Raw genomic sequence first — 57,671 nt, 5'->3', positions numbered from 1 at the left:
TCATCTAAAATCAGTACTTCCGGGCGCATGGCAAGCACTCCTGCGATTGCCACCCGGCGTTTCTGTCCACCGGATAAATCAAAGGGTGACTGATAATATAATTCTTCCGGAAGTCCTACACTCCGCAGTGCTTCAAATGCCCGAAGTCCTGCCTCTTCCTTGGTCAGTCCCTGGTTCTTTGGTCCAAAGGATACATCATCAAAAATAGTAGTTTCAAAAAGCTGATGCTCCGGATACTGAAAGACAAGTCCCACTTTACTACGCAGGGCTTTCATATCAAAGTCCTCTTCGTAAATATCCTGTCCATTATAATAAATGCCGCCGCTGGTAGCTTTTACCAGTCCGTTCAAGTGTTGAATTAGGGTGGATTTACCGGAACCGGTATGTCCGATGATACCGATAAATTCTCCATCTTCTATTTTCAGATTAACATCCTTTAAGGCATGTATCTCATAGGCAGTGCCTGAGCTGTAAACATAATTTAATTCATTTATTAGGATTGACATAGCTTTTTCAACGCCTCCGTCAGTTCTTCTCTGGTCAGGATTCCATCCGGTATATCCAGTCCCGCTTTCTTAAGTTCATATGCCAAAAGCGTAATCTGCGGTACATCCAGACGATATTCCTTCAACCGTTCCACCTGGGAAAAGATGCTGCGCGGTGTTCCCTGCATCACAACTTTTCCTGCATCCATAACATAAACATGGTCAGCATCAACTACTTCTTCCATATAATGTGTAATCAGAATGATGGTCACACCTTTTTTCCGGTTCAGTTCATGGACAGCCTCTAATACTTCTTTTCTTCCAACCGGGTCTAACATAGCTGTCGGCTCGTCCAGAACAATACACTCCGGCTGCATTGCCATAACTCCGGCAATTGCCACACGCTGCTTCTGTCCGCCAGATAATTTATTTGGGGAATGCTCTCTGTATTTTAACATGCCAACCGCTTTTAAACTTTCTTCCACGCGCTGCCAGATTTCATCTGTCGGCACACCTATATTTTCCGGACCAAATCCGACATCCTCTTCAACCACGCTTGCAATAATCTGGTTGTCCGGATTCTGGAATACCATTCCGGCACGCTGTCTGATATCCCAGATGTTCTTCTCTTCTGTGGTATCAAATCCATCTACCCAGAGACTTCCTTCGGTCGGCTCCAGAATTGCATTGATATGTTTGGCAAGTGTTGATTTTCCGGAGCCATTATGTCCCAGCACTGCAATAAAATCGCCTTTTTTCACATCCAGGCTTACTTTATCAAGTGCAGTCTGTATAGACTCCACATTGCCTTCCTCATCACGTCTAATATATTCATGTACCAAATCTTTTGCTTTGATGATGCCCATAATTTACCTTTCTACCAGTGTAATCTATGCAGTTCACCCGCCAGACGCATATGGTCAAAATTGTTCTGGCGCAGTGCTTCATATAATACAATTGCTGCTGAATTGGATAAATTCAAGGAACGGGTATCTCCGATCATCGGAATCCGGATACACTCATCCGGATGCTGCACCAGAATCTCTTCCGGTATACCCGCACTTTCTTTTCCAAACATAATATAACAGTCCGGCTCATAATTTACTTCCGTATAAACATGGCGCCCCTTGGTGGTTGCCATATAAATCTTTGCACCCGGATTCTTCTCTAAGAAGTCCTCATAATTGACATATCTTGTCACATCCAGCTGGTCCCAGTAATCCATTCCTGCCCGCTTGATTGCTTTCTCTGTCAGATGGAAGCCCAGCGGCTCAATCAGATGCAGTCTGGTTCCGGTTGCTACACAGGTTCTTCCGATATTTCCGGTATTATAAGGAATCTCCGGCTCATAAAGTACGATATTAAGCTTCGCCATTGTTCCCGCCTCGCAATCCTGTTATGTAATGCTCCATACGGTCTAATGCCTCTTTCAGATTATCCAGGGAATAAGCATAGGAAATACGGATAAATCCTTCTCCGCAGTCACCAAATGCAGTTCCCGGAACAACCGCTACCTTCTCTGTCTTTAAGAGATTGGTGGCAAATTCTTCAGAAGTCATTCCAAATTCTTTGATACATGGAAAACAGTAAAAGGCTCCATATGGTTCAAAACACTCCAGGCCCATTTCTTCAAAACGGTGCATCAGATATCTTCTTCTGCCATTATATTCTTCCCGCATTCTCTGGACATCTTCATCCCCTGCTCGGAGTGCATCCACTGCTGCATACTGTGAGGTAGTCGGTGCACACATAATTGCATACTGATGAATCTTTAACATCTGGTCTAAGATGATTCTCGGTCCGCAGGCATAGCCCAGACGCCATCCGGTCATCGCATGGGATTTGGAAAATCCATTGATAACAATGGTACGCTCCTTCATGCCCGGAAGGGATGCAATAGAAATATGCTTCTCGGTATAAGTCAGTGCAGAATAAATCTCGTCACTGATGACAAAGAGGTCATGCTTCTTTACTACCTCTGCCACTGCTTCTAAATCTTTTTTCTCCATAATTGCTCCGGTCGGATTATTCGGGAAAGGCATAACAAGAAGCTTGGTCTTTGGTGTAATTGCCGCTTCTAATTCTTCTGCAGTCAGACGGAAATCGTTTTCTGCCTTAAGATTAATCGGCACCGGCACACCATTGGCAAGCACGGCACATGGCAGATATGATACATAACTTGGCATCGGGATTAATACTTCATCGCCCGGGTCAAGCATGGCACGCATGGCAATATCAATTGCCTCGCTTCCGCCCACGGTTACTACGATTTCATGCTGATAATCATACTGCAAGTCATAATTACGGAATAAGTATTTTGCAATTTCTATTTTTAATTCTTTTAATCCGGCATTGGAAGTATAGAAGGTACGTCCCTTCTCTAAGGAATAAATTCCCTCATCCCGGATATGCCATGGAGTATCAAAATCCGGCTCGCCTACTCCTAAGGAAATAGCATCTTCCATCTCATTTACAATATCAAAAAATTTCCGGATTCCAGATGGCTGTATCGTTACGATTGTTTTTGATAATGGATTTCTCATGGTATCATCTGTATCCTTTCATCTTTTGATTTTGCTGCCATAATGGTTCCGTGGTCTTTGTATTTCTTTAAGATAAAGTTGGTCTGTGTGCTTAATACAGAATCCAGTGCAGAAAGCTTCTCAGATACGAACTGGGATACTTCACGCAGGCTCTTTCCCTCGATGGTCACCAAAAGGTCAAAGCTTCCTGAAATCAGATATACAGAATTTACTTCCGGATAATTATAAATACGCTCTGCTACTTTATCAAATCCCATACCACGCTGCGGAGTAACCCGTACTTCAATTAATGCGGATACTTTTTCTACGCCGGCTTTATCCCAGTTAATCAAGGTATGATAGCCACAGATGATATTTTCTTTCTCCATTGCTTCTAATTCATTCATAACGACTGCTTCTTCTACGCCCAATACAACAGCCAGCTCTTTTAAATCGATTCTGCTGTTCTTCTCTATAAAGGTTAAAATCTTCTCTCTCATGCTTCAATTCCTCCAATTGATTTCTGATTTACTACTGAATTACTTTATATAATTCATCCGTCTTCGGTGGTTCTAAAAATCTGTGTTCGTCCTCATTCATAAGCACGCGGTCATTTCCCGCAGTTGCTTTTCCGATTACCGTTGCTTCAATACCATTTTCCTTTAATCTTCTGATCAGCTCATTTCCATCAGCTGCTGCCATCAGCATACAGCCGCTGGAGATCAGTTCATAGGGATTGATATGGAAAAACTCACAGACTTCTACTGTCTCCTGCCGAAGCGGAATCTTCTTTAAGTCGATTTCCAGTCCGACGCCGGATGCTTCTGCCATCTCCCAGAGTGCTCCGAATATACCGCCCTCTGTTACATCATGCATTGCTCCCACGCCAGACTTCACGGCGGTGGCGGCCTCCGGCATTACAGATAAATACCGGTCAAGTGCCTGTGCCTGTTCTACAAAATGCCTAGAAAAATGAGTACAGAGTTCTTCTTCCTTTTCATGGGCAATAATAGCTGTTCCCTCTAAGCCAATCCACTTAGTGGCAATGATGTCCATGCCCGGTTTTGCTCCTCCGGTAGAAATGAGTCCGTTCTTCTTTACCTTCCCTACACCGCATACAGTAACCAGTGGCTGATTTACCACCCTGGTAATCTCGGTATGTCCGCCCATAATCTGAACGGACACCGCCGCGGCAGCCTCTTCCAGCTCCTGCATCAGTTGTTTCAAAAGGCTTTCTTCCGTGTGCTCCGGCAGCAATATGGTTAACATAACTCCAATTGGTTCTGCTCCGGCACTTGCCAGGTCATTAGTAGTAATGAGAATTGCCAGCTTTCCGATTTCATGGATTGTTCCTGTAATCGGATCCGTAGACATTACAAACATCTCATCCGGGGCAAGGGTAAGGGCAGCACAGTCTTCTCCCACGCCTGCACCTAACACAACTTCCTTTCTCTTCGTATGCAATTGTCTGATTACGGAGCGTTTTAATACGCTTTCCGGCACTTTTCCTATCTTCATAGATTCTTCTTCCCATTTTTACAGCATAAGGCTGTCTCATAGCCGAGGCAGCCTTTCTTGCTTCTTATTTACGCGGATGGCGATAAAAATCGCATGCCTGCATCATCTTTCACCGTTTTACTGGGTGGTTGCAGCTCCATCTCCGGTTCCTGTATCCGGTGTCGTCGGTGTTGTTGGTGTTGTTGGTGTTGTTGGTGTAGTCGGTGTCGTCGGTGTTGTTGGTGCGGCAGGTGCATCAGCCGGTGGCTCTACTCCACCGGAAGCCGCCTGTTGCTGCTGCTGTGCTGCAGCTTCTGCCGCTCTTGCTGCTACCGCATCTGAGCACCAGGTTGCTGCTGCAGAACGGATAACTGCTTCATCCTGCGTTGCAATCGCTGCATTCATTGCTCCAATTGCCTCTTCATTATCAGAGCCCATACCAACAGAAATAATTCTAGGTGTTGCTTTATATTTACTGGTATTAAATACCTCTCTGCTTTCTTCTACGCCATCTACGGTAACAATCTTCCAGAGTTTTGCCGATTTACCGATGTGTGCTTTCTGAACGGTTACAGTTCCAATCGGGTCTTCGGTAGTCTGCACCTGAATAGTCGGCTCTTCTTCACTGACCGTTTCACTGACAAAGCTTACCTGACGGTCAGCCGGTCTTGTCTCCTGACCAAATACGTTGAAATATACAATACCGCCGCTGCAGTATCCTTCAATATAAATCGGAGCCTCCTGATTATTCTTGAATTTCAAATCCTTTAAATTGCTGGCAATCGCTGCATCCATAGATGGCTGTACATATGTTACCAGCATGGAATGTGCATAACGCTCGGTAATATCCAGTTCTGCACGGATAACTGCATTATAAAGCGTTGTGGAAACCTGACATACCCCACCACCATAAGATTCTACGGTTGTACCATTCTCATATGCACCTGCCAGTTCATATCCACCGGAAGCGTCCAGTGGTGCAATAGCTTCATACACAGAAAATTCCTCTCCCGGGTAAAGTACGGTTCCATCGATTTTACTTACTGCATTTTTTACATTTGCCACACGACCGGCAGAAGAATCACTGAAGTCGGTAGAGAAAGAGCCCAGTAAATCCTTTACCTTGGAAAGTTCTTCTGCAGTTCCTTCCGGCTCTACCACATTTGCTACCAGACTGATGGCTGCGTCTCCGCCCTTCCATTCTTCGGTAAAATATTTCTGTAAACTTTCTACAGAAGCATCCTCATCTACTTCGATACCTTCCTGTCCGTCGATGATTTTAAATTCACCATCCTCACGTGTAAGGCCATTGTTGACCGCTTCCTGATTCAGCTCTTTGGCATGATTTTCCAGAAAACTTTTTGCGGTATCTGTATCTACGGTATATATAATATCAAATACTTTATTTTCCTTTTCCAGATCTTTCTTCGCTTTGTAACGCTCCAGGAGATTTCCCGTACGGGTATAATTCATTGCTTCTTTTACAATATCCTTATTGCTCCAGCTCAGTCCCAGATCAGAAGGGCTTGCCTTTACGCTGTTTTCTGCAGCAGACAGTTCAAAGGTTGCATCCTCATAAGCAGATACTGCTGCTTCTACAGCTGCCTCTGCATCTGATTCACTCATTCCGCCTACAGACACATCCCCGATATATACGTTCTGTGGAATCACTTCTGCATTTTCATCCGCTTTCACAATTGCGGTTGCTGATACACCCGCTGTTACTGCGAGTACCAGTCCCAGAATCGGAAGCACTAATTTTATTTTTTTCATATTCTTCCTCTCAATCTCTTAAACCCTCAAGACATTTTAAAGCTTTTTATTCACCAGATTACACTGTGAAAGTTTTGCTAACACTCATTTTATCATATAACTTTGCATTTTCAAGCGTCATAACTACTAATATATTTGACAGAAATACGCGATTTCTGTATATTATGACATGATGAATGCATAAAAAATTCTAGGAAAAAATAGTGATGCAAAGGGATAATACCATTGCTGCAACGAGAATAATTGCGATAAATCCTGCGAAATATTTTTTCCCTTTTGAATTTTTAAAATTAATCATTTCATTCACCTCATATTTATTTTTATACTACTATACTTTCGAAAGGAGCAAACTATGTTTCCTATCATACTCATATGCTTTATCATTTTTGTTGTTTTTCTAAACTCCAGAAAGCGTCAGATTACCAAACAGGAACAGGAAATTACCGAGCAGTTCTGGGCCCGTGAAAATAAAGCCAACGCCACCCGCCGCCGCAGTCTTGACAACCTTCCTTATATTACTATTCCGGAAGAACTGCTGACTCCCCCGGCACAGGCATCTGAAGATGTCCTCACCCTTTATGAAACACTTCGTCAGCTGTCTGCTAAAAAAATCGTTAATCTGAATGGCAAAACCAATACCGATTTAAAATTAGCTTACGGTGCTGCCAGCCTTGCAGCTCTGACCGAGTTTGATGAAAATTATAATACTTTAATCTGTACCATTGCAAAACTTGGCAAACTGCTCTGTGACCAGTCTGAAGCAAAAGCCGCCATCGATATTCTGCTCTTTGGCATCCGCTGCGGCAGCGATATTACAGATAATTATACGTTGTTAGTTCCTCTTTTAAAAGAAACAAACGACTGCAGTTCACTGACCGAAGTATATCAGAAGCTTGCCGCACTGCCGGAAGGCTCCAGAAAACGTATCAAAGAAAAACTTTCCTAATCTTTCGGGCATCTTCCATACTGTGAAATCAACTTATCCATAAGACGCGATGCTTCGCTTCTGGTCAGTTGTTCCCAGACAATGTCAAGTTCTATTTTATGATAATCCGCCAGTTCCTTCAAGTGAATTTTTTGAATTTTCGTTGCAGGAGTCTGGCGTTTTGTTTTATATATCAAATCTTTCGGTTCAAATACTTCCGGATTTGTTTCTCCATATGTCTTTTGTAAATACTGATAAAGTTCATGGGTTGCCAGTGCATCATAGATTGCCCGGTGCTCCCGCTCCCGCTCAATATCAAGGTAATCGCAGAGACATTCCAAAGACTTTTTTTCCGGACGCAGCATACATTTGCGTGCTGCTTTCAACGTATCTACTGCTTTTTTTTCAAACGGCACTTTCTCATTGACTGCCTGCTGCTTTAAGAAGCTGTAGTCAAATATGATATTGTGTCCCACCAGAATATCATCTCCGATAAATTCTGCTGTCTTATGAAATGCTGCTGCCGGACTTAATCCTTCCTTTACCATCTCATCGGTAATTCCGGTAAGTTCTATTATTTCCTGCGTAATTTTCCTGCCGGGATTCACAAAAATGTCCATGGTATCCGTCACTTCGCTATTTCTTATTTTTGCCGCTCCCACCTCAAGGATGGCATCATTTTTCGGATGAAGTCCCGTCATTTCAAGGTCAATTACTGTATAATCCTGTGGTATCATTTCCGCTTATCCTCTGCTTTACACAAATCCTGTAAGAAACATTCGCTGCACTTTGGTCCTCTTGCAAAACAGATATTTCTTCCGAATGTTATAATCTGGATGTTATATAAAATCCAGTGATCCTTCGGTAATACTTTCATCAGATCATATTCTACTTTTACCGGATCATCCTCTTTTGTAAATCCAAGGCGTTTGGAAATACGTTTTACATGGGTATCTACTACGATACTTGGGTCATGGTAAATATTTCCCCGGATGACATTTGCAGTCTTTCGTCCAACTCCTGCAAGGGAAGTAAGTTCTTCCAATGTAGACGGAACTTCTCCATGATATTCCCGAACCAGCGTCCTCGCACAGGATATGATATTCTTCGCCTTATTGTGATAAAATCCGGTGGAACGGATGTCCTCCTCTAATTCCGCCAGATCTGCATTGGCAAATTTCTCTAAGGTGTCATATTTTTTAAACAATGTTTCTGTCACAATATTTACCCTGGCATCGGTACACTGCGCACTTAAGATTACTGCTATCAGAAGCTGCCAAGGTGTCTCATGATTCAGATAACAGATGTATTCAGTACCATAGGTTTCATCTAATCTTTTTAATATTTCTACCGTTCTTTTTGTCACTTTGTCTCTCCCTCCCACTGAATTTTCGTAACTTCCGCCTGATTTGTCAGCGGATTTCTGTTTTCATAATCAAATTTCAGATAGTATGGTCCGCATTTTCTGCCAAATGTATCTTCTTCGAAGCTATAGTCAAAGCATTCGATATGCGCAAGGCTTCCCTTCGGGCAATATGCTCTTGTCACATCTTTCCACTGCGCATAATCCTTTGCCCATTTCGGACGGCTCTTGGCATTTTCCCTGCTGTAAATATCATAAGTTGCCGCCTGATAGAACACTTCCATGTCAGCCACCCCAAGGCTTTCTACATATTCTAAGAGAATCTCGCTTCGCCGCATTCTGGTATGGCTCATGGCAAGGTAGCCATGTTCCTCATAGAAATGTCCCAGATTTTCAAACATATGATAAGCACTTTCGTGTATCGTCTCTAGCAGCCGGATGCTCACCGGAAACTGTGTGCTGTTATAATATACCTCAAGCATTTCTTCTGCCAGCTTTATGTTACAGATATCTTCATAGGAAAGCCACTTCGTCCGAAGCACCTCATAAGGTGGTTTTGCCCGGTATACTGCCTCATACTCTTCTGCATGTTCATACATATAAGAGCCTTTTAAAACCTTTAAGAAACCAAGCTGCAGCTGCTCCGGTTTCCATTCATAAATATCATCAAAGGAATGGGTAAATGTTTCATAATCTTCAAAAGGCAGTCCTGCGATTAAATCCAGGTGCTGATGAATGTTTCCTGCCTTCTGGACTTTTTTCATCATCTGGTGCACATCTTTTAAATCCATATGGCGGTGGATTTCCCGGATTGTTTCATCATGGGTGGACTGTACCCCGATTTCCAACTGTATCAGGCCCGGACGCATCTTTGCAATTAAGTCTGCTTCCTCATCCGTCAGCAAATCCGCTGCAATTTCAAAATGAAAATTCGTGATTCCATTATCATGTTCTAAAATATACTGCCAGATTGCCATGGCATGCTTTTTGTCACAATTAAAAGTACGGTCAACAAATTTAACCTGTTTTACCTTCTGGTCTAAGAAAAACTGTAACTCTCTTTTTACGATTTCCACATCCCGGAACCGAAGTATCTTCTCTACCGAGGACAGGCAATAGCTGCAACGGAACGGACAGCCCCTGCTGGATTCATAATAGATAATCCGGTGGGAAAAATCCTCCGACAAATCATAGCAGAAGGGAATCGTATTCATATCAAGAATTTCCTGTGGCACATGAATCTGCACATTTCCAGCTTCATCAAAAAGGGCTATGCCCTTCATCTCCTCCAAACTGCCTTCTTCCTTCACATAATACCTGCAAAGCTCCGAGAAAGTTTTCTCCCCTTCGCCGATTATGACACCGGTAATAAACGGATGCTCTTTTAAGAACGCCTCCACTTCATAGGAAACCTCCGGGCCTCCTACCCAGATTGGAACCTTGGGACAAAGTTTATGAAATTCCTCTGCCACTTCTAAAATAATGGAAATGTTCCAGATATAGCAGGAAAAGCAGATTACATCCGGCTTTTTCAGATAAATCTCCCTTAAAATATATTCTGTCCGGTTATTAATGGTGTATTCTGCCAGTACTATATTTTCTTTTAATTCTCTGGCATATGCCCGCAGGCTGTAAACCGCAAGATTCGAATGAATATACTTTGCATTTACTGCCGTGAGTAATATTTTCTTCATGATTTCTTCCTCTTTTATTTCTATTCTGGGAAATTCATATTGGCAACATATCGTTCCTCAAAGTCCGCCTGTTCTGCAAGATTGATTGATTCACATTTTCTTATCATTTCTTCCGTGCGGCTCCTGTTTTCTTCCGAACTTCCATAGGCGATACAGCCCTGCAGAGATGTATTTCCGACTGCTTTTGTACACTTCTCTAATTCCGCCGGAAGCAGTCCAATGCCTGCTGCTATATGCACATCCAGATATACCCCAAAGCCTCCTGCCAAATATACTTTTTTTATCTCTCCCATGGAAATGCCTGCCTGCTCTAACAGTAATTCGATTCCGCTGTGAATTGCCGCTTTGGCAAGCTGCACCTCTCTGATATCCTGCTGGGTAAAAGTAATCTGTCTTCCATCCTTCATCCGTGCCAGCGGAAACCCTTCTTCCCTGTATTTTTCCTTCATCTGACCGGATGCATCTATGATATGATTTTCATAAAGTCCTGCCACCAGCTCTAACACGCCGGTTCCACAGATTCCCGTTGCCGGTGCGTTTCCAATCGTTCCGATAATTGCCCGCTCTCCAATGACACGCACCTTGCTGATTGCTCCGGTCACACTGGCAACACCGCATGAAATATTGCCACCTTCTAACGCCGGTCCTGCCGGTGCCGAGGTGGCAATCATCTTATCCTCTAATGCCAGCACCATTTCTCCATTCGTTCCCAAATCCAAAAGCAGGGATGGCTTTTCTTCTCCATCCATTCCGCACGCCAGCATGCCAGCTGCAATATCTGCACCAACAAATGCTGAAATTCCAGGCAGTAACGTCACCGGCATATCCGAAAGACTGTCCTTTCGTTCTGCGAGACTGACCGGAGTAAACGGCGCCTTACCAAGTCCCTCACAGGAATCTCCCATATAAAGATGTTCCATAGTGGTATTTCCTGCGATATAAATATGCTCCATTACAATATCTTTCTGTTTCTTCTGTATCTCTTCTGACAGGCTAAAAATATCCTGCCGGATTAATGTCTTTAATTTTTCACCCGCTCCAGCTACAGATGCCTTAATTCTGCTTAATACATCCTGTCCAAATATACGCTGGCTGTTGCCGCAGCCTGCTGTAGCAAGCACCGCTCCCGTCTCCTTATCTACCAGCGCCGCTGCTATGGTAGTCGTTCCAATATCCACTGCAAGAAATGCTTTCCTCGTTTGTCGTTTTGCTTCCCGTGCCCTGTCTTCTGTTATATTTATTTTTTCTACTCCTGCAATCTGGGTTAATTCTTCTCTTCCTTCTTCCCAGCCAAAGGCGGAAATTATAATATCTTCTTCCGGTTTCGGATAGCGTTTACAGGAATTCACCCATGCACCGTCTATCTCTACTTTACATTTCCCACAGGTGCCGTTTCCACCACATGCCATAGGAACCTTATAATCTTTCCGAAGCAGTGCCTGTGCGATGCTTTCTCCCGGCTGCATAATAATGTCCTGATGTAGTTGTCCAATTCGAAGTTTCAGCATTGTGGTCACTGCCTCCTTTCCTTGTGGCTATTATACCCCCCGCCCTTGCTACTTAACAAGGGGAAAATACAAATACCGCCGGCAGCTGTGCTCCCAACGCAGCTGCCGGCGGTATTTTCACGCCCTTATATTTATAATATAAACCTTATTATTACATCTACTCCGCCAACCAGAAGAAGAATTCCTCCAATCAGATATACCTTTGTCTTCTGTTCATAGCCGAAATGATATCCAACATAAGCACCACCGACTACACAGACAACAGTAAGTATGATTCCAACCAGTATTAATGACAGTAGGCTTGTTCCCAGAAAGCCAAATGCTGCACCGGTCAGGAATGTATAAAATGATGTTACAGCACAAATCCGTACGAATTTATGTACGCCAAGGTTCTCTTCCCGGCGTTCATCAATCCGGTCATTCTTCCAGGCTTTAATCAAAAGCCGGATTCCCAGACACAGGAATACTGCCACTGAGATCACTTCACCTAATATAACCTGTGATTCTTTAATATCATATTTACACAGGAGGTCGGCTCCAAGATTTCCAAGATATAAAACAATTACCTGCCATACGGATACCAGTAATGTCACCAGCACAAGCTGTTTGGTACGAATCCTAGCTAACATTGCTCCCTGACATTCTACTGAAGCAAATACATCCATGGAAAGTCCGCATACAATTATTAATGTTTCTATCCAGTTCATCTTCCGTCCTCCTTTCTCTTAAAATTATTATACTTAATCCTCTGCCTTAATGGAAGCAGTTTCCCAAATAAATTTTACATTTCCTTTGACACCATCTGCTGTCCTGGTAAATGTGTTATATTCATTTCCGGCATCCAGTACTGCATCTACTTTATCCAAGAGTTCTTTCAAATCTCCGTTGTAAGCATCTGCAAGTTTCTCAATTGCCTGCTCATCAAACTGTGCCATTCCATCTGCCAGTGTCTCAGAGCCATCCTCTAACTGGTCTACACCATTTATCAGAAGGTCTGTTGCACTCTTTAAAGAAGTCATTCCTGCATTCAGTTTGTCATTATTTGCAACTAAGGTATTTGCTCCGTCTGCCAGCTGTTTTGCACCATTGGTCAAATCTGTAATTCCCTGTGAAAGTGCGCCATTTACAGAGCTGTCTAATGTATTAACACCTGCTACAATTCCATCGTCACCATTCAGGCCTGCATCTAAGGATGCTGCTCCAGTCTTTAAGGTTGCAAGCTGTGTATCATCAAACTGTGCAAGTCCTGCCTGTACCTGAGCCAGTGCCTGTGCACCACCTGTAGTTCCAAGCTTGGTTGCAACTGCTGAAATATTCTGTAACTGGGCTGCATAAGCTGTGCTTAAGCTATTGAAATCAACCGCACTGCCTGCCTGGGTAGTTACTGCTAAAAGTGTTGCATTGGTTGTATCATCCAGCACATAAATATTAGCATCTGCATTAACCGCCTGTAATCCGCCACCGGTTGCTGCTACTACCTGTGAATAGGCACCGTTTAATGTACTTCCCGGGGTCTGTAACTGCTGTAATACTGCAAGATAATTTACTGCTGCACTGGTATAATCAGTCAATGCGGAAGTAAATGCTGCCTGTGCATCTGCTGAAGATGCATAAGCATCCATTCCTGCAAGACTGCCATTTACAGTAGATTTCAAGGTTCCGATTCCATCTACCAGCTGGGCAACTCCACCATTAATCTGTGTTGCACCGGCTCCTGCCTGCTGCACACCAGTCTTTAATGCAGATACACCACTTGTCAGTGCCGGAGCACTTTCTGCAAGCTTTGCAATGCCGGAGTTTAAGGTATTTGCACCATCTGCTACTGCAGATGCACCAGAAGTATAATCTTTCACACCAGACTGTGCTGTTCCAACACCAGCTTTAAATTCTCCAAGACTGCTCTGTAATGTTTTCAGTCCGTCGGATAACTCGCTGCTGCCATCTACCAACTGGTCAGATGCATCAGTCATCTCATCTATTGTATCGGATAATACAGATAAGTCAATATCTCCATTTACATTCATTTCAGAAAGAAGGTTGCTGGATGCCATGGATACTGTCATGTCCAGTGAGAAATCTTCTACATCTGCAGTTACTTCTACATAATCCGGGAACTGGACATCATCACCAAGGTCAGCATCATCAATACCAAGGCTTTCTTTTAAACCTGGCATTGTGATTCCTACCACAATATTGTTTTTTCCATCAGAAATTACTTTTCCATTGGTAACTTCTACATTCGTGAAGTTATCATTTAATACCATTCCGGTTACAACAGAGAACGGAACATAGACATCTGTGGATTTGCCATCGATAGTCTTTGTTGTCTTCTCATTATTGGTAAATTCAAAACGCATGGTAACTTTTCCGCTCTTTCCGGCTAAATCCTTTGGAGCAATTTCTTTTCCATCCAGATAGTAAGTAATTTTCTGGGTAATCGGAGCTTCTTTATCCGTAGTACCCTGATAGAAGATATCATTTCCCTGTGCATCCCAGGTTACTTTATCTCCATCCTGTTTGAAGGTCTCATCGCCTTTTACATTCTTGATATCCTTTAAATCAGATGCGTCCTCCAAAGTATCTGCATTCTCTTTATTCTTTAACCAGTCACTTACGATGGTTTTATTTACGGTACCATCTGCATCTGCAATCATATATACTGTTTCATCTTTTCCGGTTTCTTCTGTTTCCTTATCGGAATTCAGAAGATTTCCCAGCTGGTCTTTTAATTCCGATTTGGTTTCTTCTGCGTCTGCATTTTCTGCATCTGTATCCTCCGTAGAAGCTTCTTTCTCAGTAGTCTCCTCTGATACGCTTTCGGTAGATGGCTTTGCTGCATTTACCTGCCATACGCCATAACTGGTTCCAAGCATTGCCACCATCAGCACACCTGCGATTACACGAATCGCATATTTATTTTTGAATTTATTCTTTAATTCTGAAAATTTCATTGTTATGTCCTCCTTCTTAATCTATACCGTTTTGTTCTTGTTGCGGAAACCAGCACTGGTTACGCAGATTACTTTATCAAATATCATAAACAATGAAGGTAGTACAAAGATTACAACCAACATACTAATCAGTGCACCTCTTGCCATCAATGTACATAAGGAACTAATCATATCGATATCAGAATAAAGTCCTACACCAAAGGTTGCTGCGAAGAAACTTAATGCGGATACGATAATGGACTGGATGGAGCTCTGCAAGGCACTTGTAATTGCTTCCTTCTTCCCGGCTCCCTTATATCTTGCTTTTTTATATTTATTGGTCATCAGGATTGCATAGTCAACCGTTGCACCCAGCTGAATGGTTCCGATTACGATGGATGCGATAAACGGAAGCTGTGTACCGGTGTATGCCGGAATACCCATGTTGATAAAGATTGCAAAGTAAATTGCAGCTACCAGGATAATCGGCAGTGATATAGATTTAAATACAACTGCGATGATTACGAAAATTGCTCCGATAGATACTGCACTTACGACTTTGAAGTCATGGTCTGTCGTGGTAATCAGATCCTGCGTACATGGTGCTTCACCAATTAACATGCCATTTTCATCATAGTTCTTAATAATGCCGCTGATGGCATCACACTGTGCATTTACTTCATCTGATGCTACTTTATACTCGGAAGTAATCAGCAGCAGTTCATAATTTTCATTTTCCAGCTCGCCACGGATAGAATCCGGGATGACATCTCTTGGAATTGCCGGTCCGACGATTGCATCCAGACCAAGTGTTGCCTTTACACCATCCACATCATCGATTTCATCAATCATCTTCGATATGGTCTTTGGCTCTAAGCTGCTGTCTACTAAAACAATGTGGGTAGCACCCATATCAAAATTTTCTTCCAGCTTGTTATTTGCTGCAATACTTTCCAGTGAATCCGGCAATGTACCAGCCAGATCATAATATACGTTCGTATTGTTATAACCCCAGATTGCAGGTCCTAAGATTACCAGGAATAAAATAATGAATATGTAATAATGGCTGGTAATCCAGTTTGCAATATTTCCAAGGTCCGGCAGAATAACACGGTGTTTGGTTTTCTCAATTGCCTTATCAAATACCAGAATCAGGGATGGAAGGATGGTTACGCAGGCAATTACACCAAAGATAACACCCTTAGCCATTACCACACCAAGGTCAAGTCCCAGGGTAAAGCTCATGAAGCATAATGCAATAAATCCGGCTACTGTAGTAATGGAACTTCCGACTACAGAAGTAATGGTATTTGAAATTGCATGTGCCATGGCACGATTCTTATCTCCCGGGAATCGTTCCTGATTCTCCTGATAACTGTGCCACAGGAAAATGGAGTAGTCCATGGTAACACCAAGCTGTAAGACTGCCGCCAATGCCTGCGTTACATAGGAAATTTCTCCTTTTATTACGTTACTTCCCAGATTATATACGATTGCCATTCCGATACTTAATAAGAAGAACAACGGAATGATTGCGGAATCCATTGTCAGGGAAAGTACCAGAACAGATAACAATACTGCAATCAATACATAAAACGGAACCTCTTTGTTGGTCAGATCCTTAATGTCTGTTACAACTGCTGACATACCACTTAAGTAACACTGTTTTGTTGTGATTCCACGAATCTCTTCAATGGCATCCATTGTCTCATCTGCTGACATGGAAGTATCAAACAAAACCGCCATCAGCGTGCTGTCCGATTCATCATTGTTGAATATGTCATAAATTTCATCCGGCAATACGTCCATTGGTACGGATAAGTCTGCCAGTGAATCATACCATATAACAGATTTAACATGGTCTACATCTGCAATCTGTTCCCGAAGGGTGGAGATATCTTTATCTTCCATACCTTCAATGACACATAGGGAAAATGCTCCTGTACCGAACTCATCTACCAGAATATCCTGTCCTTTCATGGACTCTAATTCATCTGGCAGATAGGAAAGGATATCATAGTTAACCCTTGTGTTAAAGTAACCAAATGCTGCTGGAATCAGTAAAGCAAAACTGATAATAAGTATCAGGACTCTGTGCTTTACGACGCCCTTTCCAAATTTAATCATCTCTTTACCATCTCTTTCTTTTTCATGTTTTTCTAGGTAAGAGTATAAAAAAAAAGACTGCATCCGAACATATGCAATCTTTTTTGGCTGTATCAATCCAATATACAAATTGTTGAATCTGTAACAGTTGCTATACATATCTGCCAATTTGTATATTAATTATCGCCTATAATATCTGCGATAGAATTGCGGATCATATAATTATAAATATCCGACATCTCTTTTGCAGGCATAGACATTCCACTTTTTATCCAGGTAATTACCAGAAAACATAAGGACTGGGCATGATACCGGGCAATCCGCTCTTTTGTAAGCCATGGCGACGGAATCTTCTTATCCAGATTCTTCTCTTCCAATACTTCTATCAGTGTTCCCGTAATGCATTCCTTTACAATATCTTCAAAAGAGTTCTGTCCCTCTAAGCGGCTTGCTTTGGTATAGAAATCTTTTTCTTTTTCAATACCAGCAAATATAATAATTAACGCCTGATCAATCATTCCATTCTGAATCAACGGCTTTACCGGCTCTAATAATTCAGTCCGGATAATCCACTCTAACAGTTCATACTTATCCTGAAAATGATTATAAAAGGTCGGACGGATAACTCCCGCTTTATCAGTTATCTCCTTGATTGTAATCTTTTCTATAGGTTGCTTGATTGTCAGCTCTTTTAGGCTCTCCGCAAGCAGTGTATCGATTGCGTTCCTTCCCTGATTCGTCATAACTTCCTCTCATCTTCCTATCAAACAGCCGTCTAAACGACCAGTCGCACTATGGTGATACTTCTTGCTTCCTTATCATTCTTAAGGTCTATGATTTCTCCTGTATCACAGACTTTTACAATCGGGCGAAGCACAAATCCCTGATAATTATGCTTTACTACTGCCATTCTGCCATCAGAAAGCTCCACTTCACAGCCTGCCGGATAGACAGCCACCCAGCGTAAAAATACTTCCACCAGCTTCGGATCAAACTCCGAACCGTTCATTGCCATTATATATTCAATGACATCTGCCGGTGGCATCGGATCACGGTATGGCCGTTTTGAAATCATGGCATCATACACATCTGCCAGTTTGATAATTCTTCCATAAATACTGATTTCATCACCGGATTTTCGCATCGGATAACCTTCGCCATTATAGCATTCATGATGTTCTAATACACCAAGATATACTTCCGGTGCGAAATCAAAATTATCCCTCAGGAACTCATATCCTAACTTCGGATGCTGTAATACGATTCTTCTTTCATCCTCGGTCAGTGCACGACGTGCATTTAATATATCTATCTCTAAGAATTTCTTTCCGATATCATGAAGTAATGCAGCGGTAGTAAGAATGCGGAGCTCATACTCATCCATTCCATAATGTGCTCCGATTACTGCGGATAAAATTTCCACATTTACAGAATGAAAATAAGTATAATCATCATAATTCTTAAGGCTCATCATGTTATACATTACTTCTTCATTTTCCAGAAGACTGTCCACCACCTGCATGACAGCTTCCCGGATCTGCCATTCCTGTTCACTGACATCTTCCTCTTCCATGCGGTCAACAAACAGATGATGTACTATTTCCAGGCTCTTTGAGTGAATAGACGGCTTAATTACTTCGGCAATCTCTATTTCTTCGGAAAACTTATCATCAATATAAAGACCCGGATAACCCATCTTATCCAGATTCTCTATCTGTTCCTGATTCAAAATCTGATGTCTGCCTAAAAGCATGACTCCCTGACCGTCTAATATGTCCTGAGCCAGTGCCATTCCGGCTTCCACCTTTTTTATTGGTAGATAACGCATCTAAATTGCTCCTCTTTGTCTTTTGTTACCCCACACGCCTATTCTATAACATTTTATCTGCGATTACAACTTTTTTACTCATCAAATTCTACCGTCACAAAAAAGCCCTTCGGTGTTTCCTTTACGTCCACTACCGTCCCTTCGGTAGACTTCAGGCGTTCCCGGAAGGTATAATTTGCTGACATTGCAAATGCATTTCCAAGTGTATAGTAATAGGAAGTCGGCAGCTTACTCTCTGTCACCGGTAACACATCTCCTACTTCCAGTAACCCGGTTCTCTCCATTTTAAACTCCATCTGCCGCATTGATAATACGCCTCCTGATTATGCTTCTAAATTATTCATTTTCTTCTGAATCTTCTTCTACTGCTTCTACATCAATGGCTTCTGCCGCCTGTTTTGCCGCTTTGACAGCACCTGCCACACGATATACTACAAACAAATCACTCAGTCCGTCATAAATCAGTGCAATTCCTACGATTACCATAGCAATCTGTACCATCTCGATGGCTTTCCAGATTAATAATATTCCGAATGCAAAATTAAGAATTGTAATCAAAAGCAGGATTCCCCATGCTGTGTCACCATTCTGCTTTGCTTCGATGGTCATCCGTAAGTCTTCCAGACCATGCATCAGCAATACGACTCCGATTACTACCGGGAATATCTTTGCAAAGTTCAATGGCTGTACCAGAATCCATACCCCCAAAATAACCAGTGCAATTCCGGTTGCCAGTCCCAGCCTGCTTTCGAGTTTATTTCTCATATAAGAAATAATATGTCCGATTCCCATCACGCATAAAATAGCTGCCAAAATATAGCAAAGTACCTTTGTTACCTGCGTAGGCCATATCATAAGAATAACTCCCAGTGCCACACAAAGAATAGCGGATAATATAACATCTGCTTTGATTCTCTTTAATGTTTCCTTCATAATAAATACGCTCCTTCCACTTGTTTTTTTATTTCATTTCTTTCCTTTATTTTGCAGTAATATCTGCATAGGCTGCTCCGGTTACTGCTGCTAAGTCTGCCGGAGATAACGCCATGGATGTGCCGATCCTTCCTCCACTGATATAGATTTTATCAAACTGTTCCATACTTTTATCTAAAATGGTCGGAAACTGTTTCTTCATTCCAAGGGGACTGCAGCCGCCTCTTACATAACCGGTAATCTTTGTAATATCTTTTACATGAATCATTTCTACGGATTTCTCACCGGCCGCCCTTGCTGCCGCCTTTAGATCCACCTCTTCTGCAATCTGTACCACAAAGACATAATATGCCTTGCTTTTTCCCTGCATGACCAGTGTCTTATACGTCTGCTCCACCGGTGCTCCGGTAAGCTCTGCCGTATGCAGTCCGTCAATAAATTCATCACATTCATAATTTAAGATTTCATATGCCACTTTATGCCGGTCTAAAATCCGCATGGCATTAGTCTTTACTTCTTTTCCCATGGTTTTATGCTCCTTTTGGGTTCTTTTTGCATGTTACTCATCCGCTCCATTCACATAGGTTTCTAAAAAAGAATGTTTTACCCCATCTTTCTTATAAGCGATAATGGTACTTAAATTTACATTTTCCACACTGCGGAAGATATTATTTTCCACATATGGATTCACTTCTTTTAATCTGGCAATCAGCTGTTTGATTTCCATCCGTTTTGATACGGTACGTCCATCCGGGTCACAGGTGGTACAGGTATCGGTAAAATGGCAGGCACACTGGATAAAATGCAAATCATTATAATCTCTCCAGTGCTTGATATCATCCTCCCGGATTAAATACATCGGACGAATCAGTTCCATTCCTTCAAAATTCGTGCTGTGAAGCTTCGGCATCATGGTCTGTACCTGTGCACCATAGAGCATTCCCATTAAAATAGTCTCAATGACATCATCATAATGATGTCCCAGTGCAATCTTATTACAGCCTAATTCCTTTGCCTTACTATATAAATAACCGCGGCGCATTCTCGCACACAGATAGCACGGAGAATTTTCAATCTCATATACCGCATCAAAAATCTGTGTTTCAAATACCGTAATCGGAATCTGCATCAGCTCTGCATTCCGTTCAATCACTTTACGGTTCATCTCACTGTATCCCGGATCCATCACTAAGAATACCAGTTCAAATTGGAATTTATTATGCCGCTGCAATTCCTGAAAGAGTTTTGCCATCAGCATGGAGTCCTTACCACCGGAAATACATACTGCCACTTTGTCTCCCGGCTGCAACAGTTCGTATTCATTGATTGCTTTTGCGAATTTACTAAAGATTGCTTTATGAAATTTCTTGCGGATGCTCTTCTCAATTTCCTGACAGCGTTCCTCTTTCTCTGATGTTTTCTTCTGGAAACTGTCCAGCAGATATGCGCCATAGCCGCCCTCTAAGCTGACTGCATCAAAACCTTCTTCCCTTAGTCTTTCCGCTACTCCGATACTGTTGATTCCTTTGGCACAAAATAGTATCAGACGCTTGTCTGCCGATAGTTCCTCTTTTCTCAAAAGAATCTCCTGCTCCGGCAGATTGACTGCTCCCCTGATACTTCCATAGCGGAAGGCATCCTCATTTCTGATATCGATTAACTGGTATTCCCCAGTCTTATATTCTTTTAATTGTGCCAGATTAATCTCAGTATCTGCCATGCTTCCGCTCCTTACTTTCAATTTTTCTCTTATTTTATACTAGGCGTTTTCTTTTATCAATACCTTCTGTTTCCATTTTCCGCTCCGCCACCGTAAAATCATTCCCACTGCCCGGACACATTCATCCATTGCCATACCGATATATGCTCCACAAACCAGCAATCCTAGATGAATTCCGAAGAAATAAGTTCCCCCCACCGCACACAGGTACATGAATATCGCAGCAATCACTGTAGTAAATACCGCATCACCGCTGGTCTTTAAAGCATTTCCGTATACCAGATTAGTCACCCGTCCAATTTCAAGGATAATATCGATAGCCAGCAGCTTTCCAACCAGAGATACCATCTGTGGATCAGCCGTAAACATCTGTATCAGCCAGTGGGACGATAACGCGAAGATGCTCTCCAGTATCGTCGCAACAATTACACCTACAACTGCTGCTTTTCTGGTTCCTTTATCGCAGGCTTCATAATCCTGTGCACCAATCCGCCAGCCGACCATAATTGCATTTGCCTGGGCTAACGCTGCACCTACGCAGTAAGAAAAATTTGTAATCTGCATGGCATAGGAACGGGCTGTTACGTTCATTCCATTGGCATCCATCTGATTTAAGAAACGGATAATCAAAGTCATTGCCACATTATATAGTGCTGTTTCCAAGGCAGAAGGCAGTCCGACCTTGACAATCTGTCCGAATACCACACGGTTCTTAAGCCTCTCCTTCTTCTCCTTCGCATGAATATAATAATGTCCGAAGCAGATTACCAGGCCAAGATTCAATAGCCTTGAAATTACTGTTGCTGCAGCAACTCCTGCTACTCCATAGTGGAACCCAAAAAGGAATACTGCATTTAAGATAAGATTTAAAATGTTGGCAGATACCGTTGCCACAAGAGGCTGTCTAGTATATCCAAACGCTCTTAAGTAGCTGGAGAAAATCGGAATCAGTGCGTTTAAAATACATCCGCCTCCCACAATCCTAAGATATGTTTTTGCATACTCCATCAGAGAATCTGCCACACCAACCGCTGATAATATCATTCCTGACTGGAAGAACAAAAATACCGCAAGAATTGCTCCTACAATAGCGTTAAATAACATGCCAAGCTGTCTTGCCTGATATGCAATCCCCTCTTTTCCGGCACCGATATACTGCGTCATAACCGCAATCATTCCGGCTGAAATAACAGAAAACATAATGATAAAAATACCTATATAGGTATTGGCTGTTCCAACAGCACCGACTGCTGCATCTCCCACAGATGAAAGCATCAGTGTATCCACCATGCCGGAAAGCATATAACATAATGTTTCCAGGCAGATTGGTACAAACAATTGTCCAAGAGTTTTCTTTTGTTCCACGTTTTGTCCTCTTTCTTTTCTTTCGATAGTTCTTTACATTTTATAATTTATCTTTTTGAATGGCGTCTGTGTAGTCTGCCAAGACGGGATGCGGTATCAGGGTGTAAGTAGTATCTGGAATTTGTTTTTTCGTTGTCTCTGTTCCGGCAACCGGTGCAAAGTCACATCCCTGTTCCTATGCACCTCGCTGGTACATCCCTGTACCAGCGTTGCCAGATAAAGAACAAATTCCAGATACTACTAACAGCCCCGATAAGCATCCCTGCTTTGGCAGACTACACAAACGTTTATCTAAATAGCAAGCTGCAAATAATAATAAAATCAATAGCTATGCGCAATTACAAGAAAATCCTGCGGACGCAAATGTAACAAACTTACATTTATTTTTGGTCTGCAGGATTTTATTTTACTGCGCTATCTGACTTTTATGCTACCGGCTGTTCAGACTGTTTATCATTCATTACCAGCTTCAGCAGAATCGGGGTAATCAATGTTGTCACGATTACTACCAGTACGATTGGTGCGAAGAATCTATCGTCTAACATGCCGCACTGATATCCCTTCTGGGCAACAATTAACGCAACCTCACCACGGGAAATCATTCCGACACCAATCTGTAATGCTTCTTTATTTGTATAGCGGCAGAACTTTGCGCCCAGTCCGCATCCAACCACCTTGGTCAGTAAAGCAATAACTAAAAGGATAATGGTAAATCCTATCATAGAACCTGTCATTCCGTCTAAGGATGTCTTAATACCGATACTTGCGAAGAATACCGGTGAGAAGAATAAGTAAGACGGGAAGTTGATTCTGTCTTTTACATATTCACCGTTCTTCATGCTGCAAAGCATCAGTCCTGCAAAATATGCCCCTGTAATATCTGCAATGCCGAAGAATTTTTCCGATACATAGGATAACAGGAAGCAGAATGCCAGTGCAAATACAGTAACACGTCTTTTCTGACCTTCGCTTTCAATTAATGGTTTGCATTTTGATACCAGGAAGAATAAGATTCCGATTACAATAAAGTAAAGAACGATCTTAACCATAACAGTAACCGGATTTACGCTTGTATCCTTTAAGCTCGTTACAATGGTAAGTACAATAATTCCAAGAATATCGTCAATAACAGCTGCGCCAAGAATGGTTGTTCCGACTCTTCCCTTTAAACGTCCCAGTTCACGCAATGTTTCTACTGTAATACTCACAGATGTTGCTGTCAGCACAACTCCGATAAAGACAGATTTCAATACCTCCTGATAATCTGCAAAATCTGTATGGAAATACAATGCATACCCTAAAAATCCACCAATCAGAGGAACAATAACTCCGATTAAAGCAACGATAAAGGATGCCAATGCATTTGCCTTGATTTCTTTCAAATCAGTCTCCAGTCCTGCGGAGAACATCAGGAAAATAACTCCGATTTCAGCTGTAATTTCAAGGTATACTCCGTTGGTTCCATCCAGTGTGATAAGTTTTAATACAGATGGTCCTAAAATAATACCGGCTGCCAGTGCTCCTACTACTGCCGGCATATGCACTTTTCGTGAGAAAAGTCCTAATACTTTTGTTGAAATTAAAATAATTGCTAAAAAAAGCAGAAATTCATAAGATTCCATAATATGACCTCTTTCCTTTCTTCTCTTGTTTTTTCTTTTTACATTCTCCTAAACCCGGAACTATGTTAACTCTTTTTGTTGGTAATAGCAATATATTTTTTCTTTTTTTGTTACTTAATATTTATATATTTTCCAGGATTTTTTGTTACTTTTTCACAATTAAAAATCAGTCATTCTTTTTAGCATGAAAAAACAGCCCTTCCGGACTGTTTTTTCGAGGAGTTTAGTTATGAAAATGTTTCATCTATTAAAAGGAAATTATTGCCACTTTTTTCTCAAACGAAAGGAAATCTGTTTTTTTATTTTTGCGTTCCTTCATTTGATAGATTCATTATATCCATGAAATGTGTCTAAAGTGTGTCAGTTTTCGAAAAGGATTCTAAAAAAATCTAAAAAAATATTCCCATTTAATTTATATTTTATTTAGAATTAAGTAATGTTTCGCACAATCGCAGCTTTTCCAGTGTTGCCGCGCTGTTTTCAAATATTACCCTGCCTTTTCCGTCTCCGGTATACAATAATTCCTTTTCCATAAGCCGCCGTCTGGTCTCCCGTGCCACACCGGCTCCTCCATCAAAAAATTCCACCGTATTCCCCATCACTTCTGCTATTGCATCCTTTACAAAAGGATAATGGGTACATCCCAAAACGATTGCATCCACTGTTCCCTCACAATATGGTTTCAACAGTCTGTATAAAAACGCCTTCAAGTCTGCACTGTTTAATTCTCCACGCTCAACAAATTCCACAATTCCGGGACATGCCAGCGGATAAATCTCCGCTTCCTTTTCATAACGCGCCATAAGCCGTTGAAATTTTTCTTCCCGGATTGTCATTGGCGTTGCCATAACAAGTACCCGTGGATGCTCCATAAACTGTACTGCAGGCTTTAATGCAGGTTCAATTCCAACCACCGGTACATCCGGATATTCTTTTCTCAAAATCGAGACATCTGCACTGGTTGCTGTATTACAGGCAATCACTACTGCTTTTGCTCCTTCCGACAGAAGATGTCTTACATGACATTCCGTAAGTTCCCGCACCTCTTCTAAGCTTTTTCCACCATAAGGTGCATTTTTAGAATCTCCAAAAAATATATAATTTTCATTTGGCATCAGGCGTACCAGTTCGCGTAATACACTTATTCCACCTACACCTGAATCAAATACTGCAATTGGTCTTTCGGTCTGTTTCATGATAGCCCCCCTGTTTTCGCATACAAATAGGTTCTCTTCTTTCGTAAAAAACTGCTGAAAACAGTTTTTCCGTTTTCAGCAGCAATTCTTAATTTTCCCTCGGGCATCTACGCACTCTCTTAATATTGCAGTCCTGCACATCACACGGAGCACAATCTACCAGTCCTTTTAAGTAGCAGAACGCCTGCCGGCTCTCCTTCTTAGCCTTGTCTTCTTCCCGCGGACACCTGGACACATGCTTTACATTGCAGTCCTGAATCTGTCCCGAACTGCAGTCCACAAGCCCTTTCAGGTAACAGAATTTGTTTTCCATTCTTTCCCCTATCTACTCTTTATCGCCCCAACACTACTTCTCTAATGTCTTACTTATTTTATCATCTCAGGTTCTGATGTGCAAGCCATAACGGAGTTGTCTTTTAAATACTTTTCCAGCGAAAACGATTACTATTTATTTTTCATATAAAAACTCTTCCGGCAATGTTACGTTAAAATCTTTTGCCAGCTGCCGGAATTCATCCGGCTGGATGGTCTGACGTTTCTTACTCTGCATAGATAACATCTTCACCAGTATCTCTGCTGATTTTTCAGCTGTGTGCATAAGTCCAAATGTCAGATCAAAATCTTCTCCTGCCGCAAACGTACCATGATGCGCCCAGATTGCCAAGTCATATTTTTCCATCAATTTGCTGGTAGCAACAGCTATTTCTCTGCCGCCTGGCACCATCCACGGAACAACACCAATTCCATCCGGGAATACAACCGGACATTCTGTTGCCATTTCCCAAAGTTCCCTTGTAAATACTTTATCATCCAGTGGAAGAACAAAGGTCAGGGCAATAATATTGGTGGTATGTGCATGATATACAACTCTGTAATTTGGATTTTTCTTCTTTTTTACTTCCAGATTCATCAAATGACTCGGTAATTCAGAAGTTGGTCTTCCACCATTTACCAGTCCCCAGACAATACGGTAATTTTCTCCTTTTTCATCCAGTTCTATCATGCAGATGGAATCTTCCGGTTTCAAAATCACATTTCGAAAATACTTGCCGCTTCCAGTTACCAGAAAATATTCTCCTGCAAGATATGGCACAGATGTTCCGATTGGCTGCCATTCTTTACTATTAAAATTTTCTTTTACCATTTCTACTTCTTCCGGTTTTACACGATACGATAAATTACCGCCATTTCTTTCATGCCATCCCTGTTCCCAGCCATCATTTGCCATACGGATGAATCCCTGTACAAATTCTGCATCTAAAAACTTCATTCTCTCTTTTCCTCTTATTATATCTTTCTGATATTTTTCTTTCTCAACTATTATTGTTTGTATGTTCTCTAGTTACGGTTTACCAATACTTCTTTTTCATATTTTTCGATTGCATCATAGAAATGTGCATCATCTGTAACACCTTCCCGTCTGCAATATTCTTCCCAGACTTCTCCAATTGGAAGCATCTTTACTGTCTCCTGCATTACCATTAATCTGCCCAGCTGATTGGTATCCTGTAATTCCTTCAACTGTTCATTCGGAGTACATAAAGCCATAAGCAGAGCCTTCTGCCAGCTTCGGAATCCTGTTGCAAGTGCAGAAACACGATTAATGCTTGCATCAAAATAATCCAATGCCATATACACCCTGTCCAGCGCCTGATTTCTTACAATCTCTTTTGCCATTTCCTTTGTTTCATCATCCAGCAAAAGAACATGGTCGGAATCCCAGCGCACTCCTCTTGTAATATGTAATGCAAATTCTGGATAAAAGCACAACATTGCAGGTATTTTATCTGAAACATATTCCTGTGGATGATAATGTCCATTATCCATAAGCGGCATACAGCCCTCATGCATTGCAGCAAAGCTTAACGTAAATTCTGCAGAACCTACCGTATAAGATTCTACTCCGATGCCAAAGACTTTCGATTCCACGCATGGTTTTACGAGATTTTTGTCATATGGTTCTGATAATATCTGCTCTATGGAATCCTTATATCTCATGCGTGGTCCCATTCGGTCTGCCGGCACATCCTTAAAACCATCTCCGGTCCATATATTCATAACGCAAGGCATTCCCGTTTCTCTTGCGAAATACTCCGAAATGCGGATACATGCCTTTCCATGTTCAATCCAGAATTTTCTGATTTCCTCATCGGGACTGGAAAGTGTCAATCCATTCTTTACTTTTTCATGTGAGAAAAATGTAGGATTAAAGTCAATTCCCATATGATGTTTTTTTGCAAAAGCAACCCATTTTGCAAAATGCTTCGGCTCTAAAGCATCTCTGTCTGCAAATTCGCCTTCTTCAAAAATAGCATAAGACGCATGAATATTTAATTTTGCTGTACCCGGCATAAGTTTCATTGCTTCTTCCATATCTGCCATAAGCTGTTCTGGTGTCTTCGCTCTTCCCAGATAATTCCCTGTTGTCTGGATTCCACCGGTCAATGCACCATCATTATCAAATCCCATTACATCATCGAGCTGCCAGCAGTGGAGGGAAACCGGAACCTTTTTTAACTGCTCCATTGCCTTTTCCGTATCTACTCCCCATGCGGCATATTTATCTTTTGCCATTTCGTAACTTGTCATACTTTCTAATCTCCTTCTCTATGCTTTATATATTTTAATTTCAAAGGAATGATAAATACACTCCCTCGCTTCTTTCAAATCAGCGAATTCTCCTGCTGTAATCATCTGTACGGAAATATTTCCCAATGCCGTTGCCTCTGTCGGTCCAGCCAGAACTGTTTTTCCGGTATATTTTGCTGTCAGTTTGTTCAGAAAATCTGCATTTGCACCACCTCCAACAATATGGAGTTCCTGATATTTCTGTTCAGTAATTATTTCTATCTCTTTTGCTGCCATGGCATAACAGTTTGCCAGACTGTTATAAATAACAGCCGCTATTTCTCCGATTGTCTTTGGAACCTGCTGCAGCGTCTCCCAGCAAGCACTTCTTACTTCCTCTACCATACTTTCCGGTGCTAAAAATCTTTCATCATTTACATCTACCAGCGAGGTTATTTTTTCTTTCTCTGCCAGTTCACAGATTTCCGCAAAACTCATATCCGGAACAAGTTCTTTTCGAACCGACTGTATCATCCACAATCCCATGATATTTTTTAAGAAACGATAACGATATCCATAACCGCCTTCGTTGGTAAAATTGTGAAGCATACTTTCTTTGCTGCAATCTGCCTGCAGCCGTTCTGTTCCCATCAAAGACCATGTACCAGAACTGATATATAAGGTCTCTTCTTTCCGGGACGGCACTGCTACAACTGCTGATGCTGTATCATGTGTCGGTGGCAGAATCACCTTGCAGTTAAATCCCACCTGTTTTTGAATCTCCTGTTCAAGTTCTCCGACTTCACAGCCTGCCATTTTTATCTCTTGAAAGATATTCCGCTTTATTCCAAGCTTTTCAAGCAGTTCATCATCCCAGTCTTTTGTTGCCGGATTTACCAGCTGTGTTGTAGTTGCATTCGTATACTCCTGCACTTTCCTGCCTGTTAACAGGAAATTAAAATAATCCGGAACCATCAAAAAAGTTTCTGCACGTTCTAACTGGCCTGGTTCTGTCTTTTTTAATGCCATCAGCTGGTAAATTGTATTAAAAATCTGTTTTTGGATTCCTGTTCTCAAATATAACTGTTCTTCCGTTATTAATTTGTATACCTCTTCATCCATTCCATAGGTCCGCTTATCCCGGTAAGCAACTGTTTCACCAATTCTTCTGTCATTTTCATCTAAAAGCACATAATCCACTGCCCAGGTATCAATTCCCATGCTATATGGAATTTTTCCAAGTTCCGCACACTTTTTCATTCCTGAAAGAATTTCCTGAAACAGTCTTCTGACATTCCACGCTTTATAACCTTTCCGATCAATCATTTCATTGGAAAAGCGGTAGATTTCTTCTAAAACTATTTTTCCATCCTCTAAGTGTGCCAGCATGTGTCTGCCACTGGATGCGCCAATGTCCACTGCAAGATAATATTTTGTATTCATTTTCACACTCCTTCTTCCTGTTCGTTAATCTAAATCTAACAAAAATAAGGACAGTTTGTTAGCCTCTCATTAGACCAAAAAACTGTCCTTATTTTCCTTGTTTTAAATTCTTATATGCACGTCTTTCTTATGTAAATCACGATATTTTTTTGGTGTCATTCCATAGCGTTTCTGAAACTGCCGATAGAAATAACTCTGGTTTTCATAACCAACTTCCAGTGCAATGTCCTCCACCGTAAGTTCAGTCTCTACTAACAGATATACTGCCTTTTGAAACCGTTTTCTCTGCAATAGTTCCTGAAATGTATATCCTGTTTTCTGCTTCATCAATTTACTCAATACTGTCATCGACTGATGGGTATCTTCCGCAATCTTAGTCAGATTTGCATTCTGGCAATCACTGTTAATATATTCCATCACCGCCTGTACAACAGTTTCCTTATAATCAAGGGATGAGTTATGGCTCAAATTTTCCAGATGATTCAACAGATATAAAAATACAAGCCCCATGGTATACTGATTGGCAATATCTTCATTACAATGTGTATGCAGCATGGATTCTATCATATTTTCCATCAGATTCTCCACCTGTAAATCTTCTTTTAAACGAAATAGCAGATAATGGGAAACTGGATTCTTCTGCCGCATTGCACCAATTACAAAATCAGCCAGTACATTTTTCTCATGCAGCATCGTAAGTGGAACTTCAAAAAATTCCGGTAATGCAATAAAATTAATTCCAATATCTTCATACTCAGCCCTTTTTATTGCATGTGACACATGCTGGTTCAGCATCAGCACATCTCCTTTACGCAATACCAGTTCTTTTCCTTCTATATAATGTGTAATACTGCCCTGTACCACATACATCATTTCCACATAATTGTGCCTATGCTCCGGGAAATCCACAAACCGGCTGTGTGGACGTACCGTAATCAGCTTTCCTCGCTGCAGTAATCTTTTTCTGTCAATCTCTGTCAGGTTATCTTTTGCATACAGACTTTGTTCCACCGTACTTTGTCCTGATTTATACTTCTTTTCTTCCTCCGATATTATCATCAATTCGTCCAGAAGTTCTTTTCTCATCCCGTTTTCTCCTCAATGAAACTTTTCCTAAAAACAACAATACAGCCAATATGCTTCCAGAAGCTGCCAGTAATACGAAAGTCTGCTGCCATTCCGTCTCATCGCCTGTCTTAATCTCCTCTGTTTCCAGTGGAGTCACAGGTTCCTCCCTTTCTTCCTGCGGTTCCTGAGGTCTTGAAACTGCCTTCCTTGCCAGCTTTAAATCCACTACCGCATCCTTCATCCAGACATACTTTTCATCACCTGTTTTTTCGATATTCTCCATAAAACCAGGCAGTGTAATCAGATACGGATCTGCCTGATAGACTTCATCGGATAAATAAAGCGGTTTCATGCAAACTAAATATACTCCGGCTTCCATTCCATCCTTGCTTCCTGTATTATCTGTCAGTTCAATCTCTGCATCCGGTTCTGTCTTTGCACTCTCATCCCATTCGGTAACCCCAAGAGATGCCGCCACATCTTCTGCTTTTTTCTTATATTCACGGGCGGATGATTCCACGGATAACTCCTGTATATTTAACCCGGAATATTTTTCTAAATCACGGTATTCCCCTGTCTCTGTAATATCTGCAATGCGATATAGCCTAAGCTCCAGCTTCTGCTCTTTTAAAGTTGCACGGTATGCATTGGGAATTTCAAAAGTAATAGAACATGGTTCCGATACCGGAATATCCTCCTCTGCCCGTACACTCTCTGGCTGCAGACCAGCAAAACATATCATTATGAATAGTATTTTACAAACTATTTTATTCCTGTGCTTTCTCCCTTTTGTTCCATGGCTGCTTTTTTTCTTTATCATCCAGATGATACTTCTGCATATTACAATGGAGCCTATAGCAGCTATTATTCCAATAAAAATCCATGCCAGATAATTCGTATGAATGCTTTTCTTTGCCTGTCTTTCCTGCTCCTTCTCCTGTTCCTCTACATAAGGCACTCTGTGTCCACGCACCAATAAACGCTGCGTATTTACACCATATGGCGTACAAGTAACCAGCGTTACATAATCCTTCCCTTCTTCTACATTTAAAATCTCTGTATCTTCCGGCATCACAGTTTCTATCTGATCTACTTCGTATGCCAGAATATCATCTAATATATATAAGTAGAACTGGTCTCCTTCTTCCAGTAAATCAAGGTCTGTAAACAGGGACATTCCTGGAATTCCCCGATGCGCTGCTATGGATGTATGTGTTGAAGTTCCACCGATTGGCAGCGATGAACCCTGGATATGTCCTGCTCCTTTTTGTAATACCTCTTCTCTGGAAGTATGATATACAGGTATAATTTCGCCAATCTTCGGAATAGACAGATAACCCATCATACCATCCCCATTCTGATTCAGGCAGGACATATATTCACTATCCTGCTGTGTTACTTCCTCCTGTTCTGCCTGAATGAAACTATCAGGAATTACAATTGGCTGCAACCGCTCGTTATATGCCGCTGCTTTCTCCCACTCCTCTTCTAAACTGGTATCCTCCGCTTTTTCTGCATTTTCATACTGATATTCTTCAAACTTTAATGTGCTATTATACTCGTTCCACATATTAGAAAACATTGGATAAAGCAGCAGGGCAAAGCCTGTCAAAAAGCCAACTGCCATGAGAAACATTAATGTTTTACGTACAGATTCTTTCATTCTACTTTGCCCTCTCTTAATTATTTTACCTGTTTTCTTTTTCTCAATGAAACAAACATTGTTCCAAATCCTGCCATTAAGACAACTGCTGCAACAGTCAGTGCAATCATTCCTGCTCCACCTGTCTCCGGTAAGGTAATAAGTGGTGTATTATTAATTCCAAACGTATCTGCATTTGCAGCATTGTCTGTTGTATTTATTGTTCCATTATCCAGCTTTTCATGTGTAAAAGTAATAGAATTTCCAGTTGCGCCATTTACTCTTACCGTATAATTCTTTAATTCTCCTGTCAGTTCATTATAAGTCGGTGTGATTACAATCGTATAAGTAGTCTTATCCAATGCATATCCCAATGGTGCCTTGGACTCTTTTAAAGTATATGTACCTGCATCCAGACCGGTTGCTGTCAGCTGACCATTGTTTTTTGATACAATATAATCATATGTTCCACTTGTCTCGGTAGTATATTCACCATCACTGGTAAAATATAACTGCTTTCCATTTGCATCAAATAACTGGAACTGTGCACCGTCCAGTGCTACTTTATTATCAAGTTCTGTCGTTGTCTTTACACCATATTTGGTAATCTCTGTAGTTTTCTCAGAACCAGTTCCATTTACCAGAGTATCAAATCCAAATGTATAATGATGTGTGATATCCTGCATCGGATCACTCATATCAGTACCGGATGCTACCGTAGAATACTTTAAAGTTGCTTTATTCTCATCTGAATCAAAGTTTACTTTTGCTTTCTCATTTACTTTTGCCTGATAAGTAATTGCAATCGTATTTCCTGCATACTGATAAACATCCTCACCATATAAATCTAATGTAAAACCACTTGTGGAGGTTGTAATATTGGTTGAAGTACATTTCTTGTTTGTTACAAATAAATCATTGATGGATGTTCCTTCTAATTTAATAGAACTTACATCCAGAGTCAGTCCATCTGTGAGTGAATCCTTAATATTATAATGTAACTTATCAGATAACCAGGATCCCTGATAATCCGGAATTGTCATCGTAATCTTAAATTCTACTGTGTCTCCAATATTCGCATCCCCATATTTATATGCATTTCCATTTTCAATTACTTCCTTCTTCATGGTTGGATCGCTGGATTTCTTCGCTGCTACATGAATCACTCCGTTTTCATCTGCAATAGATGCTATTCCAGTACCACTGTACTGATAATTTACCGCAACCACATTACCACTATAAGAATATTCTTTGACCTGTTTATTTGCAGCGATTACATATAAACCAGGTTTTACATTTGATACACTATAGGAAGCATCTGCAGCATTATACTGCATGTGTAATACAGTCTTATCTACAACAGCATCTCCTTCTCCATCATGTAAATCCCAGTCATCAGCTCCCATTGTTGAATTCAGATTCATATAAAAATAAACCAGATCATCTGTATCCACTTTGCCATCTTTTACTCTCGACTCAACATTTCCTTCCGGATTGTATTTCCAGTAATGATTTCCATTTGCATCTACTGCATCAATTGCAACTGCATATGCATAAACATTGCATCCTTCCTCAATTCCGGTTACCTGAATTGTGGTGGTAGGATCTGCTGCCCTAACCGTTTTTGCCGGCAGAATTATACTAAATACCAGCATTACTGCCATCATCATTGCCTTCCATCTTCTTACTCTCTGTTTCATATTCTCTCTCCTTTACTTGTTCAGACAATTATCAAAGCGGTGCTCAAAGCCGCCTTGCAATCGTCCAATTCGTATCAACACTGTCAATCATTCTTACATTTTTAGGGAATTTAAAAAAAACTAAGTTATACTACTGATTGGGGAAGAACCTATACTTTTTTGCTGACGTTGGGAAATCACCAGCATTAGTACGGCAAAAAAACTCATGAAAAGTGTACCGATAACCGCAAGCGGATAGAGCCCTCCGCTTTTTGTTTCTGGCATACGATATACTGCTTTATCTATAATTGAAAGTGTTAATACCCTATTTACCGCATCATATGATGCTTCTCCATAACCTGCTCCACTCTGTGTTACTTCTATTTGTGAAGCATCCTCATTTACACTTAAGATAATATCTTCCATTATTTCATATCCCACAGGAGCATGTGTTTCCCGCAGAATATAGGTTGTATTACATGCAAACTGTAATGAATTTCCATTTGTATCTGTAAATTCTAATTCTCCAATTTCATGTCCATCTGTTCCATCTGAACTTGTAAGCGATATAATTTCCATTTCGCCGGATGCTTCCACCTGATATAATGTAAATTCTGCACCAGACAAAGCCAATGCATCCATTACCTTTGTTCCATATTTTCTTGCCTGCAAAGTCCATGTCGGTGGTTTTTCCTCATCATAAACAGAAAATACTATGGCATCTTCCTGTCTTGTTACACGCCAGCTTCCATATTCTGTTGTGCCACCTGTATCTGCCCCGGAAAGTGTATTTCCGTCTTCTAATAAAACATCATTGATAAATACCTGATTTTCTTCTTTTATTCTGATGTCTATCACATCTGACATTAAATAAAAGTTTTCCGGTGCTTCTGCTTCTCTTAATTTATAATGGGCTCCTTTTGAGCAGCTAAATTCTGAACCATATAAATCCAACAGTTTTACCGTTCCATTTGTATCTGTTGTTCCGTTTGCCACCAGTGTAACCGGTTCTTCTGCTGTATATAATTCAAAACGCGCTCCTGAGAGTCTCTGCTGGTATTCTGTGTCACGGTACTTATCTACCTGAATGGTATAATCTATATTTTCTTCTAACAGTTCCGTAGAATTTTTCAAAGTAAACACAATTTCTTTATTCACCAGCATTCCTTTGTCGCCATATGTAGAATTCACTACCTGTTCAGACGTTCCAAGCACTTTGTTATTGGCAACCACTTCTACAACTGATACTGTCTTTCCGGTACTTTCATCCAGCTTATGTTTAATTTCAATAACAGCTAATTCACCTCTTGCCACATACCCATCCGGCGCAGTATCCTCTGTCAAAACATAAGTTCCATCATCTACCATTAACTTTCCCATTTTCTCAGCATCCAGATAAATATAAGTTTCACCGGCCGCCACGCCATCTTCTTCCATACCGGTTGTTCCACTTATTCCGATATCTTCATAACGCACTGTTCCGTCTTCCGCTATATTCTTTTTCTTAAGTGAAAATACAGCCCCATTTAATCTGTCATCCGTTCCAATATCCCGTTTTGATATTTTGATACTATAGTACACAGCATAATCTTCCTCTAATTTATCCCGTTCTGTATAAATCAGATAATTATAATTCTGCATCTGTCTTTTGTCTCCTGGTGAATCAGAAGCCTGAATCAGCATGGTCTGTCCCTTTACATCTTTATAGGTATACTTCCTGCTGTACAAATCTGCCTGATAAGACGGCCAGTTGGACGGATATTCCTTTCCAGCCATTTCATTCTTCGTCGGGTCAAATCCCGCCGAAATCATCAATCCTTTTGTAGAATTAATAAAATAACTGGAATAAGTATAAAATTCTTCCTGTGAGATTGGATTTTGCGAAGTTCCTTCGGTCTGTGTCGCATTTTCAATAACTGTATGTCCGGTACAGACTGCATTACTGTTGGGATATGCTGAATCAATATCTATATATCCATCTCCCACTACAACAAGCCTGTCTGTAACCTTAATAAAATGCTTCGTCGTGCTTGCCCAGTTATTCTGGTGCAGATATACAATTCCTTCTATATCTATAACACCCTCTATTCCAAAATATCCATAATTATATATGGCATTTTTAGTCTTATTTCCATTATAAGCTGCGCAATGTATCACAGCCTTGCTTTCACCGCCCTCTTCTTTCTTCGTTCCACCTTTCATATAGAAATAGCCTGGTCCATCTCCGGAATCATCTACATAAACAGCAGCTCCTTCTGATGCATTACAATTTTCAATTGTACCTCCATACATATAAAAAGACGGTTTCTTCCCGGAGAAAGTGCTTGCCACATATACTGCACCGCCATACTGTGATGCCTGGAAATTACGTATAACTCCACCATACATGTGGAATACCGGTGTTCCCATATTACTTCTGGATAAATTCACGCAGCCACCACTCTGTGGAAGCTTTGTCATATTCTCCCCTTCCAATGTTCCACCATATAAATTTACTGTGCCGCCACTATAGATCCAGATTAACTGACAGGATGCGTAAATGACACCTCCACCGGCAGAATCCCGGATATTGAGTACTGCATTATCGCTGCATAACATAAAACTTGCGTTATTCTGCATCGTCATCTTATGGCCATTCAAATCAATATCCAAAACACCATTTAACTGACAAATGCCTGAAGCTGTCACATCCTCTGTCAAAGAAATTGTTCCTCCACCGTTATAACTGCCCAGTGAAATCGTGCCACTTCCATAAGTCTGTGAAAAAAAGGCTATCTTGTTTTCTTCTGTATTATCTACATCTTCTGTGTCCTCTGTTTCTTCTGTACTCTGCTCTAACTCACCTATCTCTGTTTCATAAATTTCTTCACCATTTTCCTGCTCTTTTGCATTCGCATTCTGTGCAAAAGACAGCAGAAGTAATAGTGTTACCGCTAATAATGCCTGTACTATATGAAATTTATGTTTCCTTTTTCTCCCACAAAAAAGCATTTTCCCTCTCCATTAAATATCTTCTTTAATAAACACTATATATTAATAAACCTTTCTGTCTCTCCTTTAAGTCCATTTGATACGGTCTGATTTACATATGACTGCTCTTTGATATCTTCTACTGCTTTTGCCAAATCCTCGACACTTCCTGCGAAGACCTGTAACCCTTCCGAGCTTTCATCGATAGACGTTGCTATGGTATCCATGTTTTCTTTCATTTCATCCATTGCCTGATACATATCCTGCACATTATGATTGATTGTTCCGCAAAAATCTCCCATATAGTCTGCATCCTGGCGGTAGCGGGAAGCCATCATTTCAAAACCGTTATAATCCTGCAATATGTTCTGATTTAAGAACTCCATCATTTTTTCCACCTGTTCAATCAGTGTGCTGACTGCTGTGGTCACAGACATATTAATTGTCTGTATCTCACCCATCGTCTCCCGGCTATTATCTGCCAGTTCCCTGATTTCAGATGCTACTACTGTAAATCCTTTTCCTGCTTCTCCTACTCTTGCAGCCTCTATTGCAGCATTCAAAGCCAAAAGATTAGTCTGTTCTGCAATTCCAAGAATCTGTTCTGTCAGATTTCCTATTTCATAGATTTTTTTGCTTCCTTTTAAGCTGTCCGCAATGCTATGTCCTAAACTGCCAATCATATCATTGGTTTCCTTTTTGCTTTCTGCTGTTTTTTTCTCGATATAATCTGCCCGTTCACGCATTTCATCTACGAATTGAACTCCATTTCCGGTTTCCTCTGATATATCTCTGACATTTTCTACTATTTTTCCAACCCGTTCACTAACCTGTCCGGAACGGTCATTAATTTCCATGATTCCTGCAGATAACTCTTCAATTACAGCTGACATATTCATGGTCTCTTCTCCGATATTTCCAGCCTGCCTGTTCATTTTATCTGCAACTTCGTCCATATCGGATGAACCATCTTTTAACTGCTTCATGATATTTTGTAATTTTTCTACAAAAAGATTTACTCCTGTAACCAGTTGTCCTATCTCATCCATCCTTTTTACCGGAATCCGGATGCTTAAATCTCCATTTCCATTCTGGATATCCTCTACCATCTGGTTTAACTGTAAACTTGCTTTTTTGAGTGGCTGAATAATCGCCTTATTCACCAGTATGTATGTAACTAAGCAGATAATCAGAAAACATATGCCGATTGTTACACTGATAAGATAAGTTTTTTGGGTCCGGGCTTTCATATTCTGTGAACTGCGTTTTACATTCTCATCTAACTTTTCCTGAAAATCATTGCATGCCGACTCCCGCGCCTGTATTTTTTCTAATGCACTGCCTCCAATGATGGATTTTGCTTTTGCAATATCTCCATCATCTCTTGCCTGTCTGCATTCTTTCAATTGCTCCATCAGTTCTTTATTTACACTGCTGTAAGTCATAAAACTGTCGGTTAAACTCTGCTCTGAAATATCTTTGGTCAGCTTTTCCATTTCCGTGAGATACTGGGCAATGGCTTCTTCCTCTGTTTCCATATTTCCACTGATATCCCCGGCAATCAGCATGTCTTCATCACTGAGTGCGGTTAAAATATTGGCATATTTCTGACAGGTTTCAATTTTCTTTTCCACTCTTCCATAATATTTCTCCATGGAAATATAGCCATCCGTAACAAGCTGCTCTGCCTGTTCAATTTTTGTTACCTCTCCGATAATTACCGTAATTCCAATTACCATTACCAGAAATAAACCAATTGCCATAAATAGAAATTCTTTTTTTATTGTTTTCTTCATATTTACACCTTCTCTAAGGACGCATGTTTAAAATTTTTTCATATTTTCCGCAGTCTAATATCTCTTCCGTTCCATCCGGCAAAATAAATCTCGCATTTGCATTAAATGGAACTTCTATGTTACAGACTACTTCCTGCTCACTCTTCCAGTTCCATGCACAGACATATTTACCAAATACACTTCTCCAGCTTCCCTCTGCTTTTTTAAATCTTTGATCTGGCATCGGATATATGGTCATCTTTACCGCCTCTCCTATAGACGGATTCAGACCACACATGTATCTGTATATCCATTCTGCAATGCTTCCATATGCATAATGGTTTAAGCTGTTCATACCGGTTCCGCTGATACTTCCATCCTCTTCCAATGAATTCCATCGTTCCCACACCGTTGTTGCACCAAGGTTCACCTCATGCAGCCATCCTGGATAGTCCTCGTTTAAAAGCAGGTCATAAGCAAGCTGATTTTGTCCATTCTCTGACAAAGCCATGCACAGAATTGGTGTTCCAACAAAACCTGTATTTAAATGTCCATTATTTTTCTTAAGTAACTCTGCCAGTTTTGCCGTTATAACTTCTCTTTCTCCCTCTGGATAAAGTTTTAAATAAAGCAAAAGTGCACAAGCGGTTTGTGTGTATTCCAAGCAAAACTTTTTATCTGGAAAGTAATAATTTAAAATTGCATTCCGAATCTCTTTTTCTCTCTCTGCATATACTTTACTTTCCTCTAATCCTAGACTTTCTGACGCTTCTTTCACCATTTTGGTTGACCAATAATGGTAAACGGATGCGATAAAGCCACTGTCTGTCTTTCCAATCGGATTATTGATATTTCCATTGTCTAATGCCAGCCAGTCTCCCAGCTGCCTGTCATTCTGCCACAGATACGGAATCTCATTCTCTTTTGTTCTCTCATATTCGTAATCCACCCAGGCTTTCATAACAGGATACTGCTCCTCTAACATTGCCTTATCTCCATAAAACTGATAGAGTCTCCATGGAATCAGCGTTGCTGCATCTCCCCATACTGCCGCTCCGGAATCCAGATAGAAAGGATTCGTATGTTCTTCTTTTTTTACCTTTGGTCTTGGAACAAAGAACGGAATAGCTCCATTACATTTTTCCTGCTCAGCCTGCATATTTTTCATATAGTGATTAAAGAAACTTCCGCTATCCATATGAAAACATGCTGTGGATGCAAAAATTCCCGCATCACCTGTCCAGCCCATTCGTTCATCACGCTGCGGACAATCCGTTGGAATATCCAGAAAATTACATTTCTGGGAACGCAGTGTATTTTCTAATAAATGATTTACCTTATCATGATCTGTTGCCACCCAGCCGGTTCTCTCAATATCAGACATAATACGATAAGCAATAAATTTATATTCTTTTTCCGGATTCAGACCTTTTATCTTCACATAGCGAAATCCATAATAGGTAAAATGAGGACGTATGGTTTCTCCTTTTCCCTTCGATACATATGTAAATTCTGCTTTGGCAGTACGGAGATTATCCCTGTAAAATCTGCCCTTTTGCAGAACTTCTCCATACTGCATCATAACTTTCTGACCTGTTTCAAATGCACCAGTTATTTCTACCCAACCGGTGACTGTTTCCCCAAAATCCAGCAAAAGTGCTTCATCTTCCTGTTTTACTGATACCGGTTGAAATTCTTCTACTTTATGAATTCTTGGATTAAATCGTTCCACAAGTGGTCTTGTTTCTTCTATTTCCTCCACGGAAAGCATTTTGTGTTCTAATGTCTCATCAATATGTTCTCCATCATAGATTCCATTTTCACATATGCTGCTTTCTTCTGCCTTCCAGCTGCTGTCTGTTACAATACATTCTTCCTGTCCATTGGCATATCGTATATGTAATTCTCCAATGCACTTCTTCTGATTACCATATAGATTTCTGTAATCACCATCAAATCCAAATCTTCCTTTATACCAGCCTTCGCCTAACAGAACCGCAATTTTATTCTTTCCCTGAGATAACAGTTCTGTAACATCCAGTGTCTGATATTCTAAAAAGCTGTCATAGCAATGATAACCCGGCATTAGAAATTCTCTGCCCGCCTTCTTTTCATTGACATATGCTTCATATAATCCCAGACCACATACATGCCATCTGACAGACTCCGGTTTCTCTTTTAATTCAAACTCTTTATATAAAAGAGGCATTCTCTTTTCATTTTCTTCTGTTCCAATCCATTTTGCGGTCCAGCTTTCCTGCAGTTTTCCCGTTTCAAACCATGCCGGATTACTTTTTGCGCAGTCTCCCTTGTCATCTTTAACTTCTACCTGCCAGTAATATCTGGTTCTTGGTTTTAAGTCGAAGGAAACCAGCATCTGGTTCTCATGATAATTCTTCTGTACTCCGGAATCATATACCAGCTTTTCCATATTGCTGCTCTCTGATACTATAATTCTTGTTTCCACGGCCCATTTTCCACAGACATCCTTTACTTCCCAGGACAAATGGATTTTTGCCAAATTAAAACCTAATGGATTTTTTTTATGATTTACTCTTAATCTGCTGATATACATATAACCGGTTCTCCCTTATGTCTCGTTATTCTTTTAGTAGGAAAGTTCGATTCGTCCACAGAATGGATCTACCGGACTTACTCCTTTAAAGCTGCTTTCTCCGGTAATCTTTGCTATTACTGCCTCTAATACATAATCATTATTGGAGTAACAGTTAATATACGTTTTTATCATTGGCACATCCAGTAAATGATATGGATTGGCTACACTGATAAAAATTACCGGTACTTCTTCTGCAAACCACGGAACATTATTTCCCTGTCCCCAGAAGGTATACCAGTTTAACCGGTTGGTGGTCTGATTGCTGGCATTTTCCACATTTCCGATGTAAATTACCATGTCATACTTATCTTTAAAAGCTGTTACATTATCTACACCCTTTTCGAAATCTTCCTTCTCATAGAGGAATACCTGGAAATTTCTCTTTTCCAGTTCTTCTTTTACTTTTCCGACTACTCTTTCATTGGACGGAAAATGTCCTAAAATTTCCAGCAAAATACGCGGTGTCTTCTTCGGACTGATTGGAAGATTCTCTGCAATATCTTTCACCAGTGTAACAGACTGGTCTGCCAGCTCTTTTGCCCACTGTATATGCTCCGTGGTGCGTAAGTTTTTTAATGCTTCCTTTCCAGGAACCAGCTGTCTTTTTATCTTCTTTTCATGTAATCTTAAAGAAGCCTTTAATGCCAGTATGCGTCTGTTTGCATCCAGTAATCTTTCACGGGATAACAGACCATTCTTATAACCATCTAGCATAAACTGATAATCTTCTTTTAAATCTTTATTGAATAAAATCATGTCACAGCCATTTTCTATTGCCATTGGTACCGTTTCACTTCGTTTACCGGCTGCCGTAAATCCGACCATCGGTGTTGCATCTGTAATGACAAGTCCGTTAAATCCTAATTTGTCCCGAAGCAAATTCACCAAAAGCTCTCTGGAAAGAGAAGCCGGAACAATCTTGCCCTTTAACTGTGGATTAAAATGTTCCTGATACGCTGGCATTGCAATATGCCCTGCCATAACAGTTTTGGCACCATCGTCAATCAGCCGCTGATAAATACTTCCATAGGATTTATCCCATTCTTCCATGCTAAGACTATTTACCGATGTCAAAAGATGCTGGTCTCTTTCATCCACACCATCTCCCGGGAAATGCTTAATTGAGACTGCCATATTGCATTCATCTGCTGCACGAAGATACTCCCTTGCATAGGCATAAACCTTCTCCGGATCATCGCCATATGTTCTGACATTGGTAATTGGATTATGATAATTTCTATCTATGTCAACTACCGGTGCAAAAGCCCAGTTAATTCCTAATGCACTTCCTTCTGAGCAGGCAATCTTTCCCAGACGATATGCATATACCGGATCATTTGCAGCTGCACATGCCATCTGTTTTCCATATGCAGTTCCATTGGTAGCCGCTCCATCTCCTCCCGCTTCTAAATTTGATGGAATCAGAAGCGGAATCTTTGTGTGCTCCTGCGCATAGGTAAATGTACTTTGCATCTCTTCTGCCACACCATCCCGGAAAAATAATCCGCCGATATGGAAATGTAATAACATATTCAGATACTCCGGATCCGTTGAATATCCAATCGGGCAGAACAACTGTCCTATCATTTCTTCCAGGCTCATATTTTCCAGCGTATTTTCTACCCAGGCAATGTCTACATCATCTAAATAAAATGGTTTTTCTTTATAATTCATCTCTTTTTCCTTTCATTTAAGGCACAAAAAGAGCAGCCACGGCTGCTCCTTTTCTTAATTAATATTTCTCAGTTCAGCAAAACCGCTCAATGGATATGTTGTCATTTCACATTCGGACGCTTCACCCAATCCTGCACTATCAAAGCCTCCAGCTGTAGCTGCTTTTATTCCTGCCACCGCATCTTCTACAACAAGACACTCCTGTGGTTCTAACTGCAGGTATTCTGCTGCTTTCAAAAATACCTCCGGATCAGGTTTTGATTTTGTAATATTCGTTCCATCACTGATGGCATCGAAATAATTTTCTAATCCTAAATGTTTTAATATTCTCTTTGCATTTTTACTGGATGAACCAATTGCCAGTAAAACTCCCTGTTTCCTTAAATCATCTAAGGTTGTTTTTACTTCTTTTGGCAAATCAGCCGGTGTCATGTCTTCCAGCAATTCCACATACATCTTATTTTTCTGCTCTGCGAAATCTTCTTTCTCTTCTTTGGAATATTTCTTTGTACTTTTCTCTAAAATAATCTCAAGGCTTTCCATCCGGCTTACGCCTCTTAACCGGTTGTTTATGGTTTCATCAAAATATATTCCCAGTTTATCTGCCAGTCTCTTCCATGCCAGATAATGATACTTATCGGTAAAGCAGATTACTCCGTCCAAATCAAAAATGATTCCTTTATATTTCATCTAATTATCCTCTTGTCTTTTTTTCTTCAACTGTTTCTTCAGCATTACAAGCTCAATTACCTTATTCTCGTTATTCAGATAAATCAGGAACAATACCAGGATAACTGCGGTAACAATCTGCTGAATGGATGCATCTACATTTAATCTTGCATACATCAATGATATGAATGCTGTTGTTACTGCTCCTAACAGATAACCAATTTTTTCATTGCAGAACCGTCCGATAAATCCACCGATAAACATCGGTAAGAAAGCTGTAAACATTACTCCAATTGAGCCAAAGTTTAAAGACATCTGAATATTTCCTGTATTTGAAGCACTAATAAATCCAACTACACCCATGAAGCCGCCTGCAATGGTATAACAGATTACTGCATTGGATACTTCATGAATTCCTGTATTAACAGAAACCTTCTGTCCGGATAATAGTGACTTATATTCATAACCAAATTGTGTATAATCAAAAATCGCAATAAATAAAACGAGTCCTATTACAATTACAAGTACATAATTCAAAACACCTGGAAAACTTGTTAATTCTTTATTTGCTACAAATGACACGCCATAACCATCGGTAAGTGCGAATGCCATTCCTTCGTAAAACAGTGTTACTCCCAGTGACACAATAATCGGTGGTAATTTTACAATTACATAAATTGCTCCGGATATCAGTCCAAGCAATGCTCCGGATACAATAGAAATCACGAGCATATATGGTGTTGAAAGTCCATGGGATGAACAAATTGATGCACTGATTACTGATGACAATAACGAAATTGCTCCGATTGAGAAATCAAATCTTCCGGAATTCAGATTCAATGAAAGAGCAAATGTCGTTAACATTACTGTTGCTGTTGCCCGGAAAAACAAAATCCAGTTTCTTTCTGATTCAAAAAATACAACACCATTCCTCTGACATAAGAGTATCATTACGAGCAGTGTCACTACCGGAATACACAAAGTTCCAATTATCTTTTTTAAAATGCTATTTCTTCCTTTACTTTTCATGTTATTTTCCCTCATGTCTTTTCTAAATTCTGCTCCGGAGAATTCCGGAGCAGAACAAAAATTTTATTAATATGTTACTTATTTTGCTTCTTCCTGGATATCTTTAAATCCATAAGCACTTACAAATTTTTCAAATGATGCATAATCTGCTGTAAGAAGTCCATCTAACATAGCTTTTGTATATGCAGGGCTGTCTACAGAGCTGTCTACTGCATAGCACTCAGAGAACTCTTCTGGTGAAGTCGCAACCCAGTAACCCTGGCTGAGAGCTAAAGCATTTCCATCTTCTGTACGGATCGGGCTTCCAAGTACTGCACGATAAGTTGCAATAAAGATAGGTCCGATACTTGCTGAGAACTTACCTGCAAGGTAATCAAGCATTCCACCATCCATTGCAGTACCATAGCTTTCTGCATAAGCATCTACGCTGGCAATCTTAACATCTGTGCCTTCAATTGCTGTTCCAAAGAAGTCAGAACCATTTCCAACAGCTAAGATAACCTCTAAGTCAGGAGTCTGTGCCATCTGAGCACATTTTCCAAACCATGCATCATCCATGTCATATCCGCCTACATAACCAACGATATTTACATCACCAATTGCTCCGGTTTCAATCTGTCCATCTGCATAAATCTGTCCAATAATTCCAGCTTCATCTGTAGCACCTTTGTAATTAGCATCTGCTCCACCTGCATCTACCATAGCTGCAATCATACCTGCTGCACGATAAATATGCATATCTGTATAATATGGAATTGCTCCACCGAAGATAGCAAAGTTTTTCTTGCCCTGCTCCAGATAGTAATTTGCCATATCATAACCAGTCTGATATTCTACTTCAAGAGATGGCCCGATTGCACCTACATAATGCTCATATCCCTTATAAGTCTCATATTCTTCATCGGTTAAAGTTCCTGTTGCAACTGCATAATACACACCTGCCGCTTCACACTGCTCAATCTGTGCTGCACGGTCAAAGGATGAGAATGAAATAATTGCTTTACAATTATTTGTAATAAAAGTATCAATTGCTGATGTTTCCCCTGCTGCATCCTTTAATTCATCGGAATAAATAAGCTCAACATTGTACTGTTTCTGAATATACTCTGTATAGTATGTCCGGAATGCCAACGCCTCTGCACTTGTTGCATCTGATACAAGAATACCCATTTTAACGGTTTCACTCATATCAAGTTCTGGTGTCTCTTCTTTGCTGCCTGACTGTTCTGTACTTACTACTTCAGAACTGTCATTCTTCTTGTCGCTTCCGCATCCGGTAAAGCATCCTACTACCATGACCGTTGCCAGCAACATTGCTAGAATTTTTTTCATGTTTCTTTCCTCCTGTACATTACATGTTTATGTATAAAGTGACTATCACTTAATACCATATGGATATTATCTTGGTAACATCTTTCCTCTCTGGTCACTGGTTGCCAGGAATACTACCAATATAAATATTGCTGCTTTTACCATCTGTCCAATTCCGGAATTCAGATTAAACATCACCATAATCTGACTGAGCAATGTCATGGAAAAAGCTCCGATTACTGCTGCATAAATTTTACTTCTTGCGCCACCTGATACCGGCATACCACCAAATACAATCGCTATGATGACATCCATTCCTACACTGGATGCAGTATTTCTCGTTAAAGTCGGAGCATAGACAATGGAAAGACATGCGCCAAGTCCAACTCCTATTCCAGACATGATAAATGCTATAATCGACATTTTCTTTACAGAAATACCGCTTAATTTTGCACAAATTGGATTTCCGCCCTGGAATTTCTGCATTCTTCCCACTTTAGTAAAAGAGAATACCAGTAAACATACTAAGAAAAATGCAGCTAATACGAATATTTTAAACTGTGTTGTATTCAGCTTACTGACCGCCATCATTGGCACTCTTATTTCAGAACCTGTTCCATTCATCTTAATCAGAACCAGTACCAGTGCATTCAATACACTTAGCATTGCAATCGTTGTTACGAAAACAGGGAGGTTAAAAATAGATGCCAGTACTGAGTTAAATAGTCCTATAAAGACCGCCACTCCAAGGCAAGCTGCAAACATTATTACCAGGCTCTCTGTTTTGTTATAAACAATCCCACCTACCAGTGCGCTTACTGCTACAGATGCTCCAAGACTGATATCAAAGGAACCAAGGGTATAAATAAAGATTGCACCTGTTGCTACTACTGCAACCACAACTGACTGGTTGATAATACTTTTCATTCCATATGCAACATTTATATTTTTAGATGTTCCAATGATAAAGAAAGCAACCAGCAATGCCACAAGACCAAATAAAGGGGCAAGGAGCATAACATTTTTTCTTAAATTCTTTGTTTTCATTTCATCCGCCTCCTATATCATGTACTGAATCGCATCTGCTTCTGAAAGCGATTCACTTCTTGGAAATTCATGCATAATCTTTCCATCCTTCATAATCATCAGACGGTCTGACATACCGATCAGTTCTGTTAATTCCTCTGAAATGATAACAATTGATTTTCCTTCTTTTTTCATCTGGTACATCAATTGATACATTGCCTGCTTCACACCAATATCAACGCCTCGCGTCGGGCAGTCCAGAATCAATACATCACTGCCTCGTCCAATCCATTTTCCAAATACAACCTTCTGTTTATTTCCACCGGATAATGCCGAAACATACTGATTTATTCCTGCACATTTAATGCTTAATGTTTCCACCTGTTTCTGAACATATTTCTTTTCATTCCACGGGAAAATCAGGAATCCACCAGTTGTAAACTGGTCCAGTCCGCCAACAGCAATATTATCTTTGATGCTGGCATTCAGGCATAGTGACTCAGTGTCTCTGTCTTTTGCCACATATCCAACCATATGCTTCATTGCATCGGCTTCGTTTTTTAATTTCTTTCCTTTGATTCTTATTTCACCAGACTCCGGTTTTTTATTTCCAAACATGACTTTGCCAAGTGTATGCATTCCACAGTGCGAAAGTCCGCCGATTCCAAGAATCTCTCCTTTATGCAATTGCAGATTAAAATCAATCAGTTTGCCAGTCAGATTTACATCTTTCATTTCTAAGACAACTTCATCTTCGCAGCTTCCATCATAATCACTTCGATAATAGTCGCCTTCCAGCTGCCTTCCAATCATACTTGATTTTATTTTGTCTTCATCAAATTCGCTCTTATCAAAAGTAACTATAATATTTCCATCACGAAGAACCGTCAATGCATCGCATTTTTCCATAATCTCTTCCAAATCATGGGAGATGAAAACCACCGCTTTGTTTTCTTTTTTCATCTGTTCCATAATATTGTAGATAATCTCTCTTCCCTTCTGTGACAATGCAGTTGTAGTCTCATCTACTACCAGCACTTCCGGATGCTTATTCATAATTCTTGCTATCTCAATCAGCTTACGTTCCTGTAAATCAAGGCTTGCTGTCATCTGTTCTGCACGAATATGGCTGGCACCGATTGCATCTAAGGCTTCCTGTGCTTTCTGATTTAACAGCTTCCTTTTAACCGGTCCCCATTTATGCTTTTCGCCAAAACTCTTAAAAAATTTTGTCTCGCCAAGGAATATATTCTCTGCTACTGTAATTCCCGGCACTGTTCCAGTTTCCTGGACAATCATTCCAATTCCATGTTCCAACGAATACAGCATTGATTCCGGCTTCCATTCTTTGTCATGATATGTCATCGTACCGCTGTCTGCGTTCTGCATTCCTGCAATAATAGATGTAACTGTTGATTTACCAGAACCATTCTCTCCAATAAGTCCGAGAACTCTGCCTGAACAAACCTCTATTGAAACATCCTTTAATGCAACGGTAGAGCCAAATCTTTTATTCATATGTTCTACTTTTACTAAGATTTCCTGCTTCATCCATATGCCCCTTCTCTGTAATCATTGTTTTTGTGAAAATCACTTTTCTTTTGTTGTTAAATCTATTATAATCTATTCAAGTGGTTTTCCAATTGTTTGTAACAACCAATTCTATTTACTTTTTTTGATAGATATATCATTTTCTTTATGTTGTTATTGACTATTTTTGATATTTGAATTGGAGGATTCCATTATGGATCATGAAGCGTTAAGAACAGTAATATATAAATTGAATGAAGATGAGCAGTTTTACAAAAAATATTATTATGCCAAACAGCAGGAGTATTCCCTGCAGGAATTCTTAAGTACTATCAATATAGATGATGTACTGCGCCGGCATCTGCTGGTTCCGGAAATCAAAGAAACCATTCCTCCACGCTTTGAAGATAATTTCTTTTTTGATGCAGGAAACCACGTTTCTATTACTGTAACCAGACATAACCGTTACTCTCCGGCACTTACTCACGACCACACTTTCTTTGAACTCTTATATGTCTATGACGGAAGCTGTTCCCAGAAAATCAGTGACAGTCAGCTCACACTGCGCACCGGAGACCTTTGTATTATTCCACCCGGCATCAAGCATTCCGTCAGTGTCTTCGATGACAACAGCGTTATCTTAAATATTTTGATTCGAAAAAGCACTTTACATAATATCTTTTTCAATTTTTTAAATTCACCAAACATCCTGTCCGCTTTCTTTTTAAATAATATCTATTCCAAAAACGGTAACGATTATATTGTATTTCACACCGGCAATGATAATGAAATACGTTCTGGCTTTCTCTGGATGTACTGGGAATCTCTGAACCGCTCCCTTTACTGGGATCAGATGATTTCCTACACACTGATGATAACTTTTGGTCTTTTAATCCGGAATTATGAAAAAAGTTCCGAGCTTCCTACTTTCAACCGTAAATCTGATGTGCAGCGTTTTGCCCTGCTTCAATTCATCCAGGAAAATTATGCAACGGTTACATTAGAGCAGGTTGCCGAAAAATTTCACTATACACCTGAACATGTTTCAAGACTTTTTAAAAGCACTACCGGGAAAACCTTTACCCAGCTGTTACAGCAGGTCCGGATTGAAAAAGCCCAGATACTCCTTTCTGATACCAACCTTACGGTTGCAGACATTGCTTCCCAGGTTGGTTATGATACAACGGAACATTTTATAAGATTATTTAAGAAAAATCTGAAAATCACACCAACCGAATATAGAAAAAAAGGGATTATCATCTAATCCCTTTTCCTTGCCAGACAACCTTTTTCATGCTATTTTTAATAAAGAATCGAAAGCAGGTGCAATTATGATACAACGTAAAGATTTATTTTCCATCCCTTTTTATAACAAAACACAGTATACCGGCAGCAATCTTGGCATGCGCTACCGCATAGAAAAGCACACCGAAGAGGATGCCACTTCACTGCTGGTTACCTGGTGGCCGGGTCCTTATTGCTTTACCGCCACGCCGGATGAGCAAAAAAAGACCAACACCTTCGAATATTCCGACGAAGGCATTGGTCAGGCTTGCGACTGGCTCAATCAGGTCTATACAGAAAATGCAGACCTCTTTAAAACCGTTCCTATTTAAAATTTACATCTGATGACGCACAATCTTGTACTCATCATATAACTGATAATACGGGCAGGAATTGGTGTTGCCGGTAAGAAATCTTACCATATCATCTTCATCCAGATCCATATCACAGACATAATATTCGTAATCTTCATCATAAACAAAATTTACACAGGTATCACAATTTCCCTGCTCTGCCATAAAATCACCTCTCCTATCTGATGACTTTCTTTGCATTCCGGTTGCAGATCATATCCAGCATATTTTCATCCGGCTCAAAGATAATATCTCCAAGTCCGCTACCGTTCTTATAAATCACTTCATAGGTCTTCGCTCCCGACTGCTTGGAAGAACAATCCTTTACGCTCACCTGATTGTTATTATGATAATTATACAATTCATGTGCAGTTGACGGTGCAATCAGCACAACCTCTTCCATCTCAATCTTTGCAACATTTTTTCTCTTTCTCTTTGCCTTGATGCGTGCAAAGCTAAGTCTTCCTTCAATATAGGTATATTCCCATTCAATCTGTGATGCAATTTTAAGAAGATACCAGAAAACTGCAAAGATAATTGCAGGAACCAGTAAAATTCCTGGATACACAATAATGGAAACCAGTACACAGAAAATCGCCAATGCGATACAAAGATATCTTAATATTACATTTACCACCGATACCTTCTTATCTACTAAAACTGTGTTTTCAAAAATACTCATACTTTAAACCTCTCAACTTTTTCTTTTTGCAACTGCTTCTTATGCAGATTCTTTTTCATTATAGCTCTTTTTCCACGATTAATCCAGTAGATTATATTTATTTAATAATTATGTTTTTTCCGTGTTTTTCAGTAGATTTTTTCGATTTATTTCGTTACAATAGAGACAAACAGTCCGGGGGGCGGGGGAAGCATACAAAATCAAACTATTGTATAGGATATCCCGGCTTTCTATTATTTTTTAATACAGAATGCTGCAGAACTAAGCTGCTTTGTTTTCTTTTGCTATTGAGCCTGTCTTTCCAATGTTTCACAGCATAGCGGCACGGTTCGCTGATATGCGGATGCATGAGAAAGGCTGTTAGGGGCACTTGGAATTTCATCCTGCAACCGGCAATGCTGGCACAGGACGTGCCAGCAAGGTGCAATCTGAACATGGATGTGAATTTGCACCGGTTGCCGGATGAAACAATATCTTTTCTGAAATTCATAGTGCCCCTTGCAGGTTTTCTGCCGCATCCGCATACAACGAACAGTGACGCTATGCAGTGAAAGCAGCGGAAAGACAGCCTGCAATCAGAAAACAAAACAGCTAAGAACTGCAACGCATTCTGCATCAACAAAAAATAATAGAAATCCGGAATACGCTTACAATATGTTAGATGATTCGTTTTTCTCCCCCGCCACCCGGACAGATTACACGATAAAGGAGATTTCTATGAAAGCATATCATTTAAATAAAGATGCCCTCACCCCAATGTCGGTGGGTGTACAGAAGGAATGGGTTCTGCCCAACGGAATCGGCGGCTATGCCGGCAGTTCTGTAACCGGCGCCCATGCAAGAAAACACCACGGCTATCTGATTGCCAGCCTGCACCCGCCGGTAGAACGTTTCGTCATTCTCTCCAAAATCAACGAGTGTCTGATTCGTTCTTCCGAGAAAATAGATTTTACCGTAGAACAGTATCTTGCTGACGATGGCAGTACCGCTTACCGCAAAGGCATTGAATACCTTAATTCCTTTACTTATGACGGACTGGTACATTTTACCACCAAAGCTCCGGAATTTACCATGACAAAGACACTCGCCTTTGAGCACGGTAAAAACACTATTTCCATTTCCTATGATATCCAGAATGATGGAGAATCTGCTACGCTGGTGCTGACTCCGCTCTTTAATTACCGGGTACACCATGAAGCTTCTACCATAGACACTTTAAAATTCGATACTACTTATGAGCAGCCGGAAATCAGACTGGTTCCGCAGCAGAATAAAGATGTCACCATCCGTCTTTTTACCGATGACGGAACCGTTGTTCCATGTGAAGAAAAATATACCACCGGAATGCAGTTACAAAAAGAACTAGATGTAGAATCCGATGCTTTAGATGATAACTACACGCCATACCAGATTGAATTTCCGCTGGACGCCGGATGCCGCAAGAAAATATCTATCGTCTGCACCATTGAAGATGTTTATGAAAAGGATGCTTTTGCCACTGCTGCCGCAGAAATGGCACGTTTTGATGCGTTAGAGAAAAAAGCTGGCTACCATGATGAACTGGCAGAGACTCTGACCATTGCCGCCGACCATTTTCTTGCATACCGGCAGTCTACCGGACTGATGACTGTTCTTGCCGGACTTCCTTGGTTTACTGACTGGGGCCGGGATACCATGATTGCCCTCACCGGCTTAACTCTGTCTACCAGGCGCTATCAGGATGCCAGAGATATTCTTACCACATTTGCCCGCTATGTCCACCATGGCATGGTACCAAATATGTTCCCGGATGAAGGAACCGCCCCATTGTATAACACTGCGGATGCTTCCATGTGGTATTTCTATGCAGTTGGAAAATATCTCGATTATACCGGCACTCCGGAAGATTATGCTTTTGTGCAGGAAACCATTTATCCAAAATTAAAAGAAATTATTGCAGCTTATGAGCACGGAACAGATTTCTCCATCTATATGGAAGAAGATGGACTTATCCATGCCGGAAGCGGTCTCGACCAGGTAACCTGGATGGATGTCCGTGTGGGCGACTGGGTTGCTACACCACGGCACGGCAAGCCGGTAGAAATCAATGCGCTCTGGTATCACGCACTCTGCCTGATGGAAGAATGGGCAACGCGCTTTGGGGAAGACGGTTCCCACTATGCTGCTCTTGCAGCTCATGCAAAGGAATCTTTCGCAAAAGAATTCTGGAACGAAAAAGATGGATGTCTCTATGATGTGGTAGACGGGCTGGAAGGTGATGCAACCCTTCGTCCAAATCAGATTTATGCTGTTTCCCTGCCGCACCGGATGTTAGATGCTGACAAGGAAAAGAAGATTGTAGATAAGGTTTACGAGAAACTATATGCCAAAACCGGTCTTCGTTCCTTAAGCCCGGATGATAAGGAATACCATCCGACCTATGAAGGCTGTCTTGACAAACGTGACCACGCTTACCATCAGGGTACTTCCTGGGGTTTCCTCTTAGGCGGTTTCCTGACTGCTTATGTGCATGTCTATGGAACTTCCAAAGAAGTTATCACACAGGTAGATGCCATGTTAGATGCCACCAGAGAACAGTTCTACCACGGCTGTATTGGTTCTATTGCAGAAATCTTTGACGGAGATGAACCGCACACCTCCCGCGGCTGCTATGCCCAGGCATGGAGTGTCGGAGAAATTCTCCGGGCATATACGGAGGATATTCTTCCATATAAATAAACTATGGGAAATAAACTACGGGAAACACAGAGGGGCTTGATTTATCAAGCCTCTTTTTTCACTTTACAGGAAATTACTTTCCTGTAAAGGAAAAAACGTTCCACGAGGATGCGCACTGCGGCGTATAAGATAGATGTCGCAAGCGGCCGCCGCAGGCGCGAGAATGTGTCAAGGCACATTCTTTGTTCTCCCCGTGCAATACCTATATCTCTATGCCGGAATCTGCTCCTTCAGCCATTTCTTTTCTTCTTCAGAAAGGAAGTCTGCAATCGTATCGTAGACATACTGCTGATACTTCCGAAGCAGTGCCTTTTCCCGGCTGTCTAATTCTTCCCAGTCGATGGCTTCCAAATCAAATGGTGCAACAGTCAATGTTTCAAATTCCATGAACTGTCCATATTCCGTTTTCTCCGCTTTCTTACAAAGCAGCAGGTTCTCAAGGCGGATGCCGTATTTTCCTTCCAGATACAGTCCCGGTTCATCTGAAGTAATCATACCTTCTTCCATGATGGTTCCGGTACCGCACCGTTCCCGGTAACGAAATGCATTCGGTCCTTCATGTACATTTAACAAATAGCCAACGCCATGGCCGGTTCCGTGATTATAGTCAAGTCCCATATGCCACAACGCTTCTCTTGCCAGATAGTCAAGGTTGACTCCCGTACAGCCATATTTAAATTTTGCATCCGAAAGATTCAGATTTCCTCGTAATACGGCAGTATAATGCTTCTTCTCCTCTGAGCTTAATGCTCCAAGGGCAATGGTTCTTGTCACATCCGTTGTGCCATCCAGATACTGTCCGCCAGTATCCAGCAGCAGAAAGCTTTTGTTATCCAGTGGAATATTGCTCTTCCCATCCGGCTCATAATGCACAATAGCTCCATGGGCACCGTATGCAGCAATCGGTGCAAAGCTCTGTCCCAGATAACCTTCTCCCTGCCTCCGGAATTCTTCTAATTTATCACATACCGTAAGCTCCGTTATCTGCCGCTTATCTTCCACATGCTTTAACCAGTAGATAAGTTTTGTTAAAGCAATGCCATCCTTCTTATGCGCCAGCCGCTCATGCTCCATTTCGGTGGCATTTTTCACTGCCTTCATAAGCTCAATCGGGCTGTTCTTCTTTACCTTATGTGCCTCTTTTGGAATGGCATCATACAGTGCATAATTTGTCATACTCTCGTCTATAAGAATGCTTTTGTCTGCCGGAATTTTCTTTACGTCCGTATAAATCTGTTCATATCCGTAAATAACGATTTTTTCAGTTGAAAGGCTTTCCTTTAAGTCAGCCGGCACACTCATTTCATTTACATACCAGCAGATTTCATCCGGTGCAATCAGCACATAAGATAATGCCACCGGATTGTATGCAATATCATTTCCACGGATATTAAAAAGCCATGCGATTTCATCCAAAGACGGAATTAAAAAGTAATCCGCCTTGCAATCCACCATTGCTTTTCGTACCCCCGCCACCTTATCTTTCCGGCTCTCACCTGCATATTCCACGCCAAGCTCCCAGATTGGATCACAGGATAATGCCGGACGATTCGCCCAGATTTCGCCTACGACATCACGGTCTGGAGCAAATGTAATCTTTTTCTCCCGCAATTTTTCTTTTAAACTCTTTGCCATGCCGGTACTTACGGTTCTTCCATCAAACCCCAATACGGTGCCATCTTCCATTTTTTCTTCCAGAAAAGTGCCAATATCCACTACCCCCGGCTGTCCACTCCGGAATAATGTAATGCCGGTGCCGGCAAGCTGTTCTTCTGCCTGGATAAAATATCTTCCGTCTGTCCAGAGTCCTGCCATATCTTCAGTAATTACCAGCGTTCCTGCCGAACCGCTAAATCCTGAAATATATTCACGGCATTTAAAATATTCTCCTACATATTCTGATGCATGGAAATCATCGGAAACAATGAGATATGCCGCCATGCCGTATTCTTTCATCTTCTGTCTTAATTCCATCAATTCTTCTTTCAAATCTATCACCTCTATGTTATGCTATAATGAATGCAAGCGGGTCAATTACAGTATAGCATCCGTTATTATGAACGGAAAGGAATTCTTTTATGTTTCGCCTGATTGGAAAAATACTTTTCTTTTTCATAAGATTTATTATACATCTTCCGTTCGCCGTATTCCATGGACTGCGGCTGTTCTTTTTTGGTGTCAATTTTGACAAAATGAATGGCTACGAATTTGAAGAATATGCTGCCGGATATTTAAAACGCAACGGATATTCAAAGGTTACTGTCACCAAGGCTTCCAGAGATTTTGGTGTGGATTTAATTGCAAAAAAACACCGGACCACCTATGCAGTCCAGTGTAAATTATATCAGGGCAAAGTAGGAAACAGTGCCGTACAGGAAGCCGTTGCCGGCAAATCCTATTATGATTGTGATGAAGCGATCGTCATTACCAACAGCGTTTTCTATCCCGGTGCCATTGCCCTTGCCGAAGCCAATGATGTCATTCTCATTGACGGCACCCAGTTAAACCATCGCAGCTTCCGCTGGGGCAGATTCTTCCAGCTTCTCCTATTTCTTCTGCTGTGTGGATTGCTGATTTTTTGCATCCTATCTCCGGAATCTGCACTAATCTGACATTCAAAAGAAGTATTTCATCATAATGATTTTATATACAAATACCATCCTTACCGGCTCAATCTACCAGCCGGTAAAGATGGTATTCTTATTTATTATACCGTTGTATTTACTCCGTTTACATTGGCATGTTCGTCTTCTGCCATTGGAATTACCAGACATTTCTGTCCGTTGATTACTTCGGACTTAATCTGTGAAACTTTTTCCGGTTTCACCCGGAGTACAACGTCGTAGGTCTTAACTACTTCGTCTGCTTCTTCCTCGATCTGTTTCTCTTTTAACTGCTGCTGCAGCACTTCAACCTGGGCTACCAGCTCCTTTTCCTTCTGAATCTGCTCATTGGCAGCCAGTGCTTTGCTGTCTACTACATTTTCTGCCAGTGGTGCTTCTTCTGCAAATTCCTCTGCGCAGGTCTTTCCAATCTTTTCTGCCTTTTCCGGTGCAACGCCGCTTTCTTCCATAACATTGGTCAAAAGCTCCGGTGTCAGAATTACCGGGTCTTCTTCCAGTTCTGCTTTCTCTTCTACCAGATCATTTAAGTTCTGCTGAATCTCCATCAGCACTTCACCGCTCTTTTCCACATCATCGCCATATGCCTGTTTGACGATAGAATGGAAGGTCATCTTCTGCTCCGTTGCGGTGCGTCTTGCGCCACAGCCTAATCCCAACTCCATAAATTCCGCATGCGGTGCCTTGGTATCCTTAGTATAGAACATCAGGGAATGAATATCTGTACTGCGGTCGGTAAATGCCGGGAATAAGAAACCGCTGTCCGGTACGCTTACCACCCAGTCACGGATTCTTGGTCCGATACGGTTTTCATCTTCTCTGTAACCCAGTCCCGGTTTGGATAACTGTACCGGACAGATTGCACATAGAAGGTATTCAAACACTTCTTCTGATTCATCCAGCGCATTATTATCCGTGGTCTTGGTCATGACATCATAAGCATCATGGAACAGCAAAATCAGATAGTTGCCTGCATAGTCATAGCTTTCAATGACCATATCATAAAAACGTTCCAGTAACTCAGGATTTTTTAATTTACTTTCCCTTAAACCTAAAAGAAACTGTTGTCTTCCTCCTGCTGCTTCTTCATCCAGTGGAAAATTCAATTCCAAAAGATTATTTCCAATAGTTCCTGATAAGGTTTTCTTGGCAATCTCTAAATATTTATAAAATTCTTCATCTTCCAGATTTAAAAATGTCTCACTTAAATCAACGACCTTATTCTTACCGGCATCTACATAACAGCCACATAATCTTGTAAAGGTACAATTTTCTTTTGTAAAACGTCTCTTTAACTCTGCCACACCTTTTTTATCCATACTATGAATCTACTCCTTTACTAGCTTTCTTTTATTTCTTATGTTCCCAAATCAGACTTTTATAGAACATCGAATGTGCCTTGGCACATTCCCGCGCCTGCGGCGGTCGCTTGCGACATCTACCTTATACGCCGCAGTGCGCATCCTCGCGGAGCGTTTTTGACTTTACAGGAAAGCAATTTCCTGTAAAGTCAAAAAAAGCAAGATAAATTTCTTGCTTTTTGAA

Annotated in this window: 48 protein-coding genes (1 of these 48 running past the window's edge); 5 read left to right on the top strand and 43 right to left on the bottom strand. The window is 40.9% G+C overall.

From position 1 onward, the window contains the following. From DWW33_RS08995 to DWW33_RS08965, 7 genes are all read right to left on the bottom strand, one after another. On the bottom strand, positions 1-506 hold the 5' portion of the coding sequence (locus tag DWW33_RS08995) for an energy-coupling factor transporter ATPase (RefSeq protein ID WP_022242741.1). It extends 364 nt beyond the left edge of the window; 506 of the gene's 870 nt are visible here — the first part of the coding sequence; the start codon lies at positions 504-506; the stop codon falls past the left edge of the window. Then, a complete protein-coding gene (locus DWW33_RS08990) occupies positions 494-1,351 on the bottom strand; it encodes an energy-coupling factor transporter ATPase (protein ID WP_117841650.1) in 858 nt (285 codons plus the stop codon). The genes DWW33_RS08995 and DWW33_RS08990 overlap by 13 nt, the downstream gene beginning before the upstream one ends. Before the next feature lie 11 nt (positions 1,352-1,362). After that, positions 1,363-1,860, bottom strand: coding sequence for a tRNA (cytidine(34)-2'-O)-methyltransferase (locus tag DWW33_RS08985; RefSeq protein ID WP_118639315.1), 498 nt, complete (start codon positions 1,858-1,860; stop codon positions 1,363-1,365). Beyond that, positions 1,847-3,028, bottom strand: coding sequence for an aminotransferase class I/II-fold pyridoxal phosphate-dependent enzyme (locus DWW33_RS08980; RefSeq protein ID WP_118639314.1), 1,182 nt, complete (start codon positions 3,026-3,028; stop codon positions 1,847-1,849). The genes DWW33_RS08985 and DWW33_RS08980 overlap by 14 nt, the downstream gene beginning before the upstream one ends. Continuing rightward, on the bottom strand, positions 3,025-3,507 hold the full coding sequence (locus tag DWW33_RS08975; RefSeq protein ID WP_118087815.1) for an Lrp/AsnC family transcriptional regulator: 483 nt from the start codon (positions 3,505-3,507) through the stop codon (positions 3,025-3,027). The genes DWW33_RS08980 and DWW33_RS08975 overlap by 4 nt, the downstream gene beginning before the upstream one ends. Positions 3,508-3,538: 31 nt before the next feature. Beyond that, positions 3,539-4,525, bottom strand: coding sequence for an AIR synthase family protein (locus DWW33_RS08970; RefSeq protein ID WP_118639313.1), 987 nt, complete (start codon positions 4,523-4,525; stop codon positions 3,539-3,541). 117 nt (positions 4,526-4,642) lie between these two features. Then, the gene (locus DWW33_RS08965) at positions 4,643-6,277 is read right to left on the bottom strand and encodes a VanW family protein (RefSeq protein WP_118639312.1); all 1,635 of its coding nucleotides are present in this window, start codon (positions 6,275-6,277) and stop codon (positions 4,643-4,645) included. A gap of 352 nt (positions 6,278-6,629) precedes the next feature. Here DWW33_RS08965 and DWW33_RS08960 point away from each other — a divergent pair, with 352 nt between their 5' ends. Further along, the gene (locus DWW33_RS08960; protein WP_118639311.1) at positions 6,630-7,223 is read left to right on the top strand and encodes a hypothetical protein; all 594 of its coding nucleotides are present in this window, start codon (positions 6,630-6,632) and stop codon (positions 7,221-7,223) included. Here DWW33_RS08960 and DWW33_RS08955 read toward each other — a convergent pair. From DWW33_RS08955 to DWW33_RS08800, 32 genes are all read right to left on the bottom strand, one after another. Then, positions 7,220-7,939: a 3'-5' exonuclease gene (locus tag DWW33_RS08955; RefSeq protein WP_118639310.1), complete on the bottom strand. Its 720-nt coding sequence runs from the start codon at positions 7,937-7,939 to the stop codon at positions 7,220-7,222. The genes DWW33_RS08960 and DWW33_RS08955 overlap by 4 nt on opposite strands. Beyond that, the gene (gene nth / locus DWW33_RS08950; protein ID WP_118639309.1) at positions 7,936-8,568 is read right to left on the bottom strand and encodes an endonuclease III; all 633 of its coding nucleotides are present in this window, start codon (positions 8,566-8,568) and stop codon (positions 7,936-7,938) included. The genes DWW33_RS08955 and nth overlap by 4 nt, the downstream gene beginning before the upstream one ends. Then, the gene (locus DWW33_RS08945; RefSeq protein ID WP_118639308.1) at positions 8,565-10,259 is read right to left on the bottom strand and encodes a B12-binding domain-containing radical SAM protein; all 1,695 of its coding nucleotides are present in this window, start codon (positions 10,257-10,259) and stop codon (positions 8,565-8,567) included. The genes nth and DWW33_RS08945 overlap by 4 nt, the downstream gene beginning before the upstream one ends. A 20-nt stretch (positions 10,260-10,279) precedes the next feature. Then, positions 10,280-11,767 carry an ASKHA domain-containing protein gene (locus tag DWW33_RS08940; protein ID WP_117696591.1) on the bottom strand — a complete coding sequence of 496 codons (1,488 nt, stop codon included), beginning with the start codon at positions 11,765-11,767 and terminating at the stop codon, positions 10,280-10,282. Positions 11,768-11,898: 131 nt separating this feature from the next. Next, positions 11,899-12,474 carry a manganese efflux pump MntP gene (locus tag DWW33_RS08935; RefSeq protein WP_118639307.1) on the bottom strand — a complete coding sequence of 192 codons (576 nt, stop codon included), beginning with the start codon at positions 12,472-12,474 and terminating at the stop codon, positions 11,899-11,901. A gap of 33 nt (positions 12,475-12,507) precedes the next feature. Then, a complete protein-coding gene (locus DWW33_RS08930) occupies positions 12,508-14,718 on the bottom strand; it encodes a hypothetical protein (RefSeq protein WP_118639306.1) in 2,211 nt (736 codons plus the stop codon). A 21-nt stretch (positions 14,719-14,739) separates the two neighbouring features. Then, positions 14,740-16,824 carry an efflux RND transporter permease subunit gene (locus DWW33_RS08925; RefSeq protein ID WP_117696583.1) on the bottom strand — a complete coding sequence of 695 codons (2,085 nt, stop codon included), beginning with the start codon at positions 16,822-16,824 and terminating at the stop codon, positions 14,740-14,742. Between the two features lie 155 nt (positions 16,825-16,979). Beyond that, complete coding sequence (locus tag DWW33_RS08920) at positions 16,980-17,546, bottom strand: TetR/AcrR family transcriptional regulator C-terminal domain-containing protein (RefSeq protein WP_022242980.1); 567 nt, start codon at positions 17,544-17,546, stop codon at positions 16,980-16,982. A gap of 32 nt (positions 17,547-17,578) precedes the next feature. Then, a complete protein-coding gene (locus tag DWW33_RS08915; RefSeq protein WP_118639305.1) occupies positions 17,579-18,631 on the bottom strand; it encodes an HD-GYP domain-containing protein in 1,053 nt (350 codons plus the stop codon). Positions 18,632-18,705: 74 nt separating this feature from the next. Next, on the bottom strand, positions 18,706-18,936 hold the full coding sequence (locus DWW33_RS08910) for a hypothetical protein (RefSeq protein ID WP_022242978.1): 231 nt from the start codon (positions 18,934-18,936) through the stop codon (positions 18,706-18,708). Positions 18,937-18,967: 31 nt separating this feature from the next. After that, complete coding sequence (locus DWW33_RS08905) at positions 18,968-19,564, bottom strand: HdeD family acid-resistance protein (protein WP_118057082.1); 597 nt, start codon at positions 19,562-19,564, stop codon at positions 18,968-18,970. Between the two features lie 46 nt (positions 19,565-19,610). Continuing rightward, entirely contained in the window at positions 19,611-20,090 is a 480-nt protein-coding gene (gene ybaK / locus DWW33_RS08900) for a Cys-tRNA(Pro) deacylase (RefSeq protein WP_022242976.1), read from the bottom strand. 33 nt (positions 20,091-20,123) lie between these two features. Next, on the bottom strand, positions 20,124-21,284 hold the full coding sequence (locus DWW33_RS08895; protein WP_118172869.1) for an ATP-binding protein: 1,161 nt from the start codon (positions 21,282-21,284) through the stop codon (positions 20,124-20,126). 39 nt (positions 21,285-21,323) lie between these two features. Next, a complete protein-coding gene (locus DWW33_RS08890; RefSeq protein ID WP_118639304.1) occupies positions 21,324-22,649 on the bottom strand; it encodes an MATE family efflux transporter in 1,326 nt (441 codons plus the stop codon). A 425-nt stretch (positions 22,650-23,074) separates the two neighbouring features. Next, positions 23,075-24,271, bottom strand: a complete 1,197-nt coding sequence (locus tag DWW33_RS08885; protein WP_117696568.1) for a cation:proton antiporter — start codon at positions 24,269-24,271, stop codon at positions 23,075-23,077. A gap of 419 nt (positions 24,272-24,690) precedes the next feature. Next, positions 24,691-25,467, bottom strand: coding sequence for a glutamate racemase (murI, locus tag DWW33_RS08880; protein ID WP_118639303.1), 777 nt, complete (start codon positions 25,465-25,467; stop codon positions 24,691-24,693). A gap of 88 nt (positions 25,468-25,555) precedes the next feature. Continuing rightward, positions 25,556-25,780, bottom strand: coding sequence for a hypothetical protein (locus DWW33_RS08875; RefSeq protein ID WP_118639302.1), 225 nt, complete (start codon positions 25,778-25,780; stop codon positions 25,556-25,558). A 135-nt stretch (positions 25,781-25,915) separates the two neighbouring features. Next, positions 25,916-26,737 (bottom strand): rhamnulose-1-phosphate aldolase, encoded by an 822-nt coding sequence (gene rhaD, locus DWW33_RS08870; protein WP_118172873.1) that lies wholly within the window; start codon positions 26,735-26,737, stop codon positions 25,916-25,918. Between the two features lie 68 nt (positions 26,738-26,805). Beyond that, positions 26,806-28,056: an L-rhamnose isomerase gene (locus DWW33_RS08865; RefSeq protein WP_118172874.1), complete on the bottom strand. Its 1,251-nt coding sequence runs from the start codon at positions 28,054-28,056 to the stop codon at positions 26,806-26,808. Between the two features lie 18 nt (positions 28,057-28,074). Continuing rightward, positions 28,075-29,478: a rhamnulokinase gene (gene rhaB, locus DWW33_RS08860; protein ID WP_118172875.1), complete on the bottom strand. Its 1,404-nt coding sequence runs from the start codon at positions 29,476-29,478 to the stop codon at positions 28,075-28,077. A gap of 102 nt (positions 29,479-29,580) precedes the next feature. Continuing rightward, positions 29,581-30,564, bottom strand: a complete 984-nt coding sequence (locus DWW33_RS08855; RefSeq protein WP_117841630.1) for an AraC family transcriptional regulator — start codon at positions 30,562-30,564, stop codon at positions 29,581-29,583. Continuing rightward, the gene (locus DWW33_RS08850; protein WP_118639301.1) at positions 30,506-32,209 is read right to left on the bottom strand and encodes a class C sortase; all 1,704 of its coding nucleotides are present in this window, start codon (positions 32,207-32,209) and stop codon (positions 30,506-30,508) included. The genes DWW33_RS08855 and DWW33_RS08850 overlap by 59 nt, the downstream gene beginning before the upstream one ends. A 20-nt stretch (positions 32,210-32,229) precedes the next feature. Continuing rightward, entirely contained in the window at positions 32,230-33,888 is a 1,659-nt protein-coding gene (locus DWW33_RS08845) for an isopeptide-forming domain-containing fimbrial protein (RefSeq protein ID WP_118639300.1), read from the bottom strand. A gap of 120 nt (positions 33,889-34,008) precedes the next feature. Continuing rightward, a complete protein-coding gene (locus DWW33_RS08840; RefSeq protein ID WP_118639299.1) occupies positions 34,009-36,858 on the bottom strand; it encodes a prealbumin-like fold domain-containing protein in 2,850 nt (949 codons plus the stop codon). 35 nt (positions 36,859-36,893) lie between these two features. Continuing rightward, complete coding sequence (locus DWW33_RS08835) at positions 36,894-38,633, bottom strand: methyl-accepting chemotaxis protein (protein ID WP_118639298.1); 1,740 nt, start codon at positions 38,631-38,633, stop codon at positions 36,894-36,896. 13 nt (positions 38,634-38,646) lie between these two features. After that, complete coding sequence (locus DWW33_RS08830; RefSeq protein WP_118639297.1) at positions 38,647-41,187, bottom strand: alpha-L-rhamnosidase; 2,541 nt, start codon at positions 41,185-41,187, stop codon at positions 38,647-38,649. A 33-nt stretch (positions 41,188-41,220) separates the two neighbouring features. Beyond that, positions 41,221-42,903, bottom strand: a complete 1,683-nt coding sequence (locus DWW33_RS08825) for a glycoside hydrolase family 3 protein (RefSeq protein ID WP_117697679.1) — start codon at positions 42,901-42,903, stop codon at positions 41,221-41,223. A 54-nt stretch (positions 42,904-42,957) separates the two neighbouring features. Further along, positions 42,958-43,593 carry a beta-phosphoglucomutase gene (gene pgmB, locus DWW33_RS08820; protein ID WP_117697681.1) on the bottom strand — a complete coding sequence of 212 codons (636 nt, stop codon included), beginning with the start codon at positions 43,591-43,593 and terminating at the stop codon, positions 42,958-42,960. Further along, entirely contained in the window at positions 43,594-44,601 is a 1,008-nt protein-coding gene (locus DWW33_RS08815) for an ABC transporter permease (protein ID WP_118639296.1), read from the bottom strand. Between the two features lie 78 nt (positions 44,602-44,679). After that, a complete protein-coding gene (locus tag DWW33_RS08810) occupies positions 44,680-45,933 on the bottom strand; it encodes a sugar ABC transporter substrate-binding protein (RefSeq protein ID WP_118639295.1) in 1,254 nt (417 codons plus the stop codon). A gap of 66 nt (positions 45,934-45,999) precedes the next feature. Beyond that, entirely contained in the window at positions 46,000-46,959 is a 960-nt protein-coding gene (locus tag DWW33_RS08805) for an ABC transporter permease (protein WP_242988749.1), read from the bottom strand. A gap of 12 nt (positions 46,960-46,971) precedes the next feature. Further along, entirely contained in the window at positions 46,972-48,489 is a 1,518-nt protein-coding gene (locus tag DWW33_RS08800; RefSeq protein WP_022242956.1) for a sugar ABC transporter ATP-binding protein, read from the bottom strand. 193 nt (positions 48,490-48,682) lie between these two features. Here DWW33_RS08800 and DWW33_RS08795 point away from each other — a divergent pair, with 193 nt between their 5' ends. Both DWW33_RS08795 and DWW33_RS08790 read left to right on the top strand, forming a co-directional pair. Then, positions 48,683-49,732, top strand: coding sequence for an AraC family transcriptional regulator (locus DWW33_RS08795; RefSeq protein ID WP_118639294.1), 1,050 nt, complete (start codon positions 48,683-48,685; stop codon positions 49,730-49,732). A 67-nt stretch (positions 49,733-49,799) separates the two neighbouring features. Continuing rightward, the gene (locus DWW33_RS08790) at positions 49,800-50,084 is read left to right on the top strand and encodes a hypothetical protein (protein WP_199650756.1); all 285 of its coding nucleotides are present in this window, start codon (positions 49,800-49,802) and stop codon (positions 50,082-50,084) included. Positions 50,085-50,087: 3 nt separating this feature from the next. Here the strand turns inward: DWW33_RS08790 and DWW33_RS08785 are convergent, their stop codons facing one another. Then, on the bottom strand, positions 50,088-50,270 hold the full coding sequence (locus DWW33_RS08785) for a DUF6472 family protein (protein ID WP_117697689.1): 183 nt from the start codon (positions 50,268-50,270) through the stop codon (positions 50,088-50,090). A gap of 13 nt (positions 50,271-50,283) precedes the next feature. Then, on the bottom strand, positions 50,284-50,787 hold the full coding sequence (locus DWW33_RS08780; RefSeq protein WP_117841622.1) for a hypothetical protein: 504 nt from the start codon (positions 50,785-50,787) through the stop codon (positions 50,284-50,286). A 717-nt stretch (positions 50,788-51,504) separates the two neighbouring features. Here DWW33_RS08780 and DWW33_RS08775 point away from each other — a divergent pair. Then, on the top strand, positions 51,505-53,505 hold the full coding sequence (locus tag DWW33_RS08775; RefSeq protein ID WP_243088620.1) for an amylo-alpha-1,6-glucosidase: 2,001 nt from the start codon (positions 51,505-51,507) through the stop codon (positions 53,503-53,505). A 210-nt stretch (positions 53,506-53,715) separates the two neighbouring features. Here DWW33_RS08775 and DWW33_RS08770 read toward each other — a convergent pair whose 3' ends face one another. After that, positions 53,716-55,503 carry an aminopeptidase P family protein gene (locus DWW33_RS08770; protein ID WP_334294607.1) on the bottom strand — a complete coding sequence of 596 codons (1,788 nt, stop codon included), beginning with the start codon at positions 55,501-55,503 and terminating at the stop codon, positions 53,716-53,718. Positions 55,504-55,583: 80 nt separating this feature from the next. Between DWW33_RS08770 and DWW33_RS08765 the strand changes: the two genes are divergently transcribed. Continuing rightward, a complete protein-coding gene (locus DWW33_RS08765) occupies positions 55,584-56,117 on the top strand; it encodes a restriction endonuclease (RefSeq protein ID WP_117841621.1) in 534 nt (177 codons plus the stop codon). A 95-nt stretch (positions 56,118-56,212) separates the two neighbouring features. Here the strand turns inward: DWW33_RS08765 and DWW33_RS08760 are convergent, their stop codons facing one another. After that, complete coding sequence (locus DWW33_RS08760; RefSeq protein WP_022242942.1) at positions 56,213-57,445, bottom strand: DUF4317 domain-containing protein; 1,233 nt, start codon at positions 57,443-57,445, stop codon at positions 56,213-56,215. Positions 57,446-57,671 lie beyond the last annotated feature (226 nt).

It is taken from the genome of Roseburia sp. AF15-21, assembly GCF_003479505.1.
In the GTDB taxonomy this organism is placed as follows: Bacteria; Bacillota; Clostridia; order Lachnospirales; family Lachnospiraceae; genus Roseburia_C; species Roseburia_C amylophila.
This window is presented reverse-complemented; position numbering and strand designations above follow the sequence as displayed.

Bases quoted from the DNA above. Each gene is read 5' to 3' on its own strand.
- DWW33_RS08905 (WP_118057082.1), bottom strand. From the start codon at position 19,564: ATGAAGGAAACATTAAAGAGAATCAAAGCAGATGTTATATTATCCGCT.
- DWW33_RS08980 (WP_118639314.1), bottom strand. From the start codon at position 3,028: ATGAGAAATCCATTATCAAAAACAATCGTAACGATACAGCCATCTGGA.
- DWW33_RS08805 (WP_242988749.1), bottom strand. From the start codon at position 46,959: ATGAAAACAAAGAATTTAAGAAAAAATGTTATGCTCCTTGCCCCTTTA.
- DWW33_RS08765 (WP_117841621.1), top strand. From the start codon at position 55,584: ATGTTTCGCCTGATTGGAAAAATACTTTTCTTTTTCATAAGATTTATT.
- DWW33_RS08910 (WP_022242978.1), bottom strand. From the start codon at position 18,936: ATGCGGCAGATGGAGTTTAAAATGGAGAGAACCGGGTTACTGGAAGTA.
- DWW33_RS08815 (WP_118639296.1), bottom strand. From the start codon at position 44,601: ATGAAAAGTAAAGGAAGAAATAGCATTTTAAAAAAGATAATTGGAACT.
- DWW33_RS08840 (WP_118639299.1), bottom strand. From the start codon at position 36,858: ATGCTTTTTTGTGGGAGAAAAAGGAAACATAAATTTCATATAGTACAG.
- DWW33_RS08990 (WP_117841650.1), bottom strand. From the start codon at position 1,351: ATGGGCATCATCAAAGCAAAAGATTTGGTACATGAATATATTAGACGT.
- DWW33_RS08760 (WP_022242942.1), bottom strand. From the start codon at position 57,445: ATGGATAAAAAAGGTGTGGCAGAGTTAAAGAGACGTTTTACAAAAGAA.
- ybaK (WP_022242976.1), bottom strand. From the start codon at position 20,090: ATGGGAAAAGAAGTAAAGACTAATGCCATGCGGATTTTAGACCGGCAT.
- DWW33_RS08895 (WP_118172869.1), bottom strand. From the start codon at position 21,284: ATGGCAGATACTGAGATTAATCTGGCACAATTAAAAGAATATAAGACT.
- DWW33_RS08855 (WP_117841630.1), bottom strand. From the start codon at position 30,564: ATGAGAAAAGAACTTCTGGACGAATTGATGATAATATCGGAGGAAGAA.
- DWW33_RS08925 (WP_117696583.1), bottom strand. From the start codon at position 16,824: ATGATTAAATTTGGAAAGGGCGTCGTAAAGCACAGAGTCCTGATACTT.
- DWW33_RS08940 (WP_117696591.1), bottom strand. From the start codon at position 11,767: ATGCTGAAACTTCGAATTGGACAACTACATCAGGACATTATTATGCAG.
- DWW33_RS08785 (WP_117697689.1), bottom strand. From the start codon at position 50,270: ATGGCAGAGCAGGGAAATTGTGATACCTGTGTAAATTTTGTTTATGAT.
- DWW33_RS08875 (WP_118639302.1), bottom strand. From the start codon at position 25,780: ATGGAAAACAAATTCTGTTACCTGAAAGGGCTTGTGGACTGCAGTTCG.
- DWW33_RS08970 (WP_118639313.1), bottom strand. From the start codon at position 4,525: ATGAAGATAGGAAAAGTGCCGGAAAGCGTATTAAAACGCTCCGTAATC.
- DWW33_RS08975 (WP_118087815.1), bottom strand. From the start codon at position 3,507: ATGAGAGAGAAGATTTTAACCTTTATAGAGAAGAACAGCAGAATCGAT.
- DWW33_RS08810 (WP_118639295.1), bottom strand. From the start codon at position 45,933: ATGAAAAAAATTCTAGCAATGTTGCTGGCAACGGTCATGGTAGTAGGA.
- DWW33_RS08965 (WP_118639312.1), bottom strand. From the start codon at position 6,277: ATGAAAAAAATAAAATTAGTGCTTCCGATTCTGGGACTGGTACTCGCA.
- rhaB (WP_118172875.1), bottom strand. From the start codon at position 29,478: ATGAATACAAAATATTATCTTGCAGTGGACATTGGCGCATCCAGTGGC.
- DWW33_RS08945 (WP_118639308.1), bottom strand. From the start codon at position 10,259: ATGAAGAAAATATTACTCACGGCAGTAAATGCAAAGTATATTCATTCG.
- DWW33_RS08850 (WP_118639301.1), bottom strand. From the start codon at position 32,209: ATGAAAGAATCTGTACGTAAAACATTAATGTTTCTCATGGCAGTTGGC.
- DWW33_RS08955 (WP_118639310.1), bottom strand. From the start codon at position 7,939: ATGATACCACAGGATTATACAGTAATTGACCTTGAAATGACGGGACTT.
- DWW33_RS08790 (WP_199650756.1), top strand. From the start codon at position 49,800: ATGATACAACGTAAAGATTTATTTTCCATCCCTTTTTATAACAAAACA.
- DWW33_RS08960 (WP_118639311.1), top strand. From the start codon at position 6,630: ATGTTTCCTATCATACTCATATGCTTTATCATTTTTGTTGTTTTTCTA.
- DWW33_RS08935 (WP_118639307.1), bottom strand. From the start codon at position 12,474: ATGAACTGGATAGAAACATTAATAATTGTATGCGGACTTTCCATGGAT.
- DWW33_RS08915 (WP_118639305.1), bottom strand. From the start codon at position 18,631: ATGCGTTATCTACCAATAAAAAAGGTGGAAGCCGGAATGGCACTGGCT.
- DWW33_RS08775 (WP_243088620.1), top strand. From the start codon at position 51,505: ATGAAAGCATATCATTTAAATAAAGATGCCCTCACCCCAATGTCGGTG.
- DWW33_RS08780 (WP_117841622.1), bottom strand. From the start codon at position 50,787: ATGAGTATTTTTGAAAACACAGTTTTAGTAGATAAGAAGGTATCGGTG.
- murI (WP_118639303.1), bottom strand. From the start codon at position 25,467: ATGAAACAGACCGAAAGACCAATTGCAGTATTTGATTCAGGTGTAGGT.
- DWW33_RS08830 (WP_118639297.1), bottom strand. From the start codon at position 41,187: ATGTATATCAGCAGATTAAGAGTAAATCATAAAAAAAATCCATTAGGT.
- DWW33_RS08920 (WP_022242980.1), bottom strand. From the start codon at position 17,546: ATGACGAATCAGGGAAGGAACGCAATCGATACACTGCTTGCGGAGAGC.
- rhaD (WP_118172873.1), bottom strand. From the start codon at position 26,737: ATGAAGTTTTTAGATGCAGAATTTGTACAGGGATTCATCCGTATGGCA.
- DWW33_RS08825 (WP_117697679.1), bottom strand. From the start codon at position 42,903: ATGAATTATAAAGAAAAACCATTTTATTTAGATGATGTAGACATTGCC.
- DWW33_RS08800 (WP_022242956.1), bottom strand. From the start codon at position 48,489: ATGAAGCAGGAAATCTTAGTAAAAGTAGAACATATGAATAAAAGATTT.
- DWW33_RS08845 (WP_118639300.1), bottom strand. From the start codon at position 33,888: ATGAAACAGAGAGTAAGAAGATGGAAGGCAATGATGATGGCAGTAATG.
- DWW33_RS08865 (WP_118172874.1), bottom strand. From the start codon at position 28,056: ATGACAAGTTACGAAATGGCAAAAGATAAATATGCCGCATGGGGAGTA.
- DWW33_RS08985 (WP_118639315.1), bottom strand. From the start codon at position 1,860: ATGGCGAAGCTTAATATCGTACTTTATGAGCCGGAGATTCCTTATAAT.
- DWW33_RS08835 (WP_118639298.1), bottom strand. From the start codon at position 38,633: ATGAAGAAAACAATAAAAAAAGAATTTCTATTTATGGCAATTGGTTTA.
- pgmB (WP_117697681.1), bottom strand. From the start codon at position 43,593: ATGAAATATAAAGGAATCATTTTTGATTTGGACGGAGTAATCTGCTTT.
- DWW33_RS08885 (WP_117696568.1), bottom strand. From the start codon at position 24,271: ATGGAATCTTATGAATTTCTGCTTTTTTTAGCAATTATTTTAATTTCA.
- DWW33_RS08795 (WP_118639294.1), top strand. From the start codon at position 48,683: ATGGATCATGAAGCGTTAAGAACAGTAATATATAAATTGAATGAAGAT.
- DWW33_RS08930 (WP_118639306.1), bottom strand. From the start codon at position 14,718: ATGAAATTTTCAGAATTAAAGAATAAATTCAAAAATAAATATGCGATT.